The organism is Shouchella xiaoxiensis, from assembly GCF_016907895.1.
GTDB classification, from domain to species: Bacteria; Bacillota; Bacilli; order Bacillales; family Bacillaceae_D; genus Shouchella; species Shouchella xiaoxiensis.
In genome coordinates this window covers 57,672-115,342 of sequence record NZ_JAFBCV010000009.1, presented here as the reverse complement: position 1 = coordinate 115,342, position 57,671 = coordinate 57,672, and the positions used below count along the sequence as shown (strand labels likewise).

The following is a 57,671-nucleotide window of genomic DNA, read 5'->3' as shown; positions in this document are numbered from 1 at the left end:
TCCCCAATAATGGTCAAAAATGACCCTGCTGCTAAAATAAGTAAAGCGGCAATAGCAAACCGCGTGATGCCTGCTTTCAACGACATCTGCACTTCTTTCTCTGAAACCGGTTCATCTGGTAATTTATCTTTCTTATTTAAGTAATACAAACCACCAAAGTAAAACGCAACGATAAATAAAGAATCAAGTCCAACGCCAAATACGTTTGCAGACGACTGAATCAAAAATGCCACAGCAACAATAATGGCTAATAATAGGCCTAGTAGTCCTGGCATAAACGACTTGTCTGAAATGTGGACGTACATTCTTTTTTTCCGAAACCACAGATCCAACACAGCTAATATGAATAAATTGAACAAGTTGCTTCCTAACACATTCCCTACAGCTAAATCTGGACTGCGAATTAACCCTGAGGTAACGCTCGTTGTAACCTCTGGAAGCGACGTCGCCCCCGCCACCAGCACTGCCCCGACAAAAAAACCGGTCATCCCTGTTCGTAATTGAATAACCTCAGCGTATCCAGAAAGCTTTACCGCACTTATGACGGTAACGGCTGCTAATAAAAGAAAACCAATATAAATCATTTCTGTTCATCACCTTATTCCTTCATAAATAGGTCTGTCCAATAGGTGTAACCCCTGTCCGCTAGTACCCTTTGTTCATAGGATGTGCAAGAAGCGTTTGTTTCACGCTTGTACGAATCACTTTATTGGAGGAGGGTTATGGAGCTAAACCACCAACTATCGCTAAAGCACGCTGCTTTATTAACAAAACTGCATTCAATGCAGCAAGAGGATGGGTCCTATCATTTCTGCTTTGAATCAGGGGCTATGACGGATGCCCATATGCTCTTATTGCTTTATGCATTTGATGAGGACAAACCACTGCAAAAGCAGTTACAGCACCGCTTAATCCGTACTCAATCAACCGCTGGTCATTGGAAACAGTACGACGATGACCACGGCCATCTGTCTTCAACAATTGAAGCTTATACAGCACTTTATGTATCTGGTGCATTAAAAAAAGAAGATGAACGGCTTCAAGCTGCTGCGAGCTTTATTCGTCAAAACGGCGGTCTGGAAAAGGCACATGTCTCAACAAAAGCATTGCTTGCCCTGTACCATTTATACCCATGGCCCAGCTTTTTTCCATTACCGTTATTTTTACTAAAAGCTCCAGCTTGGCTATCATTTAGCTTTCAACGGCTTAGTTCATATGTACGGACGCACTTTGCATCCCTGTTAATTCTTGGACATACGCGCTATACAATTAAATTACCATCTGATTGTACCCTTTTTCATCTCTATCAAACAAACAAGTACAAGAAATTGCAGCAGCAAAAACCATACGCTTCAAAGAGTTCAACAACAAAACCATTTAAAAAAGCAGAGCATTATCTACTGGACCATATGGAAGACGACGGTACACTGCATAGCTATGCAAGCGCGACGTTCTTAATGGTCTACGCCCTGCTCGCACTTGGTTATCGCAAAGATGCACCGCTTATTAAACAGGCCATAACCGGTTTAAAATCTCATCTTTTTTTTGATCAAACGAACCAAGACGTTCACTTGCAGAACTCGCCTTCATCGGTTTGGGACACGGCTTTACTAACGTATGCGATGCAGGAGCGTAATTCTGAACAAAGCACCAGCTCAATTAACCGCTCAGCTACTTTCATTTTAAAACGCCAACAACAGAGCGGTGGCTGGGGATTCTCGACAAGTAACTCGTTTCACCCCGATGTCGATGACACACAGGCTGCACTTCGTGTGCTGACGCCGCTTGTTTCTTCAGATCACCAAGCGGCGATTGCCTGGCGCAAAGGACTACATTGGCTCCTGCATAGACAAAACCGAGATGGCGGCTGGGCGGCATTTGAGAAAAACAGCTCTGCTCATTTGCCCATTCCGCTTCAGAATGCATCGGACACCATTGTTGATCCATCAGCCGCCGATCTAACCGGTCGAACGTTGGAATTTCTCGGCAGCCATGCGCGGTTAACGACAGCTCACCCTGGCGTTAAACAAGGCGTTCAGTGGTTAATAGAAACCCAACAAAAAGACGGGAGCTGGCTCGGTCGCTGGGGTATTGCCTATCTTTATGGAACTTGGGCTGCCGTCACTGGAATGCACGCGGTTGGCATCTCTGCCGATCATTTATCGATGCAAAAAGCAAGACAGTGGCTTGAACAAAACAGCCTCACGGACGGGGGCTGGGGCGAGTCGTGCCAAAGCGATGTCGCAAAACGCTTCATTCCCCTGCACACATCAACCGTCGTTCACACGGCTTGGGCATTGGATGCACTTGTTTCTCTTTACCCTTTTCCGACTGAGCAAATGAAATACGCAGCAAAACAGCTGCTCCTTTGGCTAGACGAGGAAGGCATTCGTACCGCCTACCCGACTGGAGGTGGGTTACCTGGTCAGTTCTATATTCACTACCACAGCTATCGGTACTGCTGGCCACTCTTAGTTATCAGCCGTTATTTAAACAAATACACGCTAAGTGAGGAAGATGCCCTGTCCATGTGAGCAGACGAGGCATATAGTGTAGCAACACAATCGTGTTAGTTCAAAAACAGATCGTTCGAAAGGAGTTCCCATGTCTACTATTGACCCACGCCTTATGCAAACATTTCGTTCGAAAATGAAGCATCCAAAACATTTCCACAATGTTTGTCAGATTCTTTTTCGTCAACGTCGACAAGATTTAAAACACTACGGAAAATGCTGCTCGATGATTGATGAATTGTCGCAGTGTTTAAATGTACCTGTATCCCCTAAGCAACGTGACCAGCATGCTCAGTGGTTAATGAATTGCTGTGTTGACCCGCAAAATAAAAACCACCGTCGTGATATGTGGCAAATGGTTAGCGGACGTCGCTAACAACCGTGCGCAATGCATCTCCTTGATGCATTGTGTTTTTATTTGCACTTGTCTATTAATAAGAAATCGCTTATGATACTGTTTAACAAATTCGTTACCCATACATGAGGTGGGCATATGCCAATCCAACTACAACCGAACCAACTACATCATCTGAACTAGTCTTGCTATTCAATTTTTTAATTGACATAGGAAGGCTATTTCTCATAAATCGCATTGATTAAAGCACTCTTTAATCGATGCGATTTTTTTGTATCAAAAAAACTGGGAGGAATTAGAAATGAAAAAGATGCGCTATCAAAATGTAAAAGGAACCGAGGATTTTCTACCTGAAAGAGAATTCATTCGCAGAAAGGTACGACGGACACTTGAAGATGTCTTTATTCAATATGGGTACCAGCCACTTGAAACACCGATTTTAAACTATACGAGTTTGCTTGCCTCTAAATACGGGGGCGGCGCAGAAATTCTAGAAGAGATGTATCAGCTTTCCGACCGTGGCGAACGCGATCTTGCCCTGCGCTATGACCTGACCGTCCCGTTCACTAAAGTCATCGCGCTTAACCCAGCCATCCGCATGCCGTTCAAACGCTATGAAATCGGCAAAGTCTTCCGTGATGGACCGATAAAAAAAGGTCGTCTGCGCGAATTCACGCAGTGTGATGTTGATTGCGTAGGCGTGTCCTCGCAAATGGCCGAAGCCGAGCTAATGACAATGTCCCAAGACGCCTGCACGCGCCTAGGGCTTGATGTGACAATTCAATACAATAACCGCAAGCTATTAACCGGTATTCTGCTCTCCTTCTCGATTAAGCCAGAAGAAACAAGCGCGGTTATTTTAACGCTTGATAAGCTTGAGAAGATTGGCGTAAAAGCCGTTGCTGACGAACTACTTGAGAAAGGACTTCCGGCTGCGTCAGTTGTGCAAATTACCGAGTTCCTTACCGCTGCAGATAAGCGCACACCAAAATCGCTTGCTGCCTTTACCGAAACGAATGAACTAATTCGTGAAGGCCTGGCTGAACTTGATGAGCTTCAATCCTACTTAAGCTATTTATCGCTAGATACGACCTGCCTGTTTAACCCGTTTCTAGCACGTGGACTTGATTTTTACACAAATACGGTGTACGAAATCTTTTTAAACAAAAATACGTTCACCTCAAGCCTCGGCAGTGGCGGGCGCTATGACCAGGCAATTGCCGGCTTAATGGAGGCGGACCAGGCATTCGGCACAATTGGCATTTCGTTTGGCTTAGATGCAATCTTTGCCGCACTCGACTTACAAACAAAACCAGTTAAGGGTGAGACCGATATCTGCATTATTCCACTCCAGACAGAAAAGCAATCTTTACTACTAGCTCAAGACTTACGCAAACAAGGCTTATCCGTTGAATTAAACATGAAGCCAAGCAAATTAAGCAAAGCCCTCGACCGAGCAAATAAAGACAACATCCCCCGCGTCATTGTCTTAGGCGAAGCAGAGGTACAGCAAAACGCCTATACGATTAAAACGATGGCAACCGGGGAGGAAGAGCGGGTTGTGTATGACTTTCGGCGTGAATGAAAAAAAGGGCTGTGCAGGGCACAGTCCTTCCTGTTAATTTGAATACATCGTTTTGTCAGCTCCGAATGCTCGACTGAAATCACTCTTAAATTGATGAATTGCTTCATCTGTTCCATGATGATCTAATAGTTTTTCCAATAAATCGGCTGAAACGGTAGCTTCGTGAACCCCTGCAAGCATGGCTTCTTCTAACTGGCGCAAATTCTTAAAGCTTGCAGCGAGGATACGGGTTGGTAGACCGTCTGCATCAAACAACTGCCTTACACGCTTTAATACATCAACACTATTGCCATGCTGCTGATCAATGCGGTTCACGTACGGTGCTACAAAGCTAGCACCTGCCTTCGCTGCCCAAAAAGCTTGTTGCACCGTAAAAATTCCTGTTGCTGTTACTTTTACACCTTGTTCCGCAACACGCGTAATGGCACTCATGCCAGCTGTAGAAACTGGAATTTTAATGATAACGTCACGCGCAAATGCCTGCTTTATTCGTTCAGCTTCAGCAACCATATCGTCAGTACGCTCACTGATGAGTTGGATATGAAGCGATTGGCTTTGCGTAAGAACATCATCTAGCTGCTGTAGCTGTTTTTCAGCTGAGACATGTGAATTTTTTGCTAGAATGCTTGGATTTGTTGTCACTCCTGCGAGAGGTAACCATTCAGCTAACGATTGGTACGTTTTTGCATTTGCGTCATCCATCAGTAGTTTAAACATCATTTACCTCCTCTTCTTAGAACATTACTTGACCACCTGTGACATTAATCGATTGTCCCGTCATGTAAGAAGCTTGTTCTGAGCTATAAAAAACAATCGCGTTCGCCACATCCTCATACGTACAGCCACGCTTCATTGGTACTTTATCAGTATAAACTTGTTCCACTTCACCTTCATCAATACCAAGTTTTTTCGCATAAGACGGTATTAAACTTTGAAACATCGGTGAAGAAAGAAGGTTTCCAGGCATAATGGCGTTCACGCGTATATTGTGTTCCGCTAAATCAAGTGCAAGACTTTGCGTCAAGCCCACTCCTCCAAATTTTGATGCGGAGTATGCCGCATTATGCTTGCTTCCTACTTTACCTGACTTCGAGTTGATTTGAATAATATTGCCGCTATTTTGCTCAATCATCCATTTACTCGCCTCTCGGGCACAAAGAAAATACCCAGTTAAATTTACATCAAGAGACAGTTCCCAATCAGCTTTAGAAAATGAATCAATCTTCGTACTTCGAGCAACTCCAGCATTATAGACAAGCAGGTCAATTGATCCAAACGCTTCTTTAGCTGCTGTCATTAATGCAGCTACTTCTGATTCATTCGTTGTATTAAAGCCAAATCCTAATGTCGGATTACCTGTTTCTGCTGAGATGGTTTCTGCGACTGATTTTGCTTTGTCTTCTTGTAGATCAGCAACAACCACCTTGTATCCCTCTTGGCTTAAACGCAGACTAATGTGCTCTCCTAAATTCTGTGCACCGCCAGCTACAATTGCTGTTTTCTCTCTATTATTCATATACTCTCCACTCCTCTAGCTACCTTTTAATTGTAATGGTATGTCCTTCTTCAATATGTGGAAAATCTCCAGCTTCAACAGAAAGCGTCCCTGGCAGTTCTGCTACTTCAGCTCCATCGGCTTTAATCGTAATATGGCCAAGCGACTGGAGGTTTTTATCAACCGCATCTCCAACTGCTGTAATCGTGAATGATGTTCCAGCAATCGACAGCACGTCGCCTGGTTGAATGGTGCCCTCAAGCTTATTTTCTTCATGCAGAACACAGAACTCAGCAAGCTCTTCTGGTGCGTTGTTTTTAAACAAAATAATCATATTCTCTTCAAGAAATTCCCCCGCATTCGGGCCCATCTTTGTAACCGTTGTTTGATAAATCATATGTTGTTCCTCCAATAGTCTTTTAATAGTCATACATTCCAAAGCTGGCAAGCCAAGCGACAAATACGGTCGGTGCACCTGTTAGAAAACGTCCATACAGAACAGCAGGAACTCCGACTTCAACCGTTTCCGGTTCTGCTTCCGCTAAACCTAATCCAACTGGCACAAAGTCAGCTGCGGCCTGTGCGTTAATCGCAAACAAAGCTGGCAAGGCAAATTGAGGCGGAATGTTTCCACGTCCAATTTCAACACCAATCAATGTCCCAATGACCTGTGCGATAACAGCTCCTGGGCCGAGAAACGGGGACAGCAACGGAAAAGAAACAATTGCTGACAAGATCAACAGACCCCAAATCGTTCCGCCAAGTGGTGACAAGATATTGGCAATGACATCACCGATCCCGGATGCCAAAATAAGTCCGATCAATAGTGACACGAAAGCCATAAAGGGTAAGATTGTTTTTAAAACGGTATCAATTGCGTCTCGACCTGCTTGGTAGAAGACATTCACGATTCCACCCATCATCTTGCCAATTTTAGACATGATGTTATCGTTTTGATCTGTAATTTTTTTACTTGTATCATATGTGCTCTTCTTTTCTGTTTCAGTTGCTTGCTCGGCGCCAGTTTCCTTAAGCTGAACGTCCTCAAGTGCTGCTTCTCCATCTTCATTTACTACCGTTAGAAGCCCTGGCTTTACTCCAGAAACATAGATATCCTCTACAATAAACTTTGCCATTGGTCCGCTTTGACCGGTTGCCATAATATTAATTGTCGGTATTCGTTTCTTAGGATACAAACCCGCTCGAAGTGTACCACCGCAGTCAATAATAACGGCTGCAATCTCATCTTCAGGCACAGACGTTTTAAATCCGTTAACGAGCTCTGCTCCAGTTAAGTCTGCAAGCGCAGCACCAACATCTGAAATTGGGCCTCCGGTAATGTTTACGATTTTATTCTTTTTTTCCGTTGGTTTTATCGTAAGCGGTCCACCAAAGCCACCTGAGCCTTTTTGTACACGAACTGCTTTATACTCAGCCATTGCTCGTTCCCCCTACAGTCTCGCTCATCGTTGTTTTCAGTTTTACGTTTTGTTGTTTTTCAACGTAATAAACCATCCAATCTGTTACCATTCCGCGAATCATGTTCATTACAACCCCTACTAGAAAGTAGCGTAGAGCAAGCTCTGCTGTTGAATAACCTAATGATGTAATCCCAGCTGCAACACCTAGGAATACAAACAATTCGGCTGGATTCACATGCGGGAACAAACCATTCATTGAGTGGCAGTGATAGCTAGCCGAGGCATAATATCCGGGCTTATACCGCTCTGGTAAGAAACGGCCTAATGATAATGTCATTGGGTTTAGGAAAAAGAACGTTCCTATAACCGGTAAGACGAGATAGCGCGTAAAGATGTTTTTAGAAGATTTCATTGCCAGTTTTTCAATACGCTCTTGTCCCACAAAATGAATAACCGCATTCATTGCAACGAGCAACATGATTAAGAGTGGCACGATATCAACCACTAACCCTACAAACGTTTCTGCCCCTTGTTCAAATAAACCAATGAACCCTTCAGCAGCTGTAACAAGAAAATCCATTATCCATTCACCTCACGTTTTCTAGTAAACACAGAAAGTACTTTTGCCAGTGGGGCCTTAGGTGTTTTTACTTCTCCGCCTGCTTTCACAACCCGATATACATGACGGGCATCATGAAGCGCTTTCTTTGTAAACGGATCTAGCTTTTCCTCCACTGGTTTATCCATAAAGAACAACGGTTGCTCTGCTAAAGCAGCAATTTCTTTAAAGCGGGCAAAGATTGTCATTCCCTGCATTCGCTCAGCTCGGATGATGTTGCCTTTACGGTCGACTAATAACATTAAAATAACACCGGTGCGCAAGATTCCTTTTGAACGTCCAATTGCCACTTGTCCCTCTTCACGCATTGCCCGGTACCGTTCATTAAAGTTCTTTATTTGCCAAAATCCTAATACACTCTGCAATAAGAAACCGACTGCTAAACAACCAACAGCGATAAGAATAGCCATCTTCTCTACTCCTTCCAATTCATTAATTCAACTGCTGTTTCCTCATCCGTCACCAGATGCGTCATATATCCCCCGTGTAAAGCACCGATAATGGACGGGACTTTTTCTTTGGATTCTGCAACTGCAATAGTTGTTCGATTTTGTTTTAATCGCTCAAGCTCGATCGCAATTGTTCTTTCGCTCAGAGATGATTCTGCTTCTTTCCCATCAATCGTATAAAAACGCGAGAGAATATCGCCAATCACTTTCTTGTCTTCCAGCAAACGCTTTTCTTCCTCACCAATAAACCCGCTCCAAACCAAGTTCGAGGATCGAAACAAGGCACCGATTCCAATCACAGCAACGGTCATTTGATCCCATAGCTTTATGACATCTTGCAAATAAGCAGATCCACTTATATCTTTACGAGCATCGGCCGACTCAACGATGGCTGCTGCATCGATATACTGTGATTTTGCTTTAAAGGCTCGTGCAAAATTATAAACGATGGTATTAATGTGATGCTGCACATGCATTTTGCCAGGTCCTCCAACGATTGGAACAAAAACAGCGTCTCTTCTTTTTAGTGAAGGTAATGTTTCTGACATGCTACCTAACGTATCTCCCCAAGCTAGCCCGACAACGTCCCCGTCTATTAAAAGACTGTCGAGCAGCAGGGAACTTGAATGACCTAGAGCTTCCAAACGTTCCTCTCTACTAGCTTGGGGCTCGATGGGAACCACCACAACTTCCTCTAGACCAAAGCGTTTACATAAATCGGTTTCCAAATCAACGCGAACACGATGAGTGCTTGCAATTGATATTTTTACGATTCCTTCGTCTCGCGCTTTTTGCAGCATTCGCGTTACCGTTGTCCGATAGACACCCAACCGTTTTGCAATCTCATTTTGCGTAAGCGCTTCCTCGTAATACATCTTTGCAACAAGTACTAGCTGTCGCTCCTCCTGCCACTTCATCTCGTCACCTCTATGAACTGCACATTTGTGCATCAATTGAACTTTTGTTCTTTTGTCACCATGAATATAAACGCTTTCACCAATGAGAGTCAATCGGATTGGCCGAATGGGAATAAATTCAAAACTAGAATGCACATTTGTGCAACTAACTGAACGTGTGTAGGCACATACAAAAAAACAGGCGCGAATAATCGCTCCTGTTTCATCACTTCCACCCATTGCTATACGTTTGTCCGTTTCAATCGCTGCACAACTGCAAGCAGGACAAACGCGAAGAAAACGATTGAGAGAACCCAATAAACAGCCATCACCGTATTGCCTGTTTCAACTGCAAGATAAATACTGATTGGCACGGTCTGGGTCACCCCGGCAATACTCCCGGCAAACATCAGCGTTGCCCCGAATTCTCCTAACGCTCGGGCAAATCCGAGCATGTAACCAGAAAGCAGCGCTCTCCAAGCGAGCGGCACCGTCACATGATAGAAGACGCGCCATTCATTTGCTCCCGACTGTCTCGCTGCTTCCTCTAGTTCATCGTCGACCGCTTCAAACCCATTGATTAGTACCTGGTAAATTAACGGAAAAGCGACTACCGTTGCCGCAATGACTGCCGCGACATAGGTGAACACAATTGGCTGACCGAAAAAAGCTTCAAACCATTCACCAACCACGCTTCGTCGCCCAAACAGAACGAGCAGTCCAAAACCAATTACCGTCGGCGGAAGGACAAGCGGCAACATCAAGGTTGTTTCAATGAAGACCTTTCCTTTAAACGACTTTTTCTTTAAAAACCAAGCAGCTACAAGCGCGAGCACAAAAGACAAGATGCTTGCTAGAAGAACAACGCGGAGCGAGACCCAAATTGGCATCCAGAACAAAGCATCCATCTATTGGCCTCGCTGAAATCCGTATTGTTCAAATACAGTAAGCGCCTCTTCTTGCTGAAGCCACTGATAGAAATGCTCTGCTTCTTCGGACGCTTCTAGCAAGCCCAGCGGATAGATAATCGGATCGTGGGAGCCTGCTGGAGCCGTGGTTATTTCAACAACCTGATCAGCGGAATTCCGAGCATCCGTTGCATACACTAGCCCCACGTCGGCATTACCTGTTTCTACATACGTCAAAACCTGCCTAACGTCTTTGCCATAAATGATTCGTTCTTCTACTTCGTCCCATAAGTCTTCGTTTTCCAATACCTGTTTGGCATAACGACCCGCAGGAACCGTTTCAGGCTGACCAATTGCGAGATGTCGATAGTCCACTGCCACGAGCTGGTCCAACCCTTGTACTTCATCAGCTAGCTCGGGCACAGTAATTAGAACAAGCTGATTTTCGAGCAACGGCGTGGATTCAATTAGCTCTTCCTCGACTTGCTCCATGTCCGTTGTTGAGGCAGATAAAAACAGATCAGCGGGAGCACCTTGTTGAATTTGCTGCCTTAATTGCCCTGATGCTCCGTAATTAATCGTCAATTCAACACCCGTTTCTTCTTCATAGCTTTCTTTTAACTCTTCTAATGCATCACTTAAACTAGCTGCAGCCATAATGAGTAATTCCGACGTCTCTTCTGTTGATGAAGCTTGGCACCCTGCTAAGGTCGTTATGGCAACAAAACTTAGAATTCTTTTTTTCATAGCTACGCTCCTTGACTTCTTTCTCTCATTTGTCCCATTATAACGAACAAGCTGCACGAGTGTCGCTCTGTATGTGTAAAAAGAAAAAATGTGAGCAACTACGCTCACATTTTTTGCACTCTATTTAGATGATTTAGTCTTGATCTCTGGAAGCTCAACGACCTGCCTCTGACCCGTTTCTGCAGCTTGCTCAACCGCAGCTAATACCGCTTGGTTTTTGAGGCCATCAAAGAAATTCGGCTCCGGCTGCTTACCCGTTGCAATCCCCTGCATGAATTCGTGGATGAGATGAATGAATGTATGCTCATACCCAATCATATGTCCTGCAGCCCAGTAGGCGTCCATGTATGGATGAGACTCTTCTGTTACATCAATTGTTCGAAAGCCCTGCATGCCTTCCGCATCCGCCGCTAGATACAGCTCAAGCTTGTTCATGTCCTCCATATTCCAACGAATTGATCCGTATTCCCCGTTAATCTCAATTTGATTACGATTCCGGTTGCCGCCTGCAAATCGAGTTGCTTCAAACGTTGCCATCGCTCCATTAGCGAAGGTGCCAATGATGGCTACCGCATCATCCACAGTAACCGATCCTCTCTCCTCACCAGCTCGTGTCGCACTTAGCCCTCCCGACATTTCTCCAACAGGCCGTTCCTTAATAAACGTTTTTGTCAGCGCCTGGATTTCGGTTAAATCATCAACTAAATAGTGGGCAAGGTCAATGCTATGTGCGGCAAGATCACCTAATGCTCCCGATCCAGCAACGTCTTTTTTTAGTCGCCAGATGAGTGGAAATTCCGGGCTCATAATAAAATCTTGTAAATAGTTTGCTCTAAAGTGATAGATTTGTCCAAGCTTACCTTCTTCAATCAGCTTTTTTGCATACGTGAGCGCAGGGACAAAGCGATAATTGTGGCAAATCATATGGATCACCTGATTGGAAACAACCGCATCATGCATTTCTTCCGCTTCCTCTACCGACATCGCTAGCGGTTTTTCTGTCAATACATGCTTTCCTGCCTTGGCTGCTGCAATCGCAATTTCCGCGTGAGTATTATTTGGCGTCACAATATCAATCACATCAATATCGTCACGCTCAATTAATGAGCGCCAGTCCGTTTCATACGATTCAAATCCCATTTGGTTCGCTGCCTCTTTCACAGCGGTCTCATTCCTGCCGCAAATTGCAGCGAGCACAGGCTCTACCTCTGTATCAAAAAAGAACGGCAGACTGCGATACGCATGGCTATGCGCTTTTCCCATAAATTGATAACCAACAAGACCAATTCGCACTTGTTTTTTCATTAGGATCGGACCTCCCGCTCTACCGGTTTCTCCGACCTAGCTGCCCAAACCATCCCTTTACGCATCAGTTCCGTCACTTCCGGCATCTTAACAATTTCCAGTACATGACCTAACGAACAGTAGTAAACATTGCCCTTGCCCCATTTTTTTGTCCAGACAACGGGCATATCAATTGGTCCGTTGCCAGAATGTGGCCCTTCGGCGATTGGGAAAGACGTTGTTGCATGAATCGTCACGGCCGGATCAACGTGCATATAGTACTGTTCTGAAATAACCTCAAAATCAGACATTCCGTCAGTTAGTGGATCGGTATCATTTATAATATGAACGGTGTATCGTATCCCATCGTTTCCTGGATGAGCAACCCACTGTCCGCCGACCATGAACTGATAATCGGTTGACATTCGAAAGGAGTCGCCCATACCGCCATGAAGACCAGCTAGTCCGACGCCACCTTCGACTGCCTTCATCAACGCTTGTAAGGCCTGATCTGGAATCGTTCCCTGAGTCCAATTCGGAATAATTAAGTCGTATCTACTCAAATCAACTTCTTCAAGCACACTGAGTGAGTCACTTAACTCCACTTCAAAACCCTCTTCTGTTAAAACCGTTTGTAAATATCCAGCAACTTGCGTAGGTTCATGACCTTCCCAACCACCATAAAAAAGAAGTGCTCGTTTACTCATTTGCATATCCTCCTTTTATTTGTTGTTGATCATTGATGCCTTTGTTTTGCTAAATTTGTATATCGTCTCGTGTTCATACAGCTCTCCTGGCTTCAGCCAAATGGATGGAAGCCCTTTATGATGGAGAGAAGCAGGTGGACTCTGCGTTTCTAAACAGAAAGCACCGTGTTTTTGCGCTGTTTTCCCATCAGCGAGCAAGTCGGTTCCATCTAATCCGTTACCAGAATAAAAAGTCACACCAGGCTGCGTCGTTGTTACGGTCAATTCACGCCCTGAAGTTGGTTCCGTTACGTAAATCACCTTCTTCCCTTCTTTTAAGAAAAAGAAATGATCGTACCCACCTCCTGCCTGTTTAATTTGCTCATGCCCTGCCTTAAAACCGTCTCCTAACAAGCGTCCATCTTGAAACTGAAAGGGACCCTCTTCAGATACAATAAAACCTGTTGGGAGTAAGTCCTTTCCTAATTCTAAATAGCCATCACTCTCCATTGTCAGTCGATGATCTGCAATTGACTGATCGAAATCACCAGATAAATTAAAATACGTATGGTTGGTTAACGTAATTGGCGTCATTTCATCGGTATGTGCTTTATAAGAAAGAATCCATTCATTCTCGTTGCTCAATGTATAACGAACTTCTAACGATAGTTTTCCTGGGAAGCCGTCTGTGCACTGCTGACTTTCCCGCGTGAAAGTAACGCCTACTTCGTTCTCATGTTCAAATACGTTCGGAATAAATTGTTCTTGATGAAATCCTGTCTTACCGCTATGAAGCTGGTTTTCTCCTTCATTCGCAGTCAGTTGATACGTTGTGCCCCCATGTTTAAACGAAGCCGCCTTCACTCTTCCAGCGACAGGACCAATTAATGCACCGAAATAGGCTTCATCGTTCGGATATGCCTCTTTATCTGCCAAACTGACTACAATGTTTTCTTTTCTTCCGTCTTTATCAGGAACAATTAACTTCGTAACTGTCGCTCCTACCGCTAAAATTTCAAGTTTCATTCCGTAATCATTTTCTAGGATGACTTCTGTCTGTCCGCTTGTTCCCGTCTGTATCGCTGCCTTCATTTTTGGTCTCTCCTCTAAGCTAGTTTTAGCGAAAAGCTGCTAATCGTTTACTCAATCCAGCTGTTGCCGAATAAACGTCTTGATAAATAGAGAACAGCCCCTCATAAGTTGCTCCTCGGTCGACATTCGGTTGATACACTTGGTCGACTGTCAAGAATGCATCCGCACATTCCGCTAACGACTGAAACCAACCAGAACCATACGCTGCCAGCATCGCAGCCCCCATTCCCGGTCCTTGATCTCCTTTAAGCTTGACGATCTCTGCTTGAAATACATCTGCTTGTAGCTGCAACCACAGTGGACTCTTCACTGCACCCCCAATGGAGACAATCGTCTTAATCTCTTTTCCTTGCTGACGAAAGAGATCCAGAGATTCTTTTAGTGAAAAGGTAATCCCTTCTAACACTGCCCGCACAAAGTGTCCTCTTTGATGAGTTGGACTCGCCCCAATAAAGCTTGCGCGTATCATCGCATCGGCATGGGGCGTTCGTTCACCTGAAAGATACGGCGTAAAGAGCAAACCGTTTGCTCCAGGTGAGACCGCTTCCGCCTCGGCAAGCAGTGACTCAAAGGATTCATCGCTTGCAAACGTCTCTTTAAACCAGCTTAGGCTGTGTCCTGCTGCAAGCGTCACGCCCATCGTGTAATAAACATCTGGTGCGCCGTGATTAAAATAATGCACCTTACCCGCAAAATCCTTGTTCCCAGCTTCTTCATAAGACAAAACAACACCAGACGTACCAATGCTAACAAGCGTTTTTGTTTCGTCCAAAATCCCTGCACCAATCGCTCCACAAGCATTGTCCGCTCCACCTGCAAACACTTTAAGCGTTGAAGGTAGCCCTGTTTCTCTGCAAACCGCTTCCTTTAACCGACCAACTTCAGCCGAAGCTTCAACTAGAGGTGGACAAAGCGAAGGCTTAATAGCAAACAAACGACACATTTCCTCGCTCCACTGTTTGTTTTCCACATCAAGAAGCAATGTTCCTCCTGCATCCGAGAAGTCGGTATGACATTCTCCCGTTAAATGAAGCCGCAAATAATCTTTTGGCAGCATAAACACAGCTGCCTGCTCATACAGCTCAGGCTCATGCTCACGTACCCACAGAAGTTTTGGTAACGTAAAGCCTTCCAATGCCGGATTTTTTGTTAAACGATGGACCGTGTCTTTTCCAGCTGTTTCATAGATCTGCTTACACTGAGCCGACGTTCGCGTATCGTTCCAGAGAATGGCCGGACGCAGCGGCTTATTATCTGAACCAACTAGCACAAGCCCATGCATCTGTCCCGAAAAACTCATTCCTTCTACTTGCGAAACCTCTCCACCTATTTGTTGAACCAATTCTTTTAATGCTTGAATTGTCTGGTTCACCCACTCATCTGGATCTTGCTCACTGTAGCCCGCTTTTTCATGGATCAGCGGATACGGTCTTGATACTTCATGAACGATGTCTCCTGCTCGGTTGACGAGCAATACTTTCACTGCACTCGTTCCTAAGTCCACTCCAATTACATAAGCCACATTGACTACCCTCTTTCTATTGTAAACCTCAATTAATAACGCTTCCAAAAGTTTGTTTGTCGATTAAACTAAGTGTATATTTTTCTAAATAAATCGTCAATTAAAAGTTTATTTTTACTAAGTGGAGCTGTTTTGAAATCGCCGAGTGCTCCTTATTTAGACATCTGTTTGCAATGGCTAATAAATTGACGAACCAATGCGCTTGGTTGCTCATTTTTTCTAGTGCAAATGGCAATTTTATTCATCGCGGTTACATTTTGAACATAAACACGTGCAAGCAAGCCACGTTTGATGTAATCACGGGCAACTAAGGACGAGACAAAATTAACGCCAAAACCCGCTGTAACAGCTGAGAGCGCTTCGTTTAAACCTGAAAACTGCAAGGCAATTTTAGGTGTTTTCACTTGATTCGCTTGGCATAATGCATACAAACGTGCACGAGTGGAACTTCCTTCTTCGCGCATTACAAAAGGCTGGGCTGCCATCGTTGCAAACGAAACCTCTTTGCTCGCGTATGGATGGGATGGAGATACAACAAACCAGAGTTCATCTGAAAACAATTCATCCCACTCAACTTCATGAGGTCTTTCTTCAGGACTGCCCGCATACATCGCCACGTCTGCTTTATAGTTAGCAAGCTGATGAAAGGCTTGCTTGGAATTGTTCGTTTGTATCATAACGTTTACATCAGGATAAGTTACTTTAAATGCCCCTGCCCATCTAGGTAATAAGAAATTGGCAGGTAAATACGTAGCAGCAATTTTAATGCTACCAACGCGTGCATGGCGGCAATCTTCTAGAAACGTTTCGATATGACTTTCTAATGCAAATAACGTTTCAGCTTTACGAGAGAGGTCAAGTGCGAACGTTGTCGGGACAAGGGTTCTTCCCTCTTTTTCAAACAATGGCAAACCAAGTTCTATTTCAAACGCCTTTAACTGACTAGAAACAGCTGGTTGGCTAATATGCTGTGCTTTTGCCGCTTTCGTAATGCTGCCTTGACGCATCACTTGATGGAAAAGCCGAAGACCATGCAAGTTCATTTGTTCACTCCCCTACATAAAATAAAGTTATGTATTCGTAATGAATATATATTATTCTTATTATTCATTTTACCATACACTAATGGTGCAAGGACAAAACGAAAGGGAGATGAAGCGAATGGACGTTTAAAAATGGCAGTTAGTCGATTCATACTTAGCACAGCAATTGCATCAAGAAGATCACGCTCTTGATTTAGTGCTCGAAAATAACCGCGAAAAAGATTTACCGGAAATTGATGTGTCCCGTACGCAAGGCGAGTTTTTACGCTTACTTGTACAAATGACAAAGGCTAAGCGAATTTTGGAAATTGGTACGCTTGGTGGCTATAGCACCATTTGTATGGCAAAAGGATTGTCAGAAGGGGGGAAAATCATTACGCTTGAAGCAAATTCAGCTCATGCCTCTTGTGCAAATGAGAACATCGTGAATGCTGGATTTGCTGAATGTATCAGCGTTCAACTCGGCGCTGCACTTGAAACATTACCAAAATTGGAGCAGCAAAACGAATCGTTTGATTTTTTCTTCATAGACGCAGACAAGCCAAACAATCCTTATTACTTAGAATGGGCGTTAAAACTAGCTGAACCAGGAGCTGTCATTATAGCTGACAATGTTGTAAGAGATGGAGAACTCATTAATCGCCATAGCACGGACCCACGAATACATGGCATTCGAACCTTCATTGACATGCTCGCGCAAGAAGAACGGATTGATTCGACCGCTATCCAAACGGTTGGTGAGAAGGGCTACGATGGGTTTGTAATTGGGAGAGTAAGGGACTAATTAAAACCGGTTTTTGTACGTATTAAGCAAGGTTAGAGTTAATACGGATCTAGTTAATGATGAACGCGCTGTTACGAGCTTGTACGCACTTTACTAGAATACAAACACGATAAAGAAGAAGAGTTTTAGAAAGTACGTGTTATAAGATCCGCATGTTACGGTAAAAAACCGTCCTTACTAACACGAATCTGCTCCGGTTCAAAATAGGTATACAGACGTGAAATGAGCTTCTGGTAAGCGTCTTTTTCGTACCATTTTTCTAAATTGAGTTCCTTAAAAATCCGCTCAATGTTTAGTCGTTCGGTTCGTTTTCCACCGCTGCCGTCTCCCATAAAAAAATCATCGACACAGACACGGTCAACGTAGGTGTGCAGCAGCTCTGCAAAAGCTGGAGAGCTTGGTAATAGTGGCGCAATGGCTGCTTGGGTTGGAATTCCAGCTTGTCTTAAAGTAGCTAATGCCTTTAATCTTCCAGCAATTGGCGGTGCAGAAGGCGAAAACGCTTTGCGAATCTCGTCAGAGTCGGTCTCGATCGTTATGCTGATACGCACTTTATCCTTTAGCTGTTGAAACAAGTCAATGTCTCTCGTCACAAGTGAACTTCTTGTTTGTACAAATAAAAAGTCTGGCTGCTCATGAACCATTGCTTCCAGCAGCTGGCGCGTGACTCGTTCTTTATATTCTATCGGCTGATAGGGATCCGTGCTAGATGACATAAAGATAGTAACGGATCCTTTTTTCTTAGCGCTCTTTAGCTCTTTCTCTAATAGTTGACCAGCATTTTGTTTCACGTCAACCCACTCGCCCCAGTCCTGATTGCGAAAAAGCTGCACCGGCATTTGCCTTACATAGCAATAAGAACAAGCAAACGCACAGCCAGTATACGGGTTAAGCGTATGGCTGTAACCAGAGAGAAAGCCACTTCCTTTATTTAATAAACGCTTAGGATAAGTTTTCTGTTTATCAATGTTCATCATCCACTCCTCCAAATAAAACCTTATTTCTCTAACTTGCTTATACTTGTAACGATTAGATACTGAGCACCGTAGTACGTTGTCATAATCCATACATGAGAGAAAGCTACAGATGTAACAAATAAATTCCACGCAAGAATGGTATCGGACAAGATAAAGAACAGACTACCACAAACGGCATAGCGATTTCTTGTCCAAGCAGCTGCAATTCCCATCGACGTAATGACAACAATATAGAGAACAACTGGAGCGACCATTAGCCCTTCTTCTGACTGCACCAATGCGCCAACCAAAATCAACCCCGCTGCTGCTGCATAAACCATATAAGGAATACCCATTTTCTTTAAACGATCTTTCCTTCTTGTTGCCTTTAAAAATGCATAGACATAAAAAACATGACCAAATAAAAAAATACTAAGACCAGCAAGAAATGAAAAGGCGATCGCAATGTCTGCCAGCATACAAACAAACAGGCCGATTACAATTGCGCGATGTTTTCCTACAGTTCGGTAGTTGATCATAGCATATATCAAAAGAAGAAACATCGGTAGCGCCTTGAAGAATACGCTTACAAAAGTGGCTTCTTTTTCAATGAAAGCAATGTAGATTACTCCTGTAACGAATATCAGGACAGACAACAGTTGTTTCATACACTTGGCTCCTTTGTTGTTGTTTTTTGTTGTTTTACTGGCGTTAGCCAGAGCGGTTTTACAAGCGGATGAGCACCGCACAAGAGATAGAGGTAGAATGAGACTGTGAATTCCTTAAATAATCCCTTTATACCAAGCTTTTTCACGGTTATATTTGATTTACAAAGGTCTCGTTTTTCCCCTTTTCAGAGAGGGGAAATGTAGCGTTTTTACCCTTTTCTCTCAGTCTCAATAGCCGTCTCAGAAACCTTGGTTATATTCATATGTTCGATATAAAATCCCTCGATTAACCTTATAGGTATAGCCTTTTTTGCCTCGGCTTTTACGAATGACCCCCGTCTCATCAAGTCGATTCATTAGTTGTGTCACTCGTTTTGGATCACAGTCCAAAAGACCAGCAATTGTGTTGCGATTTAACGGCTGTACTTGATCAAGATTTGGTTCGTCTGGTTCCATAACAAGCTCATTTGTTTGAAAGTGGAGATAGGGGATTAACTTATATAAGAAACCTGCTTCAACAAGCTTTAATGGAAAGATATGAGTTAAGGAATATGTGCCAATCGCAAGTTTAACAAACTTCCTTTTATTTAGCCTGCCACGATGATGGTATTTCTCATTTATATAAAATGTACAAAATTGATTTTCTCGCTTCTTGAATAGTACTCCCGCCTGTTCTAATGATTTCAACAGTTTCAGCGTGCTTGAACGACTCCGATCAAAAACAAATGACAAATAAGCGACTTGTAACACCATTCCCTGCTCCACTACTAGCTTCCCTTGTTGATTAATTGATAGATAGAATAATAGTTTTAACAGAGCACCTGCTTCACTTAGACTTAGCGTTCCAAGATTCTCATTCATTGTTGCAGGGAAACAAGCAACAAACCGGTCTTGACCTGACCCCCTTGCCATTAGTCTCCTACGTTTTTCCTGCCAGCCTTTCTGCTGATTCTTGGTGCGGTAAAATGCTACATCTGAAATCACTTCTCCCGTGCGTTTATTAATCAGAATATAGTCCAGAACATTCACCACCACTTCCGTTTAATTATTTTCATTATACTGAAAACAAATGCGAAAGCGAGCCTTCCTTTCCATATTAAGGACGCTTTTTCAACATACGGTTACCTTATTTTCGATTACGGTTCCAATCGACGATAATGCCAAGCACTAGCCCGCACATCATATAAAAAAAGTAAGCACCCGTTATAAACCCAAAGGAAAACCCAAGAGCGATTCCAATTGATATTCCCGTTCCCCATTTAGAGCGTTTCTTTCTCCTCGTACTCACAGCCGTCTCACCCTTCCTGCTTTATCCACCATAAGTGTAACAAGAGCCACCCAAAAAAGCTTCCTCTTTAAGGAAAGAGGAAGCTAACTTTTAGCTATAGGCTTTTATATGGGATTGAATCATTTGATGAGCGGCAATTAACACACCTAATGCCAAAACAATTGCTCCACCTAAAGTCGCTAACAATAGCATGAATGAGAACTCGAATAGTATAAAAACTGCTAGACTACTGGCCAAAACCCCACTGGCAATTGCAACAAGTGTCCAGGCCGATGACTCTTTCAAACAAAGATGATAAACATCTTTAGGACGCCAACCAACATCTCTAAGTGTCTGTAATTCCCCTTTTCGCAAGAGAAGAAATGCTGAGACGCTCTCAGTCACCGTTATCATAGCAAGGGCAAAAGCGGCGATTACAATAAGCACTAATGATAAAAATACGCCATCGACAATATAGGTGCCTAAATTTGTGGCGCTTGTCGCTGCTACTGTTGCAATAAGAGAGGAAGCAACAAACACCATTACAGCAGCAATCATTGCGAGTTGAAAAAAAGTTACGCTAATAAGCTGCCTGTAAAACAAAACATTTCGCACCCAAATCTTTTTTCCTTTTAACGTTGAAAATGTAAAAATAGAGGGTTCACTATTTCCAAACGATTGAATGAACATGATTAAAACCGTAAATCCAAACACGGCTAGTAAATATACATATGCATTCCAATTCAGGAGGCCCGTTTGAATAAAAACAAACGTACCAATAACTGAAATCAGTAGCGCTATTAACGTCAGCATCAAGCTTTCCAATAAGTAGAAGCGGCGGATATGAGCCGGTTTCCAACCGAGATCAGTGAGTAGCCGCTGCTCAGACTGTCTCGTGCGACGGCGGAACATAAACCGATTAATGACATAGCTAATACTTGCTAGGAAAAATAATCCTGCGATGATTGTATTCGTTAGACTCCAGCCTTCACTAATGGTTGTTGCCGCTCCAAGCCCTGTCCAGTACTGTGTGACTTCTCCGATCCCTTCAACATTCATCGTCATTAACTGAGGTGAAGATCCTGCAACCATATCAATTTGATAGGTACCCCGATTCTGAATCGCTAAAATAATTTCTTCAATTTTTGACTGTGCTTCTTCGTCGTACTCTGTTATGCCTGCCACCTTCACACGAATAGCATCAATTGGTTTATCTCCTTTAAAATAAGCCGCCTCTTTAAGTTGAACTAACCCTTGGGCAGGAGATGCAACAAAGCTACCAGGTTTAATTGTTTCAGTAATAACAGTCCCATCCCCAGCTGTCACAGGCGATTGTTGATAAATACCTAGCGGACTTGCTGCAAGCGATTCTTCATAATTACCAACAGTATAGGAACCAACAGGGGCAAACAAGAACTCACTACTTTCATCATCAAAAAACTCATAAACTTTTCCTTTCTCCTCTAATTTCCTGTACGTAGGAACCCCATCAATCTCATCATGAATTCCAATCGTAATCTGTTCACCTCTTATTTCATAATCAACCGGAGATGCCACATAGTATTGAGAAGAATGTGTAATCGTTTCATAACCTCCAAGTTTTTCTACGTTTCTTCCATCTGAAGTCAAAGTCGGCTGTTGGTGATAGAAAGGCTTTAAATATTCAGATAAATCAATCTCAAGCTGTTGCTCTCCCGTTCGGCGTGCATGTAATTCCTCAATCATTTGATCCTCTACTTCTGGACCTGACATGAAAAAAGGATCTTCTTCATTAATTCCATATGCGTCTTTTAGCGCTAGTGTATCATCACTTGACCAATTGATTGGGTCAACCGTCATGTGAAAGGTGAGAGATGTATCTGCTGTTTCTAAATAAACAATTGGAATGAAATGGTCTACTGGCTCTTTTGTTGAATCGCCACCGAGATATTCTTCCGTATGTCCAACCAATAACGTCTCATCAATCTCGTTATTAAATGCTGATAGATCGAATCCAGTTAATTTCTCCTCTTGTTCACGATCAATAGCCACGAGAGAATAATAAGAAATAGGAATTGGGAATGCTTTTCGAATATTTGCGGTACCCGGAATCACATCAAAGCTTGTTAATGTATCGTTTGACTTATTAAAGTTAAATCCTTCTTGTTCAAGTATAAATGTCGGGTCCTCATTATTTGCAAATTGATATTGATTAATTCCATCTGACATGGAGAAATAGCCATTGACCATCACGTTTTCATTCGCTTGATTTGCAAACTCAATACTCGTATGCTGCCCGGTAAAATAACCTAAAGAAGCAACTGGAGCAGCAATATCAATACCTTCAATTGTCTTTATTTCTTCCCATTCATCTAGGGAGATACCGCCTTCGTTAAAGCTGACATAGTTTTCTTCAACAAGATTCAGCTCTTGTTCCACATTTGCCTGACTATCCGCTGGTCGAATAAGTAAATCATAGCTTCCTCGACCGTGTTCCCGTATATCCGCTTCAATTGTGGCATTCATTTCCATCAATGTAGACAGGCTTAGAGGAATTGCCAAAAAGATAGCTACCAATGCAATAATGAATAAAAGAGAGTGTCGAAAGTGATTGCGAACTGAGAGAAAACTATAACGTATCATGACTGCAGAATACCTTCGCTAATCATTCCGTCTTTGAGATGAACTATTCGGTCGCTGCGCTGTGCCACTGCTTTATCGTGCGTCGCTACGACAATTGTCAGTCCCTCTTGATGTAACTTACTCAGAAGTGTAAGGATGTTATCACGATTTTTTGTATCTAAATTTCCAGTTGGTTCATCACATAACAATATTTTCGGACTAGTTAATAACGCTCGCGCAATTGAAGTCCGCTGCTGCTCACCACCTGATAATTGATGTGGAAAATGCATTAAACGATGACTTAAACCTACTCGTTCGATTAATTTTTTCGCACTTGACTCAATCTCGCTCTTTTTTTTGTATGGAACTAATGGTAGCATTACGTTCTCCAAAACCGAAAACTGCGGTAATAAGCGAAACTGTTGATAAACAGAGGATGAGTTTGTGCGGAAATAGTTCTGACGATCTGCCTGTTTCATATCTTTCATATCCGCACCTTCTAGCATAAGTGTTCCAGCTGACGGGCTAATTAATCCCGATAAGACATTCAATAACGTTGTTTTTCCAGAACCGGATGGGCCCATTAAGGTGATCCACTCTCCGCTAGTAATGTTTAAATCAACACCTTCTAAGATTAGAATCGTCTCTTTCTCCACGCCATACGAGAGCGTTACTCCTTCTAATTGGATCATCTACATGCTCCTTCGCATCATCCTTAAAAAATGAATGAAATATTTTGTATTAATAGATAATTAATTTCAGCATACTATATATGGTAGAGAAAGGAAATAAAAAAGTAGCCAAAGGCTACTTTTTCATCCACTCACATTTAAGAGTGGACTTGCTTCATATCGACTTGATAAGTCTCGAATAAACAAATCAATTTCTCGAAATAAACTGCCCTCAATTTGCTCTCGTTTTACCACAGCTTCTTCTTCGGATAGAAAATAATGCGTATTGGCAGCCTGACACCATAAGGGCAGCATTCGGAGAATTTCCCCAGCACGATGCCAATAGTCTGCATCATGATGAGAAAAAGGAATAGGCAGCGCTTGCGATGATTGATTGTCTGCCTGAAGATACCATTCTTGTTTCATAAAAATGAGAGTCTCTCCATTTTCCTCATACCATAACGTAATGTTTTTCTGATCAACTTCCAGCTTTGTCCGCGTCCCCATCAAATTATACGTACGCTTTAGTTCATCAACCCCAGAACCTGCATGTTTAAGCTCTTTTTGAATTGCTTTAAATGAAGCAATTAACACATCTTTATACTCATCGTTCACAACCAGCCTCTTTTCAACTCGTCGCACGAAGTACTTTCTTCTTAAAAAAGGATGTACAGCAAATCTATAAAAGATAACAACAAAGAAACCAATGACCAGCGTCCATAAAAAACCGTCCATTTAATCAACTCCTGCGAGTTTTTCGCGTTTTCCTTAGAGAACGCCCCCTCATTATAAACGGATGGTAATTGATTGAAAAGGGTCTCGGTTACAGCTAATTTATCCCAGCTTCATCGAGCTTTTATTTCCACCTCTGGCGTAACTAACCCACTCATGCGAAAGCCGTTTAGCAGCAACCGTTTTATACGCTCAGCTCGTTCTTTCGCTAGCTGGGGTTCAAGTTCATTATGGAACTCACACAGCACGGATAAGCTAGCGTTGCTTGTAGGAATAGGCTTCATCACACCAGAACCAGCAGTAGTACTTGCACTTATGATTGTTAACAGTAACGTTTGTAAAATCGCTAGTTCTCGCTTCGATAACGTTTCATCTGTGTTTACTTCGATCTGTAATTGACGAACCATACAATGCCCCTAACATACTTTTTTGTTAGTTTTAGCATCCTAGAGTGGTTTTATTTATCTTTTTCGACAGTTTTTTCATTTCCCCGGAAATAAAAAAGAAACCTTCTTCATTAGAAAGCTTCTGACGTCCCATCTATTCTACAATAATCTCTTCCACATTCGGCCATTTTTTGCGCCAGTTCTTGCGCGTAAGTCGTTGCTTAAACCGCTTATACTGCTCACCCGTCTCCCAATAGGAAGGTGTTGGTCGAAGTTTCAGCTGTATTGCATCGTCTATCCCCAAAGGTGCGAGCAGCTCTACTCGGTTACGCTCATCCAGCCGAACAGCGAGTGCTGTCGCTGTTTCAGGATAATGAGCAATTGCATCCTCAGTTGAGTGGTAAGGTGAAAAGCCGTTAACTAGATGCATTCTTGCCTGATTTTTAACGGACCACGGGACATCCGGTAGCCATTCCCGTAACTTATGCTCCATGACCTTCTCAATGGCTTCAGCAACGCATTCCGCGTCAAAGTAAACAACGTCAACATCAGGAAGCTCGGTTTTAGTCGTGTATCCATGTTGGAGATCCCACACCTTTCCCCGGACAAAACCAGCAGCTACCCAGCTATCAGGCAGCTGCAATTGCTTGACTGCGTGTAAAACGGCCATCATTTGTGGATCAGCTTCTATGGCCATGCATACATCCTTTTCGGTTCTTAGCATATTTACCCTCTTTTCACTGTAATTTAGAGAGCGTAATAACTTTCTTTTCATATTCGAAACAGACTTCTCAAATTAAGTGAGGTCCTTGTAACCAAGAATGAATTCCACCAAATCTGCGTAATTCTAATCAAATTCATCAGGCATCACCTCGCGTACAAATTGCCATGTACGACCTTGATCCTTTGAGTGAAACAGCCCCTTGCTTTGCCCACCGTTCCAATCACCGTCAGATCCTTGCCTAACATAAACCAGCAGGTCACCGTCTTCATAAAACGGCGTTTCAGCGACAACAAAATGTATTTGATAGGCTTCAGGCATTGTGAAAGTTGCTGACTCCCAATTCGTTCCTCCATCGGTTGTCACATATAAATCCGGCTCGTCCGTTGTTAGAATTCCGTAAGAAAGAAAACCTAATTGCTCGTCAACAAAACCTCCGTCTGCCACTAGTCGATGCGTATCCGGCGTCCGAGTCGTCTTCCAGCTGCTACCACCATCTTCCGTTATTGCAAGATGCGTAAGTTCACTGGACATCGTTTTATCACTCGTTAGCACAATATAACCGAATGAATCTGTAACAAACGCTATTTTCTGAAATCGTGGCGGCAACATCTGTTCAAACACCGTTGACTGCTCCCAAGTCTCTCCTTGGTCAGATGTATAAAGCAATTTGGTCTCAGCCGCTGTTGAATAACCATCTTCTCCCAAAGAGATGGGTTTATGAAACAAGAACGCGATCCTATGCTCGTTCATCCAATACGTTCCTTGCTGAAGCTCTCCCTCTCGTACATCTCCTTCTCCAAAAAATAACGAATTAGGATGAACCGGAACCTCGATCCAGTCACTCCCATGATTTAAAGTGACATGCAGTTGATTGTTTGCAAGTGAATAATCGATCTCTTCGTTTGCCAAATGGGCTTCCGTTGCTTCTCGCTGCTTTTTCAAAGCTCTTATCTCTTCTGCTACTTGCTCACTGGTAAGCTGGTCTGGTAATGACACCATCTCTTCATGCAGAAGGACTAAAATGATTAGACCAGCCCCGATACATGCAGCCGCTATGCCAACAATCGACTTTTTCATTTAATCTCCTCTTTTAATTGATTAACTCGTTTTAATTCGGGTCGATCAGCTGGATATCCATACTTCTGTCGATACCGCTTGCGCTCAGCGGTGAAATCCCACCAGTTTTTCGTTGCCTCAGGATGGTTTGCATAATAAACTACAAGCCTGAACTGATCCTCCACACATGGATCAACCGGGTAACCGCATTGTTTTTCATGGCTATCCGTTAGCTTTGCCCCATCACGATCTCTAAGATCATCCAACGAATAGTACCCTAAACCGATTAAACTAGACGCGAATCGAGGACCAATGGAAGGAATCTGCTGAAACTGCGCTTGAGCAATGAGCTCCTTTGCTCGTATTTGATCGCATGCGATTAGCTCTGCTAGCTCCGCACTAGTATAAAGGTGAATCGTGCTTTGCTTGATTTTGCATTTCCTCAGCTGTTTTCTCTCTTTATCCGTAAAGTAAAGCTTCATCATTCTTGCTCTCCTCCTACGTCTTTTTAATGTGAATGTCTCCCTCTTGGTTGCCGTGATCATCCCAAACAACCTTTATATCAAATGTACCCTCTTCAAAAAAGTAGGGCATTCTTGCAAAAGCTCCCCCTCAAACTCTTCCGTTATGTAATTAAAAATCATATGACGTACCCGCTGAACGGGATTGACATAGTGATAGAGACCTTTATAAACAAGGTTTCTTACATTCAATCCAGTTTCTTCTTTTACTTCTCGGATCGCGCCCTCAACGAAACCTTCTGGAAAATCAACACTTCCCCCCAGGGGGAATAAATCCTTTAAAGGCGTCGTGTTGACGGTTTAGTAGCAATACGTATTCGCCATCTTTAATCATACACACCGTCCAAAACTTGCACTCCACTGTCTTTCTCACCCCCGCAAACAAGAACGTATATTCTTTTTTCGAGTATACCGAACCAATACAATCAAGACAACCACTCTTTACGGTCGCTTTTCCCATGGAGTAAGTGTGCCGATCGTATAGCTTTCTACGCTCGTGGAAATTGCCTCCATTGTTCCATCGGCAATTTCTTGATGCGTTAACCATCTTGACTGATTATTTTCAATCTCAAAGCCAAGCTTCACTTCTTGGTAGAAGACCTGCCTATTTGCTGCGGCTTCAAAGGGATGATCAATTGATTCCCGACTCTCGCTGCTTCCTTTCACATGGATCAAGCGCCAGCTCTGGTCTTGAAGCTGGTTCACTGTTGTGACAATGGTTGCCATCCCCTTAGGTGCGGTGCCATGAATCCAAGTATGCACCAGATCCACGGGCCCGTTTTCTTCAATTGCCTTTATTATTAGCGCTTTTAATGCTTCTGTTTCCGTGTAGTCGAGCTCTATTGCGCTCACTTTTTTCGAAATGCGTCCTGCCCGGCTCTTATTTCGTGCAAACACGACGGTATGATCGGCTTGTTCAGCTAACCAGCTTGTTGTTTTAGCAAGCATTCCCGTTCCACCAAAAACAAGCGCATGTTTCATCTGTTTTCACTCTCCGTCACGGTTTTTCCAGCGAATACAATCCGCCACTTGTTCGTGCATTCTAGGAAAGTCAAACTTCCACCATTGATAAATGGCGGCTCCCACAAATGAGCCAACTGATTTTCTCTAACTAGCATCAGGATCATTTTTATTACAACAGCGTGGGTTACCGCTAAAATCGTTCCTGAAGTGTGAGTAGTAACAAGATCAGCTAAAAAGGATTTGACGCGCTTTTGCAGATCAGTAAAGGTCTCACCGCCGTTGGTTGCTTGGTATGCTTCTGGCTTTTCCCAGAAACGATTGCTCTCTACATAGTCTTGTTTGTTTACTTGATCACTCGTTAGCCCTTCCCAGATACCTAGATTTATTTCTTGCAAACGGCTGTCTTGATAGATGTTAGAAAAAGCCGCGGCGACGATTTCCGCGGCAGTATGTATCGTTCGTCCACTTGGGCTCACGTAAATTCGGTCAAGTTTTTCTTTCTGTTGAAAGAAAGCACCAATTCTCTTTGCCTGCTCAATCCCATTCTCGGTAAGTGGTGAGTCTTGCCAGCCCTGCATCCGCCTTTCTACGTTCCACTTCGTCTCCCCATGTCGTACAAGATAAAGCCGTAACATTAGGTCCACACTTGATTGAGTCGCGGCGCATAATAGTCTAGCGCGTTTCTAAACCCTTGTAGGTCTGGATCAGCTGTCGTTTCTAGTAACGATGTAAGCAGTCGCTCCATTGCTTTATCATAGTTTCCGAGATTATAAAGTGTAAGCGAATAAAAGACGTGTAGTGGCTTGTAGTCCGGAAATCGTTTTAAGCCCTCAGTAAGAGTCTTCTCTGACTCTACATAGTTTCCTAATGTACGGTAGGTGCTACCTAAGCCTACATAGGCTTCCTTTAAATCTTCTTCCTTTAAACCGAGTTCTATCGCCTTTGTATAGTATGGCACAGCTTGGCTCTCCAAGCCTTGCATATCACAGTTGGCAGCTAACAAATAATTCACTTCCCCATTATTTTGCTCCCATTCTAATGCCTGTAGCAGCTGTTGTTCCGCTTTTTCAAATTGTTTATTTCGTTGATATGTTTTTGCCTGAACGACTATCTCCGCCAAACTCATCTGCTTTTCACCGATCTTTCTGAATAGATTTACTTATTATGTTACACGTGGAACACTAAAAACACCAGCAGACGTTTATGCATCTGCTGGTGCTCGTTTAGTTTACTTGTCTCCTCTGAATGATAGGCCATCAATAAACAACCGATTAAAGAAGGCGTAGAGTAAGAGAACTGGGATTGTGAAGATCATTGATGCGGACATAACGTAATTCCAAAACGATACGTTTTCTGTTTGGAAGGCGTTTAACCCAACTGGAAGAGTGTACATGCTTGCGTCGGTCATTACGATTAGCGGACGCATGAAATCGTTCCAGATGCCCATAAATACAAAGATCGCTTGGGCAAATAAAGCCGGTTTTGCCATTGGCAAGACGATACGGAAAAATGTTCCGAAACGGCTCAGTCCGTCCACTGCTGCGGCTTCCTCAACTTCCCGAGGGAAGTTAACAAAGAACTGACGCATCATGAAAATAAAGGTCGCATTAATCATTGCTGGAACAATCATGCCTTGATACGTATTTAACCAGCCAAGTGAATTTAAGATCAGGTAATTCGGGATCATCGTAACTTGAGCTGGGATCATTAAAACTGCTAATACAAGTAAAAACATGCTTTTCCGGCCACGAAAATTGATGCGGGCAAGCGCATATCCTGCCATTGAATTAAATAGCAAGTTAAGCATTGTGCCGACTACGGCGATTAATACACTATTTCCTAACCATCTTAAAAACAACGGCTGTGTTTCGAGAATGTAGCGGTAATTATCCAATGTCCATGTTTCAGGGAAGAAGCTGAAGCTCCCGACAATTTCATTTAACGGTTTAAAGGAAGCAAACAACGCCCATAAAAACGGGATGACGGTAATAACGCTATAGCCAATGAGCAAGATATATACGATTGGTTGGTTCCATTTTCTTGTTTTCATGTTCTTGTCCCCTGCCTTTTAGTACACTTGTTCATCTTTTTGTAGCTTTCTTTGTATTAACGTCGCGATTAAGATAATAACAGCCAGCAAGAACGCAACTGCGGCGGCAAAGCCAATTTGGTCATACGTTTGGAATGCATACTGGTATATGAGTAAAACAATCGTCAGCGTCGAATTATCCGGTCCGCCCGTTCCACCCGAGAAGATATACGATTGATCAAACAGCTGAAATGTTCCGATGATCCCCATAATTAGGACGAATGAGGTAATCGGTCGTAGCATCGGTACTGTAATATAACGGAATTTCTGAAATGCGCTCGCGCCATCTAACTCAGCAGCTTCGTATAAACTTTCCGGCACATCTTTCAAGCCTGCTAAATAAATGATCATATAAAAAGGTGCAGTAGCCCAGATATTCATAATCATAATGGAGAAGAGAGCTACAGCTGGATCTCCAAGCCAGTTATATGTCGGTAAGCCGACGAGTGAAAGAAATTCGTTAATAATCCCGTTCTGACTGTTGTACATAAACATGAAGATCATGGCTAGCACCGTAGACGACGTCAGCGTTGGTAGGAACAACAGCACCCGGAATGTGTTTGTCCAACGAATCTTGGCATTTAAAAGCGAAGCCAAGACCATAGCCAGCAAGGTTTGAACAGGTACTACAATCGCTACATATAAAGCGGTATTTGATAATGCAATTCCTGTGCGGTAATCGTTGAACGCTCGCGTAAAGTTATCAAACCCGACAAATTCGCTTACACCTGCAAGCAGATTCACTTTCTGAAACGACAAAACAACTGCGTAGAGGATGGGAAGCAAAATAAACACGCTGATCGTCAATAAAGCGGGCAGCATAAAGCCGTATCCCTGTACAAGATCATTCCGGTTGATTTTTGAAGGGTTGCGTTTCCCTTTAGCCAAGCTTCCTCACTCCTTTATTTTTGAAAGAGAAAGAGAGGTAGCTCCTCTCTTCGCCTTTAATCAATTTCATTGTTTGCAACATCCTGTGCTTCCTGTAACGCTTCTTGTAAATCTCTTTGACCAAGAAAGGCACTTAAGAACTGGTTGTTAAAGTTGTTATAGATAATCGGTAGGTTTGTATCATCATTCCATACCGTTGCATAAGAAGCACCAGCAACAAACGGTCCGTAAAGCGGGTCATCGGCATAATCAAGCGACTCAGACACAGATGCACGTGTCGGCAATGTTAAACCAGAAGACGTCCATTTTTCCATGCCTTCCTTGCCTGTCAAATACTCAATTAAGCGCCATGATGCTTCTTTTTTCTCTGAAGCTGCATTCATAACGTAAGAAACCGTATAAGCCATCGTTCCTTGCTCATCATTAACGGTTGGAATCTCAGCGACACCATAGTTTACGTCTGGAAAATTCTCATCTAAATAAGGCACGGTCCAGTTTCCTTCAATGATCATTGCCGTCCGCTCTAAAGCAAACATCTCCCCGCCGTTGTCAGTACCTGCTTCAGATGGTTCACCGGCGATTCCTAATTCATTGCGCATATCGACGATTGGTTGCAGCGCATCAACTACAGCTGGATCTGCAAAGGCAGCCTCGTTATCGACAGCAATTTGACCACCATTGGATTCAGCAATAAACATTAAGCGTGCCAAGTCAGGCACAACCCCGAACCCGTAAACATCATCGCTTTGCAGCTGTTCGGCCACCTCAATTAACTCATCCCAAGTTGTCGGAGCTTCTTCAATTCCAGCTTCTTCAAACATGTCTTTATTGTAGAAAAGAGCAAGTGTTGACGTGTCCTTCGGTAAGCCGTACAAGACGCCATCATTGTTTCGGAATGCATCAACAAGCGGCTGTTCAAAGTCATCAAGATCAAACTCATCGGTAATATAGTCATCGAGTGGCTCAACGACTCCGGTTTCAATTAAACCCGGCGCTTCAAAAGCTTCAAGGAAAAACACATCTGGACCTTCGCCACCGATTAAGCGTGTGCGAAGAATATTCATGTATTGATCGGCAATTGTACTAATCTCTACATTTATATCTGGATTGGCGTCTTCAAACGCCGCAATCGTATCTTCTAAATATCGCTGTTCTGTTGGCGATGACTGCCAGCCTGTTAATGTAATCGTTGTTTGCTCACCGTTACTCGTATTCGTATCAGTACCAGTCTCTCCATCACCGTTTGAACAACCTACAAGCACCAACATCAAAGCAGCAACCGTTAATCCTACTTGTTTCTTCATTTGTTTTCCTCCTCAAATGTATCGTTTTAGTTCATGATGTCTATTTCTAAGCCTGTTGTATTGCTAAGTATCTCTACTTTGAAATCATTTTGCTGACGCGTTACTTTCACTTCAAGCAACCCTTTCCCAACCGGTATATTGCGCACATGAAGCTCATTCATTTCTGCAATAAGAGCTGGACGTACTATCACTTCTTTTTTCAACACGTTTGTCGTCAAACCAAGCATCGATTGGATAAACACAAGCGATGTTCCCGCTGCCCACGCTTGTGGTGAACAAGCAACAGGATAAGGTACAACCGGTTGCTGGTCGTTATAACCGCAGAACAGTTCAGGTAAGCGATCATATTCAAAATCTCCAGCCGCTTTTAACAAGCCTTCAATTACAACCCCTGCCTGCGCTTGATGTCCGAGCTTGGACATTCCAAGTAAAATCATGCTGTTATCATGGGGCCAAATGCTGCCGTCATGATAGCTCATCGGGTTGTAAGCCGCTTCGCCTTCTGCCATTGTGCGTATACCGTAGCCAGAGAAAAACGCCTCTGTAACAAATGCGTCGCTCACGTGTAGCGCCCGATCAGCTTGTAGCATTTCTGACATAAGCACATGTCCCGGGTTTGTTGTTAACGTGCCCACTTGCTTCTTTTCTTTATCCAACGCAACGGCATAGAATTGCTGTTCCGGCATCCAAAATGCTTGCTCGAACTTTCCTTTAAGTGTCTCTGCTTCTTGATTCAGCTGCACAGCTTTCTCTTCTTTTCCTGTCTCTGTAAAAAGTTCACTTAAGCCTTTTTTCGCTTGGTAAACATAGCCTTGAACTTCTGCTAAAGCAATCGGTGTTTCGGCAAAGTCACCAGTTCGGTGCACAATAGAATCCGCTGAATCTTTCCACCCTTGATTCGCAATGCCTTTAGAAGATTCCTGATGGTATTCAACAAACCCATCGCCATCAAGGTCTCCGTACTCGTCGATCCACATTAAAGCGCCTTCAACCGTACCCTCGAGCTCCGTTAACAACGCTAAATCACCAGTCGTTTTCACGTATTCTACAAGTAAAATTAAGAACAGTGGAGTGGCATCAACCGTCCCGTAATAAGGCGTAAACGGCACTTGATTTGTCTTAGCAAGCTCACCTTGGCGAAGCTCATGCATGATTTTTCCAGGCTGTTCATCTCTCCAAGGATCCACTTTTGTTCCTTGATATACGGCCATTGTTTTTAACGTTGCTTTTGCTAAATGTGGTTTAAACGGTAATGCCTGCAACGAGGCAATTAAGCTGTCCCGCCCAAACGGAACCGCAAACCAAGGTAAACCGGCTACCGGCATCGGACCGCGACCAATATCTGTTTGCAGTACATTTAAATCGGCAAGACCACGCTCGAACAAGCGGACCACATCTTTTCGATCGGATGTAACGATTGGGTTGCTTCTGTTCCAGTTTTCATACTGTGCAAGTAAACCACTTAACGCTTCTCCATGCTCTTTTACATGTGGCTCTTCATGGTTCCATCCCGGTGCTACAGCAAAAACAAGATGCTTGCTCTCTCCATGATTAAGTTCTACCCCGTAGGCAACGCTGTTTTCCGTAATCGTAGTAGGTTGTTCATTCCAAGAAATATGGGTTGCTCGTGCAAGTCCATCTGCTCCGTTGTAATGAAACACAAGTTTAGCATCAGATACTTCCGTTGCTTGGCGCTCACCCGTATTGCCAGACTGAAAGCCTCGAATCAAAAACATATCAATAAAGTCAGCATCAAGATGAAGACTTACATTGAAGTGAATCGGTTTAGGCGCATAGCTTTTTGCAATGATTTCTTCATAGCAAACCCCGTCAAAAATAAACCGCTTTCTTTCAAGCTCAACTGATTCACGCCATAGCTCCACTTCTCCATTTTCTTCAATATGAGGATTCGTTAGCTTCATGGAAGCCATGTAATTATCTCCGCCTGATGAAGTAAGCAAGATTGGCTCTTTGCCGTTAATCTTTAACTCAAATTGACTCAAGAAGCGCGTATCCTTTGCATACAATCCAGGTCCATATGGATGATCTTTCGGGATATTTCCGTGCTTGTCTGTTAATAAAAACAAATCATTTTCTTTAATTACGCGATAGTCCATTTTTCGCACTCCTTTTCCAAAACGTTTCGGATTATAGTAATAAAAAATCCAAAACGTTTCGGTTTTTATCTAAGTAGAGATTATGACCGCACAAAAGCGACGGACTCTCTCTCTATTAATGTTGTTGGTAAAATTGATTGTTTGCTTGTTTCTTCACCCGTAAGCAAGGAAAGCAAAATAGCACAAGCTTCAATACCCATTTGAAAAGGTTCCTGTGAGATCGTCGTTAAACCGGGGTTTACGTATTCAGCAAGTGTAATGTTGTCAAACCCAATAATGGAGACATCTTCAGGGACACGGAGTCTCATTCTTTTCGCTGCTTTCATTACGCCAAGCGCCATTAAATCACTTGCACAAAATACAGCGGTTGCCTCTGGCTTGGCTTTAAACAGCTTTAGCGCTTCCACTTCTGCTTTATACTCCGAAAACTCACCATTGTAGATCAGTGCTTGCGTAACTGTTAATGCAGCTTCTTGCAGTGCATCCTGGTAACCAAGTAAGCGCTCTTGGCTAACATGCGCTTGACCATGTCCGTTCATAAAGGCAATTTGTTTGTGTCCGTGCTGCAACAAATAATCGACCGCTTTTTTTGCCCCTTGGCGATTATCAGTTGTTACATGACCGACCTTGCTGCTGCGAACAGGAATGTCGATTACAACACAGGGGATATCGCTTTCAATAATCTCCTGTAAATAAGGATCATCTAAACGGATGCCCTGCAAAATAACGCCGTCTACTCTACGCTCGCGACAGAGCTGGGTATAGCTTTTCACGCGCTGTTTGGCTGAGTCTGTACTGAACAAAACGAGATCGTAACCTGCATTGGACGCTTTATGATTCAACCCATTTAGAATGTCGAACATAAAGTGATCCTTTGCGCCTTCTTGATTAAGACCGGATACAAGCAGTCCAATCGTTTGTGTCCGATTTGTAACCAAGCTTCGAGCCGCTACATTCGGACTGTACTTCAATTCTGCTGCTGCTAATTGAATCTTTTTTCTTGTTTTCTCACTTACATCGTCGTATCCATTTAACGCACGAGAAACGGTGGTAACGGATAAACCAACTTTTTTTGCAATATCTTTTATCGTTGCCACACTTACCTCCAAAACGTTTCGGATACGCTTAAGATACACCATTAGGAAAGCGATTTCAATCCTTTTTTTCACCCATTATTATCCAAATTGCTAAACACCAGCTTTCAGACTTAAAAAACGGTTAAAACTCCCCTATTCATGCGCTTCAGGAGAATCGTTCGTTTTCCGTAGGCACGTCCTTGGTATAAAGCCACGAAAAAGCACTCCTCAGAGCCTTTATACGCGTGCTATGACCGCCAAGTATCCCGTTCTCCTTCTGTTTGTTTCTCTAAAAAAGGCGAAAAGACGATTCATCCTAAACAGGATCAATCGCCTTTTCATTCCGTTCCTATTTTTTTGACCGAGCCACACACAAGTTTTCGGCTTGTGGCTCACTTTTCTCTAAACTACTCCGCAAATGACGTTAACAAATATTGATTAATCGTTGCTTTGATTCGCTCTAATTTTCCTGAACTCTGCTTTAACTCACCTAACTGCAAGGCATGCTGTTCAAGTTCTTTTAAACCAACTTTGCCTTCTACAATCTCTTTACCAATTCCACTTGAGAAAGAGCTATATCTTTCCGCAACAATGTCCTCAAGCACACGATCCTCAAGCAGCTTTTTCGCCGTTTTTAAACCGACTGCAAAGCTGTCCATCCCAGCGATATGCGCTTCAAACAAATCTTCAGGTGAAAATGATCCGCGTCTTACCTTTGCATCGAAGTTTAATCCGCCGCGGCCAAGTCCACCATTCTTCAAAATCTCATACATCGCAAGCGTTGTCGTATAAAGATCCGTTGGGAATTCGTCCGTATCCCAGCCAAGCAGTGGGTGACCTTGGTTGGCGTCAACTGAGCCAAGCATGTTGTTGATACGTGCGTAATGAAGCTCATGCTCAAATGTATGTCCCGCAAGCGTTGCATGGTTGGCTTCAATGTTAAATTTGAACTTATCAGTCAATCCGTAATGCTGCAAAAACGCATAGCCACTAGCCACATCAAAATCATATTGATGAGACGTTGGTTCTTTTGGTTTCGGCTCAATCAAAAACTGGGCATCAAAGTTTATTTCTTTTGCGTAATCAACAGCAAGGTGGAAAAAGCGCCCTAGATTATCCAGCTCAAGCTTCATATCCGTATTAAGAAGTGTTTCATACCCTTCACGGCCACCCCAGAAAACATAGCTTTCTGCCCCAAGCTCTTTTCCGATTTCCAATCCTTTTTTTACTTTTGCAGCTGCATACGCAAAAACGTCTGCATCACTTGCAGAACCAGCCCCATGGACAAAGCGCGGATGAGTAAAGTTATTAACCGTGTTCCATAGAAGTTTCGTTTTGCTCGTTTTCATATAATCTTTAATCATCCCAACAATCACATCGAGATTCTGATTGCTTTCGGCAAGCGTCTCTCCTTCAGGTGCAATATCGACATCATGAAAACAAAAATAGGGGACATTAAGCTTCTCAAAAAACTCAAACGCTGCTTCAACCCGAGCCTTTGCAAGGTCGATACCGCTGTATGTATCCCACGGGCGAATTGCCGTGCCAGCGCCAAAAGGATCGGATAAATCTTCTGTGAATGTATGCCAGTATGCGACACCAAATCGTAGATAGTCTTGCATGGTTGTTCCTTCAAATGCTTCTTCAGGATTATAGAACTTGAATGCATATGGATTTTTTGATTTTGCACCTTCGTATTGAATCGCTTTTATTTCAGGAAAATAACTCATGTATACCCCTCCAATTTTTTATTCCATTACCCTTTTACCGCGCTTGACGAAATTCCTTCAACAATTTTGTTACTGAAGAAGAGGAAAGCAACTAGAATTGGTAGCACACTAATAATGAGCGTCGCTCCAATCGCTCCCCAGTCGGTCATATACTGGCCGACAAAGTTCTGAATTCCCACCGTCAACGTTTTGTAACGATCGGAACTAATAAACGTATTTACAAACACAAATTCATTCCAGTTATAAATCATATTAATAATCGCTGTTGTCGATAAAATCGGCGTTGTAATTGGCAAGAGAATCCGAAAAAACAAGCGGTGTAGCGATGCTCCGTCGATAATAGCAGCTTCTTCAATTTCTCTTGGAATTGTATAGTAGAATCCAAGCAAAATCATCATTGTGATCGGCAAATTGTATGCCGTATACGTAATGACGATCGACCACGGATTATTAATCAAATTTACGTTTAAAAACATGCTGAATAACGGGATTAAGGACGAATGAATGGGAATCATTAGGCCGACCATAAACAAACCAAGTACAAGCTTGCTCAACTTCCACTTCATCCTGGTAATCACGAACACGGCCATGCTGCCAAATAAAAGCGTAAAGAGAATGGCGACCGCCGTTATCCAAACACTATTAAAGAAATATTGTCCAATTCCTGCTTCCCAGACACTTAAGTAGTTCTCCCAACGGATACTCTCCGGAAGCGCAAACGGATTCCCCGCAAAAATCTCGCGGTTATCCTTCAAAGAGAAAAGAAATAACCAGATAATCGGAAAGACTTGGAACAACGCAACAAGAATTAAACTAACATACAAAAAGAAATAGCCTATTCGTCTCATCTCATCACCCCTTAATATTGAATCTCCTCTTTATTTGCCGTTACTTTCCGAATGAGGTACGTCACAATAAGCGTGATAAGCAGGAGCATAAAACCAACTGCACTACCGTAACCAAAATCATTCTGTCCGAAAGCAAGTCGGTACATATAGGAAGCCATTACTTCACTCGCTCCGTTCGGTCCTCCACCTGTCATCACGTAGATTAAATCAAAGTATTTTAAAGAGCCGACAATTGCTAAGACAATCGTTACTTTGACAATCCCCATGATAAGCGGTAGCTTGATGCGATAGGCAATTTGCAACGGACTAGCTCCATCAATTTTTGCTGCTTCAACAATTGACTCTGGTATACCTTTCAAAGCCGCGTAATAAATCAATATATAAAAGCCTGCATACTGCCATAAGATCGGAATGAAGATGGAATACAGCACAATGTTTGGATCGGCCAACCATAACGGTGGATTTTCAACCCCAAACCAAGCCAGAATCGTATTTAACATCCCATTTGCCGGGTTATATACTTTAATCCAAAGCTGAGCAATCGCTACCGAGGATAAGAGCATCGGGATTAAATAAATTTTCCGAAGTAAATTTGCTCCCTTTATTTTAGAAGCAAGAATCATTGAAACGAGTAAATAAAGTCCCAAGCTTAAAGTAGAAAATAAGGCAAGTAGAAAAGAGTGCCCTGCACTCTGCCAAAAGCGGTTGTCCGCAAGAACTTGAGCATAATTTTCAAAGCCAATAAACTGCATAGCCCCGATTCCATCCCAATCCATAAGGCCATAGTAACCTGTCAAAATTAAGGGAATAAATATCAGAACGCCGACAAGCAACAACGCTGGTAAAAGATATAATGTAATAAACCACTTGTTAGACATGACTTTATTCATCGCTCACAGCCCCAATTAAGTAAGAATCAGACAGGCTATTTCCCAAAAGAAACAGCCTGTATCGTAATTATTCCGAAGCTAACGCACTTTCGTGCTGACTCGCAAATTCTTCAGGTGTAATTTGCATCCCAAACAAGGATTGTATTAAATCCAAATGGGTTTCAGCAGCAGAAGCCGTCATTTGTACATCAGCGTACAGCGTTAGGTTTGTTGCATTGTTTAGATCATCAAGAACATCAACATACATATCTGGTAGATCCAGGCTCTCTCCATCTACAATCGTAGCAGGAATTACGCCAGCCTCAGCTACTGCTCTTTCGCCCCACTCTTCAATAAAATAAGCAGCGAATTGCTTCGCTTCATCTTGAACATCCGAATCATCACTAACAAATAACCCTACGCCAGGCCCACCAACAAAACTGTTCGTTTCACCTGATCCATCGACTGTTGGGAATTTAAAATAGCCGACGCTGTCTCTAAATTCCTGTGGCACATCTTCATTCGTTGTAAAGTTCGGCAAATCCCACGTTGCAATCATGTACATCGCCGCCTGCTCATTCATAAACATGCTCTTTGCTTCCTCATCAGCAAGACCATTAAAACCGTTTACAAAAGCATCCTGCTCAACGAGTTCCTGCACTTTCGCCGCAGCTTCTACTAATGCTGGATCTTCAAATGTTCCCGTGCGGTCGATTGCCTCTGTTAACGTATCGCTTCCGCCAATTCGATCAGCAAAGTACATGTACCACATCGATCCTGTCCAGCGGTCCCGGTTTCCAAGCGCAATCGGATTCTCTCCGTTTTCATTCAGCGTACTGATCACATCAAGAAATTCATCGTACGTTTGGGGTTCCTCTAATCCATACTGATCAAATATTGTTTGATTGTAATAGACGTATACCGTATTTAACTCAAGCGGCAATCCATAGGTTTGATCATCTTTTTCATAGGCTTCTACAGTTCCAGCAACAAACTGATCTCTTAATCCATCATCTAGTAAATCATCTAACGGCGTAAATTTATTTCCTTCTACAAACGGATCTAAATATCCGGCTGCCCATGTCATGCCAACATCAGGCAGTTCATTTGAGGTTGATAGGATTGTAATTTGATCTTTATATTGTTCATTGCTTAATACTTGTAAATCGATTGAAATATCCGTTTCTTCTTCAAAGTCAGAAATAATCTCATTCACAATGCGATGATGTTCAGCCGAACTACCTTGTGGCCATAAATGCATAAACTCAACTGTTGCACCATCTCCTGTTGTGCCAGTCCCGTCATTTGAACCCGAGCAGCCTACAACAACGAATGATGCACTCAAAACCGAAACAAGCGTAAGCGCTTTCTTTTTCATTATTGACCTTCCTCCTCTTTTTTTAAAAAAAGTGGTCTTTCCTCTAGCTAATTGTTAGAATAGCATGAGAAAGATTGTTTGTCTAGTGAACAAACAAAGTGTATACTAAAAAAAGATCATGCGTAATGAAATGGTTGAATCGTTTATACTAGACATAATTGATTACAAGGAAAGCTGGAAGGACGTGTCGTTTTTGATTCAAACATTTAATCAGCATGTTGTAAAACAGCGCAATAAATCATTAATTTTGCACGCAATTAAAGACTCATACCCCATTTCAAGAGCGACATTGGCGAGTGAAACGGGCTTAAACAAAGGAACGGTTTCTTCACTTGTCAGTGAACTGCTTGATGAAAAAATCATTCTTGAATCAGGACCAGGCATCTCGAATGGTGGAAGAAGGCCGGTTATGCTGCTTTTCCATAAGACTGCAGGGTACGCTGTCGGCATCGATATTGGCGTGAACTACATTCTTGCACTTCTAACCGATCTTGAAGGCGATATAGTCTTGGAAAAACGAATTACGATTAATGAAACCGCTTTTGACATTACGTTAGACCATCTAACGAAAGTAATTGACGGTCTAATCAAAGCAGCTCCACCGAGTACGTACGGTGTTGTTGGCATTGGGATTGGTGTACCCGGAACGATTAGTAAAACTGGTCAGGTTTTGCTCGCACCAAACCTCGGTTGGAAAAACGTTGAACTGAAATCGATTATGGAAGAAATGTTTCGTTTACCGGTCATTATTCAAAACGAGGCAAATGCCGGTGCTTATGGAGAAAAACGCTTTGGAGCTGGTCAAGCCTATACAAACCAAGTCTATATTAGTGGCGGGATCGGGATTGGTGTTGGCTTAATATTGAACAATAAGCTTTATCTAGGTCAGGACGGTCTGTCCGGTGAACTTGGTCACATGACGATTCAAATGGACGGACCGACATGTAACTGTGGCAATCAAGGGTGTTGGGAGCTGTACGCTTCGGAAAGAGCGCTACTAAAAATGGCTGAAGATGCTGGTATAAGCAAGGAGTCCCTTACGTTAGAGGCCCTTATTGATCTAGCGGAAGCAAATGATTCTAAAACAACGCAATTACTTAGTCTATTAAGCCGAAATTTAGCTATTGGTCTTAAAAACATTATTACGATTTTTAATCCGGAACAGCTTATTATCGGAAACCGACTGGCAAGCTTGCGGAAGTGGATTGCAGACGACCTTCATAAACAGCTACAGAGCTCCAAATTAACAAACCCGGAGGCCGTTCCAAAAATTCACTTTTCCGAGTTAAACATCCGCTCGGCCGCACTTGGCGTTTCCGCTTTTTCAACTGAACATTTTATTAAACTTCATTTGCAAAGCCAGGCGTAAATACATTCTATAAAAAGGTGGAATTCACATGGCAACGATTGAAAATCCGATTTTAACCGGCTTTAACCCAGATCCAAGTATTTGTCGAGTTGGAGAAGATTACTATATTGCTGTTTCTACATTTGAATGGTTTCCCGGAGTCGGCATTTACCACTCTAAGGATTTAAAGCACTGGAATTTGGTTTCACGACCATTAAACAGAGTCAGCCAGCTTGATATGAAGGGGAACCCTAACTCGGGCGGCGTATGGGCCCCTGCTCTCTCTTATGCAGACGGACAGTTTTGGCTCATTTACACGGACGTAAAAGTAACAAACGGACAATGGAAAGACTGCCACAACTATTTGGTTACTTCTGAAACAATTGATGGGGACTGGTCCGAGCCGAGTCACCTGAACAGCTCTGGTTTTGATCCATCTTTATTTCATGACGAAGATGGGAAAAAGTATTTTGTTAACATGGTCTGGGATCACCGTCAGCCAAACCACGCCTTTCACGGCATCGTCATGCAGGAGTTTGATGCTGAACAGCGAAAATTGGTCGGAAAGAAAGAAATCATCTTCAAAGGAACAGACGTGAAGCTGACTGAAGCGCCTCATCTGTATAAGATCAATGGCTTTTATTATTTATTAACAGCTGAGGGCGGAACGCGTTTTGAACATCAGTCAACGATTGCTCGCGCAGAAAACATCTGGGGTCCCTACACGGTCCATCCAAGCAATCCGCTTATATCGTCTTACACAGCTCCGCGAAATCCGTTACAAAAAGCTGGGCACGCATCGATTGTGCAGACGCACACAGATGAATGGTTTCTTGTTCACTTAACTGGACGTCCGCTGCCCCGAGACAATCAATCTGTTTATCTATCAAGAGGCTTTTGCCCATTAGGACGAGAAACCGCCATTCAGCGGTTAGAATGGCAGGAAGACTGGCCATACGTTGTCGGTGGAAATGAACCATCGTTATCAATTGAGGGGCCAGCAATCGCAGAAGTTAGCTGGGACCAGCCTGCTGAAAAAGATGATTTTAGCGACAGCGAGCTACGATTAGACTATCAGACGTTGCGCATTCCGATCGATAAAAAAATTGGTAACACAACCGATCATTCAGGTCATCTGCGACTATACGGTAAAGAATCGCTCACATCGTTATTTACGCAGGCCTTTGTTGCACGACGCTGGCAGCACTTTCGCTTCCAAGCAGAAACCAAGCTCGCCTTTCGTCCAGACAGCTTTCAGCAAGCAGCAGGTCTCGTAAACTATTACAATACGGAAAACTGGACCGCTCTCCAAATTACTTGGGATGAACAGAAAGGACGAATTCTCCAGCTTTCGGCATGTGATAACGGAACGTACAGCGAGCCACGTTTAGCTGAGGTAATTACCGTTCCGGAATCAACTGAATACGTTTACATGCGTGTTAACGTTGACGTGCAGACCTATCGCTATTCCTATTCTTTTGACGGAACAACATGGAACGAGCTTGATGTTTCATTTGATTCCTATAAACTATCGGATGATTATATTCGTGGAGGTGGTTTTTTTACAGGGGCGTTTGTTGGCATGCAATGTCAAGATACTTCTGGTGAGAACCTCCATGCCGACTTTGATTACTTCAGCTATAAAAGCCACGCATAAAACTAACAAAGTCATCATCGCGCTGATGATGACTTTGTCTTTTATTTACTAAAACCCGATAACCCATAATTAGTGAAGTGATGAATCACTGTAGCCATCTCTTGAGGAGACTCGTTCATCCCGTTTTTCAACCAGCTTTCAATTGCATCAATCGCTCCACTGACGACTAATAGCGGAATGTATTCAGACAGCTCCCCTTCTAGCTGGTGCTCGTCGATCCATTTTTCCATAATAAAATTTTTCGTCAGATGAATGACTCGTTTTTTAAATGTACTGTCGCCATTATCGCTTAAAAGAATTTGGCAAATGTCGCTTTTCTCAGCAACGTATTCCATAATTTTTTCCGTCATTTGTAAGGCTTCTTCATTTTTTTTAAAGCTATACTCATTTAACGTCTCATACATATCGGCAACCACTTCTTCCGATATTTTCGACAGCAGGTCATACTGATCGAAATAGTGACTGTAAAATGTTGAGCGATTGATGTCGGCAAGCTCACAGATTTCCTTCACCGTCACCGCTGTAATGGTCTTTTCCTTTAACAAATCCATCAGCGCTTCTCTTAATACCATTCTTGTAAATTTTTTTCTGCGGTCTACCACTTCATCTCACACCCTTTTTCTAAATTAGCCAACATATTCTGAAAATCTGTTGCACATTAAACAGATTTTAATCAACTGTTTGTTGTTTGGACAACACGGTGTAGATATAATGTTAAATGAATTGAGGTTGAAGTCAATACAGAGTGGGGGAAATCCTTGTTAATTAATAAAATCATACGCCATAAAAAGGCGGTCGTCCTTATCTTTGCCATCGTGACCGTCCTTTCAATAGTTTCGCAGTTTTTTGTTTCAATCAATTACAATATGGTCGATTATTTACCTGATGATGCGCCATCAACAGAGGCCTTGGAGGTAATGGAAGAGGAATTCACCGCAACCATCCCCAACACCAACGTGCTTATTCAAGATGTATCCATTCAGGAAGCTTTGCAATACAAAGAAGACTTAGCTTCGATCGATGGTGTGAGCGACGTTGTCTGGCTCGATGATGTGATTGATACGCGCATTCCGCTCGAAATGGTCGACACGGACTTAACGTCCTCCTACTATCAGGATGGCCACGCTCTTTTTTCACTTACGATCGAAAGCGGTGCAGAAGTTGAGGCCGTCGACTCGATCTACACCTTAATTGGTGAGGAGAACGCCGCTTCTGGTGAAGCAGTAAACACAGCGACTTCACAGAACATGGCCGGGACGGAATCTTTTTATGCCGCCGCCTTACTTATTCCGATTATTATTATCATTTTAGTGTTATCAACCAATTCTTGGGCAGAGCCGCTCTTTTTCTTAGTTGCTATCGGCGTATCGGTGTTGATCAACTTAGGTACAAACATCTTTTTAGGAGAAATTTCGTTTGTCACCCAGTCCGTTGCACCAATCTTGCAGCTCGCCGTTTCGCTCGATTATGCAATATTTCTGCTTCATAATTTCTCAGACGAACTGAAAAAAGGCCATTCACCTGAACAAGCGATGGCAAATGCGATGAAGTCTTCGTTCCCTGTTATTTTTGTCAGTGCGGTTACGACCTTCTTTGGCTTTATGTCGCTCATGCTAATGGACTTTCAAATTGGTGCCGATCTCGGTCTTAACCTAGTCAAAGGAATTGTACTCTCCTTTATTTCAGTTGTAGTCCTATTACCTGCCTTAACGCTCTATCTTTATAAATGGATTGAGAAGACACAGCATAAGAGCCTTATTCCAAGCTTTTCCGGTGTCGGTGGAAAGATCTTAAAATTCCGGGTTCCAGCACTTGTGCTCGTTTTCTTACTTATTGTCCCAAGCTTTCTTGCGCAAGGCAGCACATCCTTTATCTACGGACTAGGCGATCTGCCAGAAACAACACGGGCAGGTGCAGACGCCCAGCTAATTGAAGACACGTTCGGCCAGTCAACACCTATTGTCATGCTTGTACCAAACGATGACGTTGGCGTAGAAGAAGAACTTGTGGCGGACTTAGAAAGCTTAACAAACGTTGACTCTGTGATGTCCTATACAAATATGATTGGGGCAGCCATCCCCGCAGACTTTCTCGATGAGTCAATTACAAGTGAATTTCAATCGGAAAACTACAGTCGGATCATGGTTTTTACTGATGCAGGTGTAGAAGGCGATATTCCATTTCAACTTGTCGAAGACGTACGTAATCTAGCTTCCTCTTATTACGGAGACGCTGCGTATAGTTTAGGAGAAAGCGTGACGCTCTACGACATGCGCGAGACGGTAACGAAAGATAATCAAGTCGTCAACATCATGACGATTGTTACGATTGCGATCGTGCTGATGATTACATTCCGCTCGCTGACGATTCCGATCATACTGCTTCTGACCATTCAAGCAGCTGTCTGGATCAATCTAGCTATTCCTTACTTCACGAATGATCCGCTTGTATTTGTTGGTTATTTGATTGTCAGTACGGTCCAGCTTGCCGCCACAATCGATTACGGCATCCTGCTGATGGAAACGTATAAGCACCACCGGCAAACGATGCCAGCCTATCAAGCAATGAAAAAAGCTTTAGATGAAAAGATCTTTTCCATCATTATTTCGGCATCTATTTTATCGAGCGTTGGATTTATCCTATGGTTTACGTCATCCAATCCGACCGTATCGTCCATTGGTTTGCTGCTTGGAAGAGGTGCGGCACTTGCGTTTATCCTTGTTATCGCATTTCTACCGGCGATGCTGCTTTTATTTGATAAATGGATTAAGAAAACGACCCATAAACCAAACTTTTATGAGGAGGAATAAACGATGTTGAAAAAAACGACGCTTCTAACGGCCGTATTCATTCTCACCACCCCAACGTTCTTTGGTCATCATGCATCAGCAGAACAAGACGGCGATGGTTCAATAAAATCCAAAGATGAAGTTGTTTATGCAAACTTGCTCGCCAGCGGAGCCATTAACGAGCTCTACATTGTTAATGCCCTAGACATTGAAGAAGAAGGACTAATTGTAGATTACGGTTCTTATGATCGATTAATTAACTTAACAAGTATGGCCGATATCAATCAAGACGGGGATGAGATACAATTCGAAGCTTCTGAAGGGATGTTTTATTACCAAGGAAACATCAATCAAGATCCGCAACTCCCTTGGAATTTTGACATGACTTACTTACTGGATGGCAATGAAGTAGAACCAGCAGACTTAATTGGCAGAAGCGGTTCGTTTGAATTAATTATCGACGTGACGCAAAACGATACAATGGAGCAAACATTCTCAGAGAATTATTTGCTCCAGCTCTCGCTCCCTCTACAAAGCGATAGATTTAAGCAAATTGAGGCCCCTGATGCAACGGTTGCCAATGCCGGTAAAAACAAACAAGTGGTTTACACCGTTATGCCTGATGAAGATGCTTCCCTTAAGCTAAGCGCAGATGTGACTGACTTTGAATTTGAGGGAATTGAAATATCTGCTCTACCTTCATCTTTCTCGGTTGATGCACCAGATACGGAACAGCTTACGGGAGAGATGGATTCCTTAACCGGCGCCATCTCTGACTTAACAAGCGGCCTTGGCGATGTGCGCAGTGGCTTATCTGACTTCACATCAGGCTTAAACCAGCTTGAGGATGGCTCGTCTTCCTTTCAGTCTGGCCTAAGCGAGACGGCAACAGCCGGCAGTGACCTTGTCTCTGCATCCGAATCCATTCAAGCAGGCTTAAACGAGCTAAATACGGCTCTACAAGATAACGATACCGATTTGAATATTGATTTTGGTGATGGTCTTTTTGACGCTCTTGACGGTTTTTCTGAAGGGTTAGGGGACATATCAACCGGAATATCGGAGCTTGGTGGTCACTATGAGCAAGCTTATCAAGCATTGGATGAAGCCATTACAGCGATCCCTGAAGGCGAATTGAGTGAGGAAGAAATTGGTGAGCTTTATGCCGCAAATCCTGAATCAGAAGCGCTTAACACACTCGTTGACTCCTATGTCGCTGCACAAACCGTTAAAGGAACGTACGAAAAAGTTCAGGAAGGTCTCGCTGCCGTAAAGCCTGCGCTTGATGATTTACGCGCAGGTGTCGATGAAGTGAGCGGTGGGTTTGATCAGTTTGCAGCCTCGCTCAATGAAGCGAAGGAATCACTCGATATTGGGGATGAATTTACGCAGCTGATTGATGGAGTTGATGAACTTGCGACCAATTATGGCTCATTCCATAGCGGACTTACAGAATACACAGGCGGCGTTAGTGAGCTATCAAGCTCGTACAGCAGCATTCATTCAGGCATTGGCGATTCAAAAGATGGCGCCACTGAACTTGACGGCGGCATGGGCGAGTTGCACTCAGGTATGCAAGAGCTAGAAGAAGCGACAGCTGGCATCCCTGAGCAAATGCAGGAAGAAATTGATGCGATGATTTCTCAGTATGATAAGTCCGATTATGAATCAAGCTCGTTTGTCACTGATGCGAACAACGACACGATTAACAGCGTCCAATTTGTCATCCAAACCGAGCGCCTTGCCCTACCTGAAGAAGAAGATACAGCTCAAACAGAGGAAGAAGAGCCTGGCTTATGGCAGCGCTTCTTGCAGCTGTTTAACTGGGCATAAGAAAAGATCCAAGCCGGATGGCTTGGATCTTTTTCTCATTGAATTGGTTTCTTTTCTTCGTCTAGCTGCTTAAATAACGAGACAATATCGGCATCCTTCAATTCATATAGTTGCGTGCCGCCCCATTTATAAATACCGTGCTCAATGAGCGCTCCAATCATTTGTTGACGCTTCATTTCTTGCACTTTCACTTTGTTCATCTATGTTGACCTCCAAAAAAGGTAAATTTCGCTCTCTTATCGTAGCAGGTTCACCCATACATTACAACAATTCGGATTAGAATACTTGGATTAAAACCTTTTTTACATGCTCCTAACAACCTTCTTCTATCGTTCACACTCTTATATACCCCTGCCACAAAAATATAATCCAATTCACCACCAATCTTTTTTCTTTTTAGTCGTAAATGAACAAACTTGGACATACATATAACTCAGCTCACTCTTTTAAGCAGGAGGTGCCCATTTGGGACTGACAGACGTTCTATTTATTAGTGCAACGCTCGTTTGGCTAAGTGAGTTTGTTTTGTTCAAAGGAAAACAGCAAGAGCAAACAACCGTGTCCTTGACGGAAAAGAAAAGTTTTATCGCCATTCTATTAACTATTCTTTTCTGCATTGGCCTATGCCTATTGTTTCAGCAGATGAATTGGACACGCATCAATCAACCGGCAATGATTTGGGTTGGTCTTACTGTTTACGGCTGTGGCATTGCCTTGCGCATTTGGTCGATGATTTTGCTACGTGGAGAGTTTACCCGAGATGTGCAAACATCAAAAACGATGGTCCTCGTCAGTGAGGGTCCATACAAGTACATGCGTCATCCTTTATACACCGGTCTGCTTTTATGTGTGCTCGGTATTTCCCTTTACACACAAACAGTTGCTGGAGTTGCACTATCCCTCTTCTTTATCACATATGTACTATCCATTCGTATTCGTTTAGAAGAACGAATGCTTGATACTGCGCTGGCAGGTGCGTATACGAACTGGAAAAAAAAGCGGTGGATTCTTATTCCATTTCTTTATTAATCCATACAGAAAAGGTGTGTTTACATGCAGAAGAAAAAAGTAGTCGTTGTTGGTGGTGGTCTTGGAGGATTATCTGCAGCCATTAGTTTAGCTGCAAATGGACATAACGTAACAGTTCTCGAAAAAAACGAACGCATTGGTGGAAAGTGCAACATCCGCAGCGGTGAAGGATACAGCTTTGACACGGGTCCATCGATCCTAACGATGCCGTGGGTACTTGATGCGCTCTTTAAACGTGCAGGTCGAGACGTTAATGAGTACATGACGATTCAGCGAGTTGAACCACAGTGGCGGACGTTTTTTGAAGATGGGACGACCATCGATTTAAAGGGTGACCTCCCAGAAATGCTCGAGGAAATTAAGCGCGTCTCACCTGCAGACGTCGCTCCCTTCATGAATTATTTAAACTACAGCGCGCAAATGTATGAGCTTTGCATGAAAAGCTTTTATAACAAAAGCATTTCCGGACTCAATGAGCTGCGAAAGCTTCACACGCTGCGCGAGCTGATGGCTTTTGATCCAATGAAAAGCTTAAACGAAGGTACAGAGAAATTTATCAAAGACCCGCACCTTCGCCAGATGCTGAATTTTCTAGTGATGTATGTCGGCTCCTCCCCTTATCAAGCACCAGCCGTTCTGTCCCAGCTCGCTCACGTGCAGTTTGGTATTGGGAATTACTATGTGAAAGGCGGGATGTACAACATTGTCCGCGGAATGGAAAAGCTACTAGGAGAGCTCGGCGTCATGATTCGCGTCAATACGGAAGTCAGGGGCATCATTCAAGAAGACTCCGATGCAAAAGGCGTCCGTCTTACAGGGGGCGAAGAACTTCGCTCAGATTTAGTTGTCTCAAACTTGGAAGCGATCCCGACGTACCGCACATTGCTAAAAGAACATCCCCAACATAAAGCACAGGAGAAGAAATTAGAGAAATACGAGCCAAGCGTATCTGGACTAGTAATTATGCTAGGAATTAAGCGAGAATACCCAGAGCTAGCTCATCATAATTTCTTTTTCTCAAAAGATCCTGAGCTGGAGTTCAAACAGATTTTTGAGGAAAAACGTCCTGCTGATGATCCAACGGTTTACATCGGTATCTCGTCAAAATCAGATCCCGAACAAGCACCTGAAGGAAAAGAAAATCACTTTGTTTTGACCCATGTACCTCCACTGAAAGAAGGAGAAAGCTGGGACCAGTACAAACAAAGCTATCGAGAAACCGTTCTCAGCAAGCTTGAGCGAAACGGCCTCACAAATATTCGAAACGAAATCGAGTTTGAATACACCTTTACGCCAGATGATCTTCGTTCACTATACGGAGCAAACGGCGGCTCCATTTACGGAGTAGTTGCCGACAAAAAGAAAAATGGCGGCTTTAAAATCCCCAGCAGAAGCGAGCTTATCTCGAATCTTTACTTTGTTGGCGGCTCCACACACCCAGGTGGCGGTGTTCCAATGGTGACCTTATCCGGTCAATTAACGGCTGATTTAATTAATGAAGATATAAGAAATCACGCACCACAGGTCGTTTAATTACGCTCACTTAAGCCTCTCCATGCTGGAGAGGCTTTTTATATGGTAGAATATTCTTATTACTTATTGGATAGGAGTAGATAAATGGACATACGATACATTCTTCAACAACAAGAGATCGACATAACAGATGGTTTAATAAAGCAAATGCTTGTCCACATTGGCTCAACTGACCCAGAGCTCAGAGACACGTTCATTTACACACGCTTTCAAGACTGGATTATCGCCAAACAGCTTTCACAAGAGCAACTTAATCTTGTCCTCGCCAGCTCGCTCAAAAACAGCCTTCATCGCCTTGGCGATAGCGAAAGCGACACGGTATTCTTACGCTCCTTTTCCGTGCTGCTCTGCGCCCTCGTTCTCGCCTATTCTCCTGTCACAAAAGATGTGTACATTCGTTCTTTTGATGTTGGAAGGACGTACATGGAAAAGGAACAGGATTTACGAGGTCATGTTGAGGAAAAAGGCTGGGCCCACGGCATTGCTCATGGGGCTGATTTATTGACCGTTCTTGCTTCACACCGCTTCTTCGAGCTCGATCAACTTGAATCGCTTCTAGTCAGTATAAAAACACCGCTACTTAAAGAAACGGTATTTATTGACGATGAACAAGAACGGCTAACAGCGCCTGTGTTGGCAATAATTGATCGCTTTGATCATGAAGTCTCATCAGGATTAACAAGCTGGATCCGCTCAATTGAGCACGATGTTCGTAAGCAGAAGGAAGAAGCACTCGACCTATCGTTTTTCCATAATCGTACGAACACCGTTCATTTCCTTATGGCATTGTATTTTGCTCTCCAAACACGCACAACTCCTTTTATTCAAGAATTTCAGGAGCTGCTCGAGCAGACAATTCAGTCGCTGCGACAATTATAAAAAAGCCGTTAGAAACGGCTTTTTAACGTACGGACCGCTGCACACGATCGCCCAACTCTGCAGAGCATTTGCTTAAATACATGAACACAACTGATTGAATGTCAGCCGAAACACTTTCTAAATCCTGAGCAAGATTCTCAACGAGATGCTGTTTCCCTTCAGACGAAAGTGCCTCATAAAACTGACCTGCCTGTGCAAAGTCGTCTTGTTTTGCTAAGTCAGAACGTTGCAGCTCCCCCTCAACATAACGACCGTCGCCACTCGTGACCAGATTTGCTGGCGTCCAGTCTTTCTGTTGATTCACCTCAACCTTCCTGAAATCAGGACCGATCCGACGTCGTTGAGAATCCCAATAGATATTTGCCCGCCCTTGAAGCATCTTATCATCTGAAAGCTCCGCACCGTCCAGTAAGTTAGAAGGAGAAAAAGCGATTTTCTCAACCTGTTCCATATAGTTATCAGGATTTTGATTAAGAACCATCCTTCCTACTGGGTGTAGTGGGTATTGCTGTTCGTCCCATACTTTCGTGTCATCTAGAGGATCAAACGGCAAGGAATTCGCATCAAGCGGGTCCATCACCTGCACGTACAAGCCGTACTGAACCGTCTTGCCTCCGTTAATTGTTTGAAACAAATCCTGACCAGCAATGTCTGGGTTCTCCCCTGCTAACTTTGCTGCTTCTTTTCCTGTTATATACTGCTCCCCAGCAAGGGGGACCCAGCGGTATTTAATGTAGTGCCGCTTCCCTTCCGCATTTCGCCAAACGTACGTATTGACGCTGTGTCCTGGAATATGACGCAGGCTTTTTATCGTCCCATTATCTGAATAAAGTCTAACGACAAAGTGCATCGATTCCGGCGCTCGGCTTACAAAACTCCAAAACCGGTCGGGGTCGATTAAATTGTTTTTCGGTGAGGGCAGAAACGCCTTAATGGATTCAGGAAAACGAATCGCATCCCGGACTGAAAAAACGGGAATGTGGTTACATATCAAATCAAAGATGCCCTCGTCAGTATAAAACTTCGTCGAAAATCCCCGCACATTACGCGAAGTATCAGGAGTTCCCTTCGTACTGACTGCAAGAGAAAACCGCACAGCAACTGGTACCTGCTGCCCTGGTGACTGTAAAAACGCCAGCTTTGTATACTCACCCATTCCATACAGCGTCTCAAAGTAGCCAAACGCTCCAAAACCCTTTACATGAACAGGACGCTCAATAATCTTCTCATGGACAAACGTCTCTAACGTTTCATGAAGCACATTATCCTGCTCTAGCACTGGTCCCCGCTTTCCCACTGTTTGCGAGTGCAGCTCCGCAGGTTCATCGCTTACCCATTTTGTTAAGTCGCGGTTTTGTTGTGCATCATGCTGCATAGAATTCGTGCTTGGGCTCGTAGTAGAATGAGGATGCTGTACCCTGTTACTTGGATTTGACGGCTTTTTTCCACTAGCTGAAGCCTTCTCTGTTCTTGTCGTCCCTCGAACAGGTGGTTTACTAATGAGTGGCTTCGAATTTCCTAGATCAAACCATCCGCTCTTGTTCTCGTCCATGCCGATCCCTCCATTAACGCTTAATCACACTAGTTTATGAACGGAGTGAGCGGAATTATGACTGGCTCCTTTGCATGTTAAAAGGATTTTCTCTACAGATGGGGAATATACATCTATCAATTAGAAAGCAGGTGCTCTCTTGAAAACAGCCTCTCTCTTTATACTGATTCTTATGGCTTCTGTACTATTTGTTTTCTTACTAGCTTTACTTTTTCAAAGCGAGGATTTCCTTTTACCAGTCCTTATTGTCTTACTCCTTCATAGCTCAGCCATCATTACATTTTTCATGACGAGGACAACAAAAAAAGCATGAGTACTCATGCTTTTTTTGGTCGAATAAGTGCTGGATGTCTTTAAAAGCTCTGCTCTAACTCAGCAACAATGGTCCCAACGTGGGCGATGGCGTCTTTAATGACACGCATTGATGACAGATCAAGACCTGCAAGCTTGTACAAATCAAGTCCGCTCAGCGTACCGCCTCGCTTCAATACTTCCGTCCATTGCTCACCCGCAGAAATCCCCACTTCTTCAATGCGGTTTGCCATTACGGTTGAAGCTGAAGTTCCGACTGAATAAGTAAAAGGATACACATTCATGTAGTAATGCGGCTGACGCATCCAGGTCAGCTTTGCTCCTTCATCAATTACAACCGTATCACCCCAGAATTGAGATAGAATCTCGCCTTTTGTATCGCTTATTACAGCCGTCGTTAACGGAATTTGCTCGTCTGCCATCGTGTAAAGCCGTCTAAGTAATTCAGCCTCGAGCACGTGCGTCACACAGTTATGATGGTAACTCATCATTTGGTACATATTTAACCAACGATGCAGCCTCTGATCTTCTCTATTTTCACGCAAATATCGGACGATTAAATGCTCTACTAGCGTCGATGGCGCTTCAATAAAGAGCAAAGACTGACTGTTATTGATTATTTTTTGATTATCATTTGAGAGGTTTAAGTGAACTGCATGACCGAGCTCATGGCCAAGCAGAATTAAATCAAACAGTTTTCCTCCCCACGGATAGAAGGAATAGCCGTGCACACCATGAACCGCGCCACCAAAAGCAATCATCCGCCTGCCCACATTATCTCCTCTGTAAACCCAGCGCTCGCTGAATGCTTTCCGCATTAGCTCTTGGTATTCCGCTCCAAGTACGGCAACGGCTTCAACGATAATTTCGCCCGCTTCGGCAAACGTAATGGATGGATCATATGTCGGATCAAGCGGTGCCTTTACATCTGAGAAAAGCAGCTGATCTAAGCCCAGTTCTTTTTTTCGTAACCTGGCATAGCGCTGCATATGAGGGGCCAATTCCTGCTGGAACGTATCCAGCACGCTTTCAAAATAGTGTTTTGAAACACCATCCCCTTCATAAAAGCTTCCACTGGCCGGAGAGTTGTAATGAAGTAAATAATCCAGCGTAGAGGGGTAATCCCTTAATTTCGCAATGGTACTCTGCTTCTGAATTTCACTTGCAAGCGTCTGCGCCATTCCATGTTGGTAGTTATTCAGCCCTGCTGATAAGGATTTGTAAGCATTGCGTCTAAGCGTTGTATCTGGTGACGTCTCTACTTGCGTCATATAAGTAAACAAGGAAACAGGAACGAGTTTTCCATCTTGATCATGAACCGGCTCAAACGTTAAATCAGACGAGGTTACGCTTAAATAAACGGCATTTGGTGTGTTTAAAGCAGGACTCAAAGCCGAGAGCATGTCCTCCATTTTCGGCTCAAGTGTGTGGGTTCGAATCGCATCTACTTTCTCTAAAAAACGGGCATAGGTACTAAGTTCATTTTTTTCGGCGATGTATGCTTGAACGGTTTCTTTGGGAAGAGCCAGTAGCGCATTCACAACAGCAGTACTAATCGACGCACATGATTTTCCAAGAGACTGCGCTCTGCCTAACCGATGCTGATTGATCGCATCTGTTCCGTCCTCTGAATAAAGATAGAATGCGTAGCTGGAAACGCGGCTATAATCGCCCACAAGCTGGTCATACGTTTGGAGCAAGGTAAGCGTATGTTCAGCGCTATCAAGAAGCACTTCCTTATTGAAAAAAGTCTCACAGCTCTGCTTAACGTATAAAAAGGCTTTCTCCCATTGTTCTTCTGAAGCAAAGATTGCTGTTAAATCCCACGTTTCTTCTGCTGGTACGTCTTGGCGCATAATCGTCTTCATTCAAAGCACCCCTTGTGTTTTTATGCCTTAATATTATGACAATAGCATAGAATTAAGCAGGAGGAAATTGGTTACTTTATTTTAATAAGCACTTTTTATAGTTAACAAGAACAAATAGTACAGCTGTTACAACATAAAGAACCGAAGTTACCGTCAAGATAGGAAGAATATCACCAATCTGAATCGCTAAGGAAAAATTAAAGAGTTGGTGAATGAGAATAGGAACAGTTAAATTATTACTTAAGTTGTAACACGCCGTTATTATAATTGATACGGCTATAATTCCACTTAAAAAGGAAAGACAATATTGCATTAATGCCATTCCACTGTAACCAGACATAAACCATAGTGGCGTATGCCAAAACCCCCAAACAATACCAATAAGCAGTGCTGACATTAAAGGACTATGTTTCTTTTGCAGCTCGTTTAAAACAAAACCACGCCAACCAATTTCTTCACCTAATGGACCTAAAATTAGATTGTAGGCAAATAAAAGGAGCAGTGCTGGTCCAGAACTTACAACTTGCTCATAAATCGGTACATCCCATATTAAATACACACTTACTAGAACGCCGATTAATAAACTACTTTGAATTCCAATGATTATTAGAATAAGAGAAAGGCGTACTCTATTTTTAAATAAACTTTTTAAGAAGACCAAAAACTTAGTGTTTGGATAAATTCTGCGAAACATCATAATAAAAACGAATGTAGCTGACCAAGATGAGAGAACAATCCCAATTTCGATTAACCACGGAGTATCTGCTACAAGCATTGTCACTCCAATAGCAAGCAAAAACAAATACAGCGTCACATAGGTCCAAATAAAATAAATCACGATGTTTTTCTTCAACTAACCCCACCATCCTTCTAAACCAATGGTTTTACAGTAAACGATGGTGTTACACCCGGGTCAATTATTTTTTTTATGAAATCTCTTCAATTGGGACATACACTTCTAAAAAAGATCTTTCTTTTTTATCCATATACGTTATTAAACGAGTTATCACAAACGCCGATCCTTTTGGTTTAAATCCCTTTTTTTTGCCCCATGCCAAAGCCGCTTTAAACACAGTTTGCTCCTTATCCTTTTCTGTATCCACATTGCTGCTGTCGTCAACAATTGTATACATACAGGGAAATCGTTGTTCAAGTACTTCTCCACTCAATTGATCTGCCCCATGCTCTTTCATCAGATACATCTTTGAATCTGTAATTTTATCATCCGTAAATGTATAAACTCTTACCATCCGACTTAGAAGATCATCTCGATTATGATTTATTTTTTCTAGAATACTTGGGTACTCCAGAAAAGCATTAAAATCAGAAAACGCTTGAACGTTCTGAAAAGCTGGCAGTTGCCTAAGTGAAAATCTGTTTAAGTTGTTATCGACACGCTCACAGAACAGCTTTGATGCTTTAATTTTTTCAAGCATGTGCATCTGATTAATAATCTCCTCCTCTAACTCATCGCTTTTCTGCTGAAATAATATGGCTAATTCTTTTATCGTTGTTCCTGATTGTACCTCTTTCACTTCTTTAACCGTCACGTTTCTTTTCTTATAGAAATCGACAACCATTAACGTATATAAATCACCTTCATTAAATTGTCTGTATTGATTTAGAGCATTTTTTTGTGGATTAATTACCCCTACATTTTCATAGTAACGGAGTGCATCTCTCGACAAACCGAGTATCTCTAATAGCTGACTTGTTTGAAACGTATTCTTCAATTTAAAGCAATAGCTCCTTTCTTATCATCAATAATAGGCTATATCTTTCTCATTCATTCCAATCTCCAAAAGACTCCAATTCGTTCGAATCAAATAACCATCATAAATGATTTGCATCTGCTCTTCTCCATAATAAACGATTTCTTCCGTTATATCGTTCGGATAGGTAAGAATCATTTTTTGATTACCGGGGTCAGCAAAACTCATCTCTGCCGTGCTTTGGCGTGGACAGCGGTTGATGCTGCGGACCATCTTGTTCAACTGATCCTCATCCGTAATTAATACAGAACCATCATCTCCATGCACCGTAATCGAGTCTATTTGAGCCTCAACAAGAGACGACCTTAAGAAGTTGTTACATGAGTTAATAAAGAAGTAACTAGACACTAGAATACCCGTAACAATTGTCGGCAATAGCACCCAGAAAAGTCCTTTTAACACGTCATCCTCTCCACTTCTGCAAAACGTTATCGGTTTACTTCGTGTTTGCTCTCCTACAATCCTCTATTGACTCAAAAAGAAGCAGAATTCTCTGCTTCTCCTACACCCATTTAAACATCCACTTCTGCCCACCTTCTATATAAGGAAGCAACGCTAAATCATCCTCCACTACATGGCCAACAACATTTACTTTCTCATCAGCTGGCAGGTCTGTTTTTGTTATCTGCACCTCTCCTTGATAACGGCCGTAGCGATTGTTATCGATCGTAACCGTTCCTATTGGACGAGCTGCCGTATGAAGTGGAATCACATCGACTGAACGAGTTAAATTAAGCGATCTTGATTTTGCCGACCTTAATACATCTCGTGCTACGTCATTCCGGTTCCAATGGATTTCGGGAATCTCCTCGTTGTAATTCATTGCTTTCGCCCGCAATACAATGACGTCTTCTTC

57 protein-coding genes and 1 pseudogene (2 of these 58 cut by a window edge) are annotated in these 57,671 nt (G+C 43.0%); 11 read left to right on the top strand and 47 right to left on the bottom strand.

Features of this window, described 5'->3' with window-relative positions; all coding sequences use genetic code 11:
- On the bottom strand, positions 1-584 hold the 5' portion of the coding sequence (locus JOC54_RS14335; RefSeq protein WP_204466868.1) for a sodium:calcium antiporter. The gene continues 391 nt to the left of window position 1, outside the view; 584 of the gene's 975 nt are visible here — the first part of the coding sequence; the start codon lies at positions 582-584; the stop codon falls past the left edge of the window.
- Between the two features lie 138 nt (positions 585-722).
- On the opposite strand from JOC54_RS14335, the gene JOC54_RS14330 reads away from it, so the two are divergent.
- From JOC54_RS14330 to JOC54_RS14320, 3 genes are all read left to right on the top strand, one after another.
- Positions 723-2,534: a prenyltransferase/squalene oxidase repeat-containing protein gene (locus JOC54_RS14330; protein ID WP_204466867.1), complete on the top strand. Its 1,812-nt coding sequence runs from the start codon at positions 723-725 to the stop codon at positions 2,532-2,534.
- A gap of 70 nt (positions 2,535-2,604) precedes the next feature.
- Entirely contained in the window at positions 2,605-2,889 is a 285-nt protein-coding gene (locus JOC54_RS14325) for a hypothetical protein (protein WP_035419506.1), read from the top strand.
- A 289-nt stretch (positions 2,890-3,178) separates the two neighbouring features.
- Positions 3,179-4,453: a histidine--tRNA ligase gene (locus JOC54_RS14320; protein ID WP_437183549.1), complete on the top strand. Its 1,275-nt coding sequence runs from the start codon at positions 3,179-3,181 to the stop codon at positions 4,451-4,453.
- A 33-nt stretch (positions 4,454-4,486) separates the two neighbouring features.
- On the opposite strand, the gene JOC54_RS14315 is transcribed toward JOC54_RS14320, so the two are convergent.
- The 14 genes from JOC54_RS14315 to JOC54_RS14250 all read right to left on the bottom strand — a co-directional run bounded on the left by JOC54_RS14315 (position 4,487) and on the right by JOC54_RS14250 (position 16,615).
- Entirely contained in the window at positions 4,487-5,170 is a 684-nt protein-coding gene (locus JOC54_RS14315) for a transaldolase family protein (RefSeq protein ID WP_204466865.1), read from the bottom strand.
- 16 nt (positions 5,171-5,186) lie between these two features.
- Entirely contained in the window at positions 5,187-5,969 is a 783-nt protein-coding gene (gene srlD / locus JOC54_RS14310) for a sorbitol-6-phosphate dehydrogenase (protein ID WP_204466864.1), read from the bottom strand.
- A 19-nt stretch (positions 5,970-5,988) separates the two neighbouring features.
- Positions 5,989-6,345: a PTS glucitol/sorbitol transporter subunit IIA gene (locus JOC54_RS14305; protein ID WP_204466863.1), complete on the bottom strand. Its 357-nt coding sequence runs from the start codon at positions 6,343-6,345 to the stop codon at positions 5,989-5,991.
- A 22-nt stretch (positions 6,346-6,367) separates the two neighbouring features.
- On the bottom strand, positions 6,368-7,387 hold the full coding sequence (gene srlE / locus JOC54_RS14300; protein WP_204466862.1) for a PTS glucitol/sorbitol transporter subunit IIB: 1,020 nt from the start codon (positions 7,385-7,387) through the stop codon (positions 6,368-6,370).
- Positions 7,380-7,949, bottom strand: coding sequence for a PTS glucitol/sorbitol transporter subunit IIC (srlA, locus tag JOC54_RS14295; RefSeq protein WP_239586740.1), 570 nt, complete (start codon positions 7,947-7,949; stop codon positions 7,380-7,382). The genes srlE and srlA overlap by 8 nt, the downstream gene beginning before the upstream one ends.
- Positions 7,949-8,398 (bottom strand): transcriptional regulator GutM, encoded by a 450-nt coding sequence (locus JOC54_RS14290; RefSeq protein ID WP_051991464.1) that lies wholly within the window; start codon positions 8,396-8,398, stop codon positions 7,949-7,951. The genes srlA and JOC54_RS14290 overlap by 1 nt, the downstream gene beginning before the upstream one ends.
- A gap of 5 nt (positions 8,399-8,403) precedes the next feature.
- On the bottom strand, positions 8,404-9,651 hold the full coding sequence (locus tag JOC54_RS14285) for a sugar-binding transcriptional regulator (RefSeq protein WP_204466861.1): 1,248 nt from the start codon (positions 9,649-9,651) through the stop codon (positions 8,404-8,406).
- Positions 9,576-10,241, bottom strand: coding sequence for a molybdate ABC transporter permease subunit (gene modB / locus JOC54_RS14280; RefSeq protein WP_204466860.1), 666 nt, complete (start codon positions 10,239-10,241; stop codon positions 9,576-9,578). The genes JOC54_RS14285 and modB overlap by 76 nt, the downstream gene beginning before the upstream one ends.
- A complete protein-coding gene (gene modA / locus JOC54_RS14275) occupies positions 10,242-10,988 on the bottom strand; it encodes a molybdate ABC transporter substrate-binding protein (RefSeq protein ID WP_204466859.1) in 747 nt (248 codons plus the stop codon).
- Positions 10,989-11,108: 120 nt separating this feature from the next.
- Positions 11,109-12,293 (bottom strand): Gfo/Idh/MocA family protein, encoded by a 1,185-nt coding sequence (locus JOC54_RS14270; protein WP_204466858.1) that lies wholly within the window; start codon positions 12,291-12,293, stop codon positions 11,109-11,111.
- Positions 12,293-12,979: a ThuA domain-containing protein gene (locus tag JOC54_RS14265; RefSeq protein WP_035419495.1), complete on the bottom strand. Its 687-nt coding sequence runs from the start codon at positions 12,977-12,979 to the stop codon at positions 12,293-12,295. Before JOC54_RS14265 ends, JOC54_RS14270 begins: the two co-directional genes overlap by 1 nt.
- A 15-nt stretch (positions 12,980-12,994) precedes the next feature.
- On the bottom strand, positions 12,995-14,050 hold the full coding sequence (locus JOC54_RS14260) for an aldose epimerase family protein (protein ID WP_204466857.1): 1,056 nt from the start codon (positions 14,048-14,050) through the stop codon (positions 12,995-12,997).
- Positions 14,051-14,075: 25 nt separating this feature from the next.
- A complete protein-coding gene (xylB, locus tag JOC54_RS14255) occupies positions 14,076-15,572 on the bottom strand; it encodes a xylulokinase (RefSeq protein ID WP_204466856.1) in 1,497 nt (498 codons plus the stop codon).
- Between the two features lie 152 nt (positions 15,573-15,724).
- Positions 15,725-16,615, bottom strand: coding sequence for a LysR family transcriptional regulator (locus JOC54_RS14250; RefSeq protein ID WP_204466855.1), 891 nt, complete (start codon positions 16,613-16,615; stop codon positions 15,725-15,727).
- A 166-nt stretch (positions 16,616-16,781) separates the two neighbouring features.
- Between JOC54_RS14250 and JOC54_RS14245 the strand changes: the two genes are divergently transcribed.
- Positions 16,782-17,399: an O-methyltransferase gene (locus JOC54_RS14245; RefSeq protein WP_239586738.1), complete on the top strand. Its 618-nt coding sequence runs from the start codon at positions 16,782-16,784 to the stop codon at positions 17,397-17,399.
- A 155-nt stretch (positions 17,400-17,554) separates the two neighbouring features.
- Here the strand turns inward: JOC54_RS14245 and JOC54_RS14240 are convergent, their stop codons facing one another.
- The 24 genes and pseudogenes from JOC54_RS14240 to JOC54_RS14125 form a co-directional block, all read right to left on the bottom strand.
- On the bottom strand, positions 17,555-18,373 hold the full coding sequence (locus JOC54_RS14240) for an SPL family radical SAM protein (protein ID WP_204466854.1): 819 nt from the start codon (positions 18,371-18,373) through the stop codon (positions 17,555-17,557).
- A 23-nt stretch (positions 18,374-18,396) separates the two neighbouring features.
- Positions 18,397-19,023, bottom strand: a complete 627-nt coding sequence (locus tag JOC54_RS14235; RefSeq protein ID WP_204466853.1) for a lysoplasmalogenase — start codon at positions 19,021-19,023, stop codon at positions 18,397-18,399.
- 240 nt (positions 19,024-19,263) lie between these two features.
- Positions 19,264-20,052: a hypothetical protein gene (locus JOC54_RS14230; RefSeq protein ID WP_204466852.1), complete on the bottom strand. Its 789-nt coding sequence runs from the start codon at positions 20,050-20,052 to the stop codon at positions 19,264-19,266.
- 97 nt (positions 20,053-20,149) lie between these two features.
- The gene (locus JOC54_RS14225; RefSeq protein WP_158332285.1) at positions 20,150-20,311 is read right to left on the bottom strand and encodes a glycine zipper domain-containing protein; all 162 of its coding nucleotides are present in this window, start codon (positions 20,309-20,311) and stop codon (positions 20,150-20,152) included.
- A gap of 90 nt (positions 20,312-20,401) precedes the next feature.
- A complete protein-coding gene (locus tag JOC54_RS14220) occupies positions 20,402-22,831 on the bottom strand; it encodes an FtsX-like permease family protein (RefSeq protein WP_204466851.1) in 2,430 nt (809 codons plus the stop codon).
- Positions 22,832-22,908: 77 nt separating this feature from the next.
- The gene (locus JOC54_RS14215) at positions 22,909-23,583 is read right to left on the bottom strand and encodes an ABC transporter ATP-binding protein (protein WP_204466850.1); all 675 of its coding nucleotides are present in this window, start codon (positions 23,581-23,583) and stop codon (positions 22,909-22,911) included.
- A 123-nt stretch (positions 23,584-23,706) separates the two neighbouring features.
- On the bottom strand, positions 23,707-24,297 hold the full coding sequence (locus JOC54_RS14210) for a hypothetical protein (protein WP_204466849.1): 591 nt from the start codon (positions 24,295-24,297) through the stop codon (positions 23,707-23,709).
- A 110-nt stretch (positions 24,298-24,407) separates the two neighbouring features.
- The gene (locus tag JOC54_RS14205) at positions 24,408-24,701 is read right to left on the bottom strand and encodes a hypothetical protein (RefSeq protein ID WP_054793849.1); all 294 of its coding nucleotides are present in this window, start codon (positions 24,699-24,701) and stop codon (positions 24,408-24,410) included.
- Positions 24,702-24,834: 133 nt separating this feature from the next.
- A complete protein-coding gene (locus JOC54_RS14200) occupies positions 24,835-25,377 on the bottom strand; it encodes a nucleotidyltransferase family protein (protein ID WP_239586737.1) in 543 nt (180 codons plus the stop codon).
- A gap of 150 nt (positions 25,378-25,527) precedes the next feature.
- Complete coding sequence (locus JOC54_RS14195; protein ID WP_204466847.1) at positions 25,528-26,481, bottom strand: WD40/YVTN/BNR-like repeat-containing protein; 954 nt, start codon at positions 26,479-26,481, stop codon at positions 25,528-25,530.
- Positions 26,478-26,945: a helix-hairpin-helix domain-containing protein gene (locus tag JOC54_RS14190; RefSeq protein ID WP_204466846.1), complete on the bottom strand. Its 468-nt coding sequence runs from the start codon at positions 26,943-26,945 to the stop codon at positions 26,478-26,480. The genes JOC54_RS14195 and JOC54_RS14190 overlap by 4 nt, the downstream gene beginning before the upstream one ends.
- A 13-nt stretch (positions 26,946-26,958) precedes the next feature.
- Positions 26,959-27,315 (bottom strand): annotated as a pseudogene (locus JOC54_RS14185) (NUDIX domain-containing protein).
- Between the two features lie 107 nt (positions 27,316-27,422).
- Positions 27,423-27,962, bottom strand: a complete 540-nt coding sequence (locus tag JOC54_RS14180) for a Rossmann-fold NAD(P)-binding domain-containing protein (RefSeq protein ID WP_204466845.1) — start codon at positions 27,960-27,962, stop codon at positions 27,423-27,425.
- Positions 27,959-28,579, bottom strand: coding sequence for a histidine phosphatase family protein (locus tag JOC54_RS14175; RefSeq protein WP_204466844.1), 621 nt, complete (start codon positions 28,577-28,579; stop codon positions 27,959-27,961). Before JOC54_RS14175 ends, JOC54_RS14180 begins: the two co-directional genes overlap by 4 nt.
- Positions 28,579-29,070 (bottom strand): tetratricopeptide repeat protein, encoded by a 492-nt coding sequence (locus tag JOC54_RS14170; protein ID WP_204466843.1) that lies wholly within the window; start codon positions 29,068-29,070, stop codon positions 28,579-28,581. Before JOC54_RS14170 ends, JOC54_RS14175 begins: the two co-directional genes overlap by 1 nt.
- A gap of 102 nt (positions 29,071-29,172) precedes the next feature.
- On the bottom strand, positions 29,173-29,994 hold the full coding sequence (locus JOC54_RS14165; RefSeq protein ID WP_035419483.1) for a carbohydrate ABC transporter permease: 822 nt from the start codon (positions 29,992-29,994) through the stop codon (positions 29,173-29,175).
- Between the two features lie 18 nt (positions 29,995-30,012).
- Entirely contained in the window at positions 30,013-30,855 is an 843-nt protein-coding gene (locus JOC54_RS14160; RefSeq protein ID WP_051991475.1) for a carbohydrate ABC transporter permease, read from the bottom strand.
- Positions 30,856-30,977: 122 nt separating this feature from the next.
- Entirely contained in the window at positions 30,978-32,225 is a 1,248-nt protein-coding gene (locus JOC54_RS14155) for an ABC transporter substrate-binding protein (protein WP_035419482.1), read from the bottom strand.
- Between the two features lie 26 nt (positions 32,226-32,251).
- The gene (locus tag JOC54_RS14150; RefSeq protein ID WP_204466842.1) at positions 32,252-34,342 is read right to left on the bottom strand and encodes an amylo-alpha-1,6-glucosidase; all 2,091 of its coding nucleotides are present in this window, start codon (positions 34,340-34,342) and stop codon (positions 32,252-32,254) included.
- Positions 34,343-34,422: 80 nt separating this feature from the next.
- Complete coding sequence (locus JOC54_RS14145; protein ID WP_204466841.1) at positions 34,423-35,439, bottom strand: LacI family DNA-binding transcriptional regulator; 1,017 nt, start codon at positions 35,437-35,439, stop codon at positions 34,423-34,425.
- A 386-nt stretch (positions 35,440-35,825) separates the two neighbouring features.
- Entirely contained in the window at positions 35,826-37,148 is a 1,323-nt protein-coding gene (gene xylA / locus JOC54_RS14140) for a xylose isomerase (RefSeq protein ID WP_035419480.1), read from the bottom strand.
- 26 nt (positions 37,149-37,174) lie between these two features.
- Positions 37,175-37,996: a carbohydrate ABC transporter permease gene (locus JOC54_RS14135; protein WP_035419479.1), complete on the bottom strand. Its 822-nt coding sequence runs from the start codon at positions 37,994-37,996 to the stop codon at positions 37,175-37,177.
- Between the two features lie 11 nt (positions 37,997-38,007).
- Entirely contained in the window at positions 38,008-38,886 is an 879-nt protein-coding gene (locus tag JOC54_RS14130) for a carbohydrate ABC transporter permease (protein ID WP_204466840.1), read from the bottom strand.
- 67 nt (positions 38,887-38,953) lie between these two features.
- Positions 38,954-40,246: an extracellular solute-binding protein gene (locus JOC54_RS14125; RefSeq protein ID WP_204466918.1), complete on the bottom strand. Its 1,293-nt coding sequence runs from the start codon at positions 40,244-40,246 to the stop codon at positions 38,954-38,956.
- Between the two features lie 190 nt (positions 40,247-40,436).
- Here JOC54_RS14125 and JOC54_RS14120 point away from each other — a divergent pair, with 190 nt between their 5' ends.
- Positions 40,437-41,612 (top strand): ROK family transcriptional regulator, encoded by a 1,176-nt coding sequence (locus tag JOC54_RS14120; protein WP_239586735.1) that lies wholly within the window; start codon positions 40,437-40,439, stop codon positions 41,610-41,612.
- 28 nt (positions 41,613-41,640) lie between these two features.
- Positions 41,641-43,248: a glycoside hydrolase family 43 protein gene (locus JOC54_RS14115; RefSeq protein ID WP_204466838.1), complete on the top strand. Its 1,608-nt coding sequence runs from the start codon at positions 41,641-41,643 to the stop codon at positions 43,246-43,248.
- A gap of 41 nt (positions 43,249-43,289) precedes the next feature.
- Here the strand turns inward: JOC54_RS14115 and JOC54_RS14110 are convergent, their stop codons facing one another.
- The gene (locus tag JOC54_RS14110) at positions 43,290-43,799 is read right to left on the bottom strand and encodes a TetR/AcrR family transcriptional regulator (protein WP_235194549.1); all 510 of its coding nucleotides are present in this window, start codon (positions 43,797-43,799) and stop codon (positions 43,290-43,292) included.
- Positions 43,800-44,114: 315 nt separating this feature from the next.
- Here JOC54_RS14110 and JOC54_RS14105 point away from each other — a divergent pair, with 315 nt between their 5' ends.
- Both JOC54_RS14105 and JOC54_RS14100 read left to right on the top strand, forming a co-directional pair.
- Positions 44,115-46,058, top strand: a complete 1,944-nt coding sequence (locus JOC54_RS14105; protein WP_437183548.1) for an efflux RND transporter permease subunit — start codon at positions 44,115-44,117, stop codon at positions 46,056-46,058.
- Positions 46,059-46,061: 3 nt separating this feature from the next.
- Positions 46,062-47,870 (top strand): YhgE/Pip domain-containing protein, encoded by a 1,809-nt coding sequence (locus tag JOC54_RS14100; protein ID WP_204466836.1) that lies wholly within the window; start codon positions 46,062-46,064, stop codon positions 47,868-47,870.
- A 35-nt stretch (positions 47,871-47,905) separates the two neighbouring features.
- Here the strand turns inward: JOC54_RS14100 and fbpA are convergent, their stop codons facing one another.
- On the bottom strand, positions 47,906-48,070 hold the full coding sequence (gene fbpA, locus JOC54_RS14095; protein ID WP_157684233.1) for a Fur-regulated basic protein FbpA: 165 nt from the start codon (positions 48,068-48,070) through the stop codon (positions 47,906-47,908).
- Positions 48,071-48,335: 265 nt separating this feature from the next.
- Between fbpA and JOC54_RS14090 the strand changes: the two genes are divergently transcribed.
- From JOC54_RS14090 to JOC54_RS14080, 3 genes are all read left to right on the top strand, one after another.
- Positions 48,336-48,899 carry a methyltransferase family protein gene (locus tag JOC54_RS14090; protein WP_035419471.1) on the top strand — a complete coding sequence of 188 codons (564 nt, stop codon included), beginning with the start codon at positions 48,336-48,338 and terminating at the stop codon, positions 48,897-48,899.
- Between the two features lie 24 nt (positions 48,900-48,923).
- The gene (locus tag JOC54_RS14085; protein ID WP_204466835.1) at positions 48,924-50,432 is read left to right on the top strand and encodes a phytoene desaturase family protein; all 1,509 of its coding nucleotides are present in this window, start codon (positions 48,924-48,926) and stop codon (positions 50,430-50,432) included.
- 84 nt (positions 50,433-50,516) lie between these two features.
- Complete coding sequence (locus tag JOC54_RS14080) at positions 50,517-51,311, top strand: DUF2785 domain-containing protein (RefSeq protein ID WP_204466834.1); 795 nt, start codon at positions 50,517-50,519, stop codon at positions 51,309-51,311.
- Between the two features lie 22 nt (positions 51,312-51,333).
- Here JOC54_RS14080 and JOC54_RS14075 read toward each other — a convergent pair whose 3' ends face one another.
- The 6 genes from JOC54_RS14075 to JOC54_RS14050 form a co-directional block, all read right to left on the bottom strand.
- A complete protein-coding gene (locus JOC54_RS14075; protein ID WP_204466917.1) occupies positions 51,334-52,686 on the bottom strand; it encodes a catalase in 1,353 nt (450 codons plus the stop codon).
- Positions 52,687-53,216: 530 nt separating this feature from the next.
- Positions 53,217-55,043 carry a M3 family metallopeptidase gene (locus JOC54_RS14070; RefSeq protein WP_204466833.1) on the bottom strand — a complete coding sequence of 609 codons (1,827 nt, stop codon included), beginning with the start codon at positions 55,041-55,043 and terminating at the stop codon, positions 53,217-53,219.
- 76 nt (positions 55,044-55,119) lie between these two features.
- Entirely contained in the window at positions 55,120-55,896 is a 777-nt protein-coding gene (locus JOC54_RS14065) for a CPBP family intramembrane glutamic endopeptidase (protein WP_204466832.1), read from the bottom strand.
- A gap of 73 nt (positions 55,897-55,969) precedes the next feature.
- Positions 55,970-56,776: a MerR family transcriptional regulator gene (locus JOC54_RS14060; protein WP_204466831.1), complete on the bottom strand. Its 807-nt coding sequence runs from the start codon at positions 56,774-56,776 to the stop codon at positions 55,970-55,972.
- A 27-nt stretch (positions 56,777-56,803) separates the two neighbouring features.
- Positions 56,804-57,217: a hypothetical protein gene (locus JOC54_RS14055; RefSeq protein ID WP_204466830.1), complete on the bottom strand. Its 414-nt coding sequence runs from the start codon at positions 57,215-57,217 to the stop codon at positions 56,804-56,806.
- A 100-nt stretch (positions 57,218-57,317) separates the two neighbouring features.
- On the bottom strand, positions 57,318-57,671 hold the 3' end of the coding sequence (locus JOC54_RS14050) for a DUF871 domain-containing protein (protein WP_204466829.1). The gene runs 705 nt beyond the window's last position; the window shows 354 of its 1,059 coding nt (coding positions 706-1,059); its start codon lies off the right edge, out of view — the gene reads right to left on this strand; the stop codon is at positions 57,318-57,320.

What these genes read in the sequence shown, in the direction of transcription:
- JOC54_RS14330 (WP_204466867.1), top strand. Translation starts at nt 723, where the DNA reads ATGGAGCTAAACCACCAACTATCGCTAAAGCACGCTGCTTTATTAACA.
- JOC54_RS14325 (WP_035419506.1), top strand. Translation starts at nt 2,605, where the DNA reads ATGTCTACTATTGACCCACGCCTTATGCAAACATTTCGTTCGAAAATG.
- JOC54_RS14320 (WP_437183549.1), top strand. Translation starts at nt 3,179, where the DNA reads ATGCGCTATCAAAATGTAAAAGGAACCGAGGATTTTCTACCTGAAAGA.
- JOC54_RS14315 (WP_204466865.1), bottom strand. Translation starts at nt 5,170, where the DNA reads ATGTTTAAACTACTGATGGATGACGCAAATGCAAAAACGTACCAATCG.
- srlD (WP_204466864.1), bottom strand. Translation starts at nt 5,969, where the DNA reads ATGAATAATAGAGAGAAAACAGCAATTGTAGCTGGCGGTGCACAGAAT.
- JOC54_RS14305 (WP_204466863.1), bottom strand. Translation starts at nt 6,345, where the DNA reads ATGATTTATCAAACAACGGTTACAAAGATGGGCCCGAATGCGGGGGAA.
- srlE (WP_204466862.1), bottom strand. Translation starts at nt 7,387, where the DNA reads ATGGCTGAGTATAAAGCAGTTCGTGTACAAAAAGGCTCAGGTGGCTTT.
- srlA (WP_239586740.1), bottom strand. Translation starts at nt 7,949, where the DNA reads ATGGATTTTCTTGTTACAGCTGCTGAAGGGTTCATTGGTTTATTTGAA.
- JOC54_RS14290 (WP_051991464.1), bottom strand. Translation starts at nt 8,398, where the DNA reads ATGGCTATTCTTATCGCTGTTGGTTGTTTAGCAGTCGGTTTCTTATTG.
- modB (WP_204466860.1), bottom strand. Translation starts at nt 10,241, where the DNA reads ATGGATGCTTTGTTCTGGATGCCAATTTGGGTCTCGCTCCGCGTTGTT.
- modA (WP_204466859.1), bottom strand. Translation starts at nt 10,988, where the DNA reads ATGAAAAAAAGAATTCTAAGTTTTGTTGCCATAACGACCTTAGCAGGG.
- JOC54_RS14270 (WP_204466858.1), bottom strand. Translation starts at nt 12,293, where the DNA reads ATGAAAAAACAAGTGCGAATTGGTCTTGTTGGTTATCAATTTATGGGA.
- JOC54_RS14265 (WP_035419495.1), bottom strand. Translation starts at nt 12,979, where the DNA reads ATGAGTAAACGAGCACTTCTTTTTTATGGTGGTTGGGAAGGTCATGAA.
- JOC54_RS14260 (WP_204466857.1), bottom strand. Translation starts at nt 14,050, where the DNA reads ATGAAGGCAGCGATACAGACGGGAACAAGCGGACAGACAGAAGTCATC.
- JOC54_RS14250 (WP_204466855.1), bottom strand. Translation starts at nt 16,615, where the DNA reads ATGAACTTGCATGGTCTTCGGCTTTTCCATCAAGTGATGCGTCAAGGC.
- JOC54_RS14240 (WP_204466854.1), bottom strand. Translation starts at nt 18,373, where the DNA reads ATGAACATTGATAAACAGAAAACTTATCCTAAGCGTTTATTAAATAAA.
- JOC54_RS14235 (WP_204466853.1), bottom strand. Translation starts at nt 19,023, where the DNA reads ATGAAACAACTGTTGTCTGTCCTGATATTCGTTACAGGAGTAATCTAC.
- JOC54_RS14215 (WP_204466850.1), bottom strand. Translation starts at nt 23,583, where the DNA reads ATGATCCAATTAGAAGGAGTAACGCTCTCGTATGGCGTGGAGAAAGAG.
- JOC54_RS14210 (WP_204466849.1), bottom strand. Translation starts at nt 24,297, where the DNA reads ATGGACGGTTTTTTATGGACGCTGGTCATTGGTTTCTTTGTTGTTATC.
- JOC54_RS14205 (WP_054793849.1), bottom strand. Translation starts at nt 24,701, where the DNA reads ATGGTTCGTCAATTACAGATCGAAGTAAACACAGATGAAACGTTATCG.
- JOC54_RS14200 (WP_239586737.1), bottom strand. Translation starts at nt 25,377, where the DNA reads ATGGCCATAGAAGCTGATCCACAAATGATGGCCGTTTTACACGCAGTC.
- JOC54_RS14195 (WP_204466847.1), bottom strand. Translation starts at nt 26,481, where the DNA reads ATGAAAAAGTCGATTGTTGGCATAGCGGCTGCATGTATCGGGGCTGGT.
- JOC54_RS14190 (WP_204466846.1), bottom strand. Translation starts at nt 26,945, where the DNA reads ATGATGAAGCTTTACTTTACGGATAAAGAGAGAAAACAGCTGAGGAAA.
- JOC54_RS14180 (WP_204466845.1), bottom strand. Translation starts at nt 27,962, where the DNA reads ATGAAACATGCGCTTGTTTTTGGTGGAACGGGAATGCTTGCTAAAACA.
- JOC54_RS14175 (WP_204466844.1), bottom strand. Translation starts at nt 28,579, where the DNA reads ATGTTACGGCTTTATCTTGTACGACATGGGGAGACGAAGTGGAACGTA.
- JOC54_RS14170 (WP_204466843.1), bottom strand. Translation starts at nt 29,070, where the DNA reads ATGAGTTTGGCGGAGATAGTCGTTCAGGCAAAAACATATCAACGAAAT.
- JOC54_RS14165 (WP_035419483.1), bottom strand. Translation starts at nt 29,994, where the DNA reads ATGAAAACAAGAAAATGGAACCAACCAATCGTATATATCTTGCTCATT.
- JOC54_RS14160 (WP_051991475.1), bottom strand. Translation starts at nt 30,855, where the DNA reads ATGCTGCCCGCTTTATTGACGATCAGCGTGTTTATTTTGCTTCCCATC.
- JOC54_RS14155 (WP_035419482.1), bottom strand. Translation starts at nt 32,225, where the DNA reads ATGAAGAAACAAGTAGGATTAACGGTTGCTGCTTTGATGTTGGTGCTT.
- JOC54_RS14150 (WP_204466842.1), bottom strand. Translation starts at nt 34,342, where the DNA reads ATGGACTATCGCGTAATTAAAGAAAATGATTTGTTTTTATTAACAGAC.
- xylA (WP_035419480.1), bottom strand. Translation starts at nt 37,148, where the DNA reads ATGAGTTATTTTCCTGAAATAAAAGCGATTCAATACGAAGGTGCAAAA.
- JOC54_RS14135 (WP_035419479.1), bottom strand. Translation starts at nt 37,996, where the DNA reads ATGAGACGAATAGGCTATTTCTTTTTGTATGTTAGTTTAATTCTTGTT.
- JOC54_RS14130 (WP_204466840.1), bottom strand. Translation starts at nt 38,886, where the DNA reads ATGAATAAAGTCATGTCTAACAAGTGGTTTATTACATTATATCTTTTA.
- JOC54_RS14115 (WP_204466838.1), top strand. Translation starts at nt 41,641, where the DNA reads ATGGCAACGATTGAAAATCCGATTTTAACCGGCTTTAACCCAGATCCA.
- JOC54_RS14110 (WP_235194549.1), bottom strand. Translation starts at nt 43,799, where the DNA reads ATGGATTTGTTAAAGGAAAAGACCATTACAGCGGTGACGGTGAAGGAA.
- JOC54_RS14105 (WP_437183548.1), top strand. Translation starts at nt 44,115, where the DNA reads ATGGTCGATTATTTACCTGATGATGCGCCATCAACAGAGGCCTTGGAG.
- JOC54_RS14100 (WP_204466836.1), top strand. Translation starts at nt 46,062, where the DNA reads ATGTTGAAAAAAACGACGCTTCTAACGGCCGTATTCATTCTCACCACC.
- fbpA (WP_157684233.1), bottom strand. Translation starts at nt 48,070, where the DNA reads ATGAACAAAGTGAAAGTGCAAGAAATGAAGCGTCAACAAATGATTGGA.
- JOC54_RS14085 (WP_204466835.1), top strand. Translation starts at nt 48,924, where the DNA reads ATGCAGAAGAAAAAAGTAGTCGTTGTTGGTGGTGGTCTTGGAGGATTA.
- JOC54_RS14080 (WP_204466834.1), top strand. Translation starts at nt 50,517, where the DNA reads ATGGACATACGATACATTCTTCAACAACAAGAGATCGACATAACAGAT.
- JOC54_RS14075 (WP_204466917.1), bottom strand. Translation starts at nt 52,686, where the DNA reads ATGCAGCATGATGCACAACAAAACCGCGACTTAACAAAATGGGTAAGC.
- JOC54_RS14070 (WP_204466833.1), bottom strand. Translation starts at nt 55,043, where the DNA reads ATGAAGACGATTATGCGCCAAGACGTACCAGCAGAAGAAACGTGGGAT.